At 72.1% G+C, this 55640-nt stretch carries 50 protein-coding genes and 3 pseudogenes (2 of these 53 running past the window's edge); 27 read left to right on the forward strand and 26 right to left on the reverse strand.

Annotated features, from left to right (window positions below; genetic code table 11):
• Nucleotides 1-1329, forward strand: partial view of an NAD(+) synthase gene (locus Sri02f_RS12905; RefSeq protein WP_109001300.1) — the 3' portion only. It extends 711 nt beyond the left edge of the window; the window shows 1329 of its 2040 coding nt (coding positions 712-2040); the start codon falls outside the window, past its left edge; the stop codon is at nucleotides 1327-1329.
• 683 nt (nucleotides 1330-2012) lie between these two features.
• On the opposite strand, the gene Sri02f_RS12910 is transcribed toward Sri02f_RS12905, so the two are convergent.
• The 4 genes from Sri02f_RS12910 to Sri02f_RS12925 form a co-directional block, all read right to left on the reverse strand.
• Nucleotides 2013-3236: an MFS transporter gene (locus Sri02f_RS12910; protein WP_109001301.1), complete on the reverse strand. Its 1224-nt coding sequence runs from the start codon at nucleotides 3234-3236 to the stop codon at nucleotides 2013-2015.
• Nucleotides 3237-3344: 108 nt separating this feature from the next.
• Entirely contained in the window at nucleotides 3345-4406 is a 1062-nt protein-coding gene (locus Sri02f_RS12915) for an endonuclease/exonuclease/phosphatase family protein (RefSeq protein ID WP_109001302.1), read from the reverse strand.
• A 182-nt stretch (nucleotides 4407-4588) separates the two neighbouring features.
• Nucleotides 4589-5221: a TetR/AcrR family transcriptional regulator gene (locus Sri02f_RS12920; RefSeq protein ID WP_109001303.1), complete on the reverse strand. Its 633-nt coding sequence runs from the start codon at nucleotides 5219-5221 to the stop codon at nucleotides 4589-4591.
• Between the two features lie 80 nt (nucleotides 5222-5301).
• Complete coding sequence (locus Sri02f_RS12925; RefSeq protein WP_109001304.1) at nucleotides 5302-6894, reverse strand: MFS transporter; 1593 nt, start codon at nucleotides 6892-6894, stop codon at nucleotides 5302-5304.
• 178 nt (nucleotides 6895-7072) lie between these two features.
• On the opposite strand from Sri02f_RS12925, the gene panB reads away from it, so the two are divergent.
• From panB to Sri02f_RS12940, 3 genes are all read left to right on the forward strand, one after another.
• The gene (panB, locus tag Sri02f_RS12930) at nucleotides 7073-7939 is read left to right on the forward strand and encodes a 3-methyl-2-oxobutanoate hydroxymethyltransferase (RefSeq protein ID WP_109001305.1); all 867 of its coding nucleotides are present in this window, start codon (nucleotides 7073-7075) and stop codon (nucleotides 7937-7939) included.
• A 238-nt stretch (nucleotides 7940-8177) separates the two neighbouring features.
• Entirely contained in the window at nucleotides 8178-9203 is a 1026-nt protein-coding gene (locus Sri02f_RS12935) for an ATP-binding cassette domain-containing protein (protein WP_109001306.1), read from the forward strand.
• A complete protein-coding gene (locus tag Sri02f_RS12940; RefSeq protein ID WP_109001307.1) occupies nucleotides 9200-10021 on the forward strand; it encodes an ABC transporter permease in 822 nt (273 codons plus the stop codon). Before Sri02f_RS12935 ends, Sri02f_RS12940 begins: the two co-directional genes overlap by 4 nt.
• A gap of 58 nt (nucleotides 10022-10079) precedes the next feature.
• On the opposite strand, the gene Sri02f_RS12945 is transcribed toward Sri02f_RS12940, so the two are convergent.
• Nucleotides 10080-13592, reverse strand: coding sequence for an AfsR/SARP family transcriptional regulator (locus Sri02f_RS12945; RefSeq protein WP_109001308.1), 3513 nt, complete (start codon nucleotides 13590-13592; stop codon nucleotides 10080-10082).
• 276 nt (nucleotides 13593-13868) lie between these two features.
• Between Sri02f_RS12945 and Sri02f_RS12950 the strand changes: the two genes are divergently transcribed.
• Nucleotides 13869-14669, forward strand: a complete 801-nt coding sequence (locus Sri02f_RS12950; protein ID WP_109001309.1) for a site-2 protease family protein — start codon at nucleotides 13869-13871, stop codon at nucleotides 14667-14669.
• Here Sri02f_RS12950 and Sri02f_RS12955 read toward each other — a convergent pair.
• Both Sri02f_RS12955 and npdG read right to left on the reverse strand, forming a co-directional pair.
• A complete protein-coding gene (locus Sri02f_RS12955; RefSeq protein ID WP_174855643.1) occupies nucleotides 14659-14928 on the reverse strand; it encodes a hypothetical protein in 270 nt (89 codons plus the stop codon). The two genes, Sri02f_RS12950 and Sri02f_RS12955, sit on opposite strands and share 11 nt — an antisense overlap.
• 4 nt (nucleotides 14929-14932) lie before the next feature.
• Nucleotides 14933-15661 carry an NADPH-dependent F420 reductase gene (gene npdG, locus Sri02f_RS12960; RefSeq protein ID WP_109001310.1) on the reverse strand — a complete coding sequence of 243 codons (729 nt, stop codon included), beginning with the start codon at nucleotides 15659-15661 and terminating at the stop codon, nucleotides 14933-14935.
• A gap of 103 nt (nucleotides 15662-15764) precedes the next feature.
• Between npdG and Sri02f_RS12965 the strand changes: the two genes are divergently transcribed.
• Entirely contained in the window at nucleotides 15765-16361 is a 597-nt protein-coding gene (locus Sri02f_RS12965; RefSeq protein ID WP_069770769.1) for a hypothetical protein, read from the forward strand.
• 54 nt (nucleotides 16362-16415) lie between these two features.
• Here the strand turns inward: Sri02f_RS12965 and Sri02f_RS12970 are convergent, their stop codons facing one another.
• Entirely contained in the window at nucleotides 16416-16649 is a 234-nt protein-coding gene (locus tag Sri02f_RS12970) for a hypothetical protein (protein ID WP_109001311.1), read from the reverse strand.
• A 57-nt stretch (nucleotides 16650-16706) separates the two neighbouring features.
• Between Sri02f_RS12970 and map the strand changes: the two genes are divergently transcribed.
• Complete coding sequence (map, locus tag Sri02f_RS12975) at nucleotides 16707-17564, forward strand: type I methionyl aminopeptidase (protein ID WP_109001312.1); 858 nt, start codon at nucleotides 16707-16709, stop codon at nucleotides 17562-17564.
• A gap of 132 nt (nucleotides 17565-17696) precedes the next feature.
• Here the strand turns inward: map and Sri02f_RS12980 are convergent, their stop codons facing one another.
• Nucleotides 17697-17906: a hypothetical protein gene (locus tag Sri02f_RS12980; protein ID WP_109001313.1), complete on the reverse strand. Its 210-nt coding sequence runs from the start codon at nucleotides 17904-17906 to the stop codon at nucleotides 17697-17699.
• A gap of 105 nt (nucleotides 17907-18011) precedes the next feature.
• The gene (locus Sri02f_RS12985) at nucleotides 18012-18656 is read right to left on the reverse strand and encodes a PhzF family phenazine biosynthesis protein (RefSeq protein ID WP_069770764.1); all 645 of its coding nucleotides are present in this window, start codon (nucleotides 18654-18656) and stop codon (nucleotides 18012-18014) included.
• A gap of 281 nt (nucleotides 18657-18937) precedes the next feature.
• Between Sri02f_RS12985 and efeO the strand changes: the two genes are divergently transcribed.
• From efeO to Sri02f_RS13005, 4 genes are read left to right on the forward strand one after another with little or no spacing between them, the layout of a single operon-like run.
• Nucleotides 18938-20077 (forward strand): iron uptake system protein EfeO, encoded by a 1140-nt coding sequence (efeO, locus tag Sri02f_RS12990; protein WP_109001314.1) that lies wholly within the window; start codon nucleotides 18938-18940, stop codon nucleotides 20075-20077.
• 17 nt (nucleotides 20078-20094) lie between these two features.
• The gene (gene efeB, locus Sri02f_RS12995) at nucleotides 20095-21357 is read left to right on the forward strand and encodes an iron uptake transporter deferrochelatase/peroxidase subunit (protein ID WP_109001315.1); all 1263 of its coding nucleotides are present in this window, start codon (nucleotides 20095-20097) and stop codon (nucleotides 21355-21357) included.
• 3 nt (nucleotides 21358-21360) lie between these two features.
• Entirely contained in the window at nucleotides 21361-22254 is an 894-nt protein-coding gene (gene efeU, locus Sri02f_RS13000; protein WP_109001316.1) for an iron uptake transporter permease EfeU, read from the forward strand.
• Nucleotides 22193-23215 (forward strand): SCO2278 family lipoprotein, encoded by a 1023-nt coding sequence (locus tag Sri02f_RS13005; protein WP_109001317.1) that lies wholly within the window; start codon nucleotides 22193-22195, stop codon nucleotides 23213-23215. Before efeU ends, Sri02f_RS13005 begins: the two co-directional genes overlap by 62 nt.
• A 53-nt stretch (nucleotides 23216-23268) precedes the next feature.
• Here Sri02f_RS13005 and Sri02f_RS13010 read toward each other — a convergent pair whose 3' ends face one another.
• The 3 genes from Sri02f_RS13010 to Sri02f_RS13020 all read right to left on the reverse strand — a co-directional run bounded on the left by Sri02f_RS13010 (nucleotide 23269) and on the right by Sri02f_RS13020 (nucleotide 25928).
• Nucleotides 23269-24006 carry a bifunctional DNA primase/polymerase gene (locus Sri02f_RS13010; protein WP_109001318.1) on the reverse strand — a complete coding sequence of 246 codons (738 nt, stop codon included), beginning with the start codon at nucleotides 24004-24006 and terminating at the stop codon, nucleotides 23269-23271.
• Between the two features lie 224 nt (nucleotides 24007-24230).
• On the reverse strand, nucleotides 24231-24863 hold the full coding sequence (locus Sri02f_RS13015; protein WP_109001319.1) for a TetR/AcrR family transcriptional regulator: 633 nt from the start codon (nucleotides 24861-24863) through the stop codon (nucleotides 24231-24233).
• Between the two features lie 63 nt (nucleotides 24864-24926).
• Complete coding sequence (locus tag Sri02f_RS13020; protein ID WP_109001320.1) at nucleotides 24927-25928, reverse strand: Gfo/Idh/MocA family protein; 1002 nt, start codon at nucleotides 25926-25928, stop codon at nucleotides 24927-24929.
• Between the two features lie 87 nt (nucleotides 25929-26015).
• On the opposite strand from Sri02f_RS13020, the gene Sri02f_RS13025 reads away from it, so the two are divergent.
• The 4 genes from Sri02f_RS13025 to Sri02f_RS13040 all read left to right on the forward strand — a co-directional run bounded on the left by Sri02f_RS13025 (nucleotide 26016) and on the right by Sri02f_RS13040 (nucleotide 30456).
• Nucleotides 26016-27332 (forward strand): multidrug effflux MFS transporter, encoded by a 1317-nt coding sequence (locus tag Sri02f_RS13025; protein ID WP_109001321.1) that lies wholly within the window; start codon nucleotides 26016-26018, stop codon nucleotides 27330-27332.
• Complete coding sequence (locus tag Sri02f_RS13030; RefSeq protein WP_373865098.1) at nucleotides 27260-28453, forward strand: serine hydrolase domain-containing protein; 1194 nt, start codon at nucleotides 27260-27262, stop codon at nucleotides 28451-28453. Before Sri02f_RS13025 ends, Sri02f_RS13030 begins: the two co-directional genes overlap by 73 nt.
• Before the next feature lie 145 nt (nucleotides 28454-28598).
• Entirely contained in the window at nucleotides 28599-29585 is a 987-nt protein-coding gene (locus Sri02f_RS13035; protein ID WP_109001323.1) for a small ribosomal subunit Rsm22 family protein, read from the forward strand.
• 115 nt (nucleotides 29586-29700) lie between these two features.
• Nucleotides 29701-30456, forward strand: coding sequence for an SDR family oxidoreductase (locus Sri02f_RS13040; RefSeq protein ID WP_109001324.1), 756 nt, complete (start codon nucleotides 29701-29703; stop codon nucleotides 30454-30456).
• 342 nt (nucleotides 30457-30798) lie between these two features.
• Here the strand turns inward: Sri02f_RS13040 and Sri02f_RS44055 are convergent, their stop codons facing one another.
• From Sri02f_RS44055 to Sri02f_RS13050, 3 genes and pseudogenes are all read right to left on the reverse strand, one after another.
• Nucleotides 30799-31188 (reverse strand): D-alanyl-D-alanine carboxypeptidase family protein, encoded by a 390-nt coding sequence (locus Sri02f_RS44055; RefSeq protein ID WP_373865099.1) that lies wholly within the window; start codon nucleotides 31186-31188, stop codon nucleotides 30799-30801.
• Between the two features lie 55 nt (nucleotides 31189-31243).
• Nucleotides 31244-31870, reverse strand: a pseudogene (locus tag Sri02f_RS44060) (hypothetical protein); the annotation flags it as partial.
• A 102-nt stretch (nucleotides 31871-31972) separates the two neighbouring features.
• Nucleotides 31973-32299, reverse strand: coding sequence for a hypothetical protein (locus Sri02f_RS13050; protein WP_109001325.1), 327 nt, complete (start codon nucleotides 32297-32299; stop codon nucleotides 31973-31975).
• Between the two features lie 250 nt (nucleotides 32300-32549).
• Between Sri02f_RS13050 and Sri02f_RS13055 the strand changes: the two genes are divergently transcribed.
• The 5 genes from Sri02f_RS13055 to Sri02f_RS13075 all read left to right on the forward strand — a co-directional run bounded on the left by Sri02f_RS13055 (nucleotide 32550) and on the right by Sri02f_RS13075 (nucleotide 39389).
• Complete coding sequence (locus Sri02f_RS13055; RefSeq protein ID WP_109001326.1) at nucleotides 32550-33095, forward strand: DoxX family membrane protein; 546 nt, start codon at nucleotides 32550-32552, stop codon at nucleotides 33093-33095.
• A gap of 54 nt (nucleotides 33096-33149) precedes the next feature.
• Nucleotides 33150-33560, forward strand: coding sequence for a MazG-like family protein (locus Sri02f_RS13060; protein WP_109001327.1), 411 nt, complete (start codon nucleotides 33150-33152; stop codon nucleotides 33558-33560).
• 137 nt (nucleotides 33561-33697) lie between these two features.
• The gene (locus tag Sri02f_RS13065; protein ID WP_109001328.1) at nucleotides 33698-34555 is read left to right on the forward strand and encodes a hypothetical protein; all 858 of its coding nucleotides are present in this window, start codon (nucleotides 33698-33700) and stop codon (nucleotides 34553-34555) included.
• A complete protein-coding gene (locus tag Sri02f_RS13070) occupies nucleotides 34555-36975 on the forward strand; it encodes a bifunctional serine/threonine-protein kinase/ABC transporter substrate-binding protein (RefSeq protein WP_109001329.1) in 2421 nt (806 codons plus the stop codon). The genes Sri02f_RS13065 and Sri02f_RS13070 overlap by 1 nt, the downstream gene beginning before the upstream one ends.
• The gene (locus tag Sri02f_RS13075; RefSeq protein ID WP_109001330.1) at nucleotides 36975-39389 is read left to right on the forward strand and encodes a bifunctional serine/threonine-protein kinase/ABC transporter substrate-binding protein; all 2415 of its coding nucleotides are present in this window, start codon (nucleotides 36975-36977) and stop codon (nucleotides 39387-39389) included. Before Sri02f_RS13070 ends, Sri02f_RS13075 begins: the two co-directional genes overlap by 1 nt.
• 30 nt (nucleotides 39390-39419) lie before the next feature.
• Here Sri02f_RS13075 and Sri02f_RS13080 read toward each other — a convergent pair whose 3' ends face one another.
• Nucleotides 39420-40892 carry an APC family permease gene (locus tag Sri02f_RS13080; RefSeq protein WP_109001331.1) on the reverse strand — a complete coding sequence of 491 codons (1473 nt, stop codon included), beginning with the start codon at nucleotides 40890-40892 and terminating at the stop codon, nucleotides 39420-39422.
• Nucleotides 40893-40914: 22 nt separating this feature from the next.
• On the reverse strand, nucleotides 40915-41649 hold the full coding sequence (locus tag Sri02f_RS13085; RefSeq protein ID WP_109001332.1) for a FadR/GntR family transcriptional regulator: 735 nt from the start codon (nucleotides 41647-41649) through the stop codon (nucleotides 40915-40917).
• Nucleotides 41650-41854: 205 nt separating this feature from the next.
• Between Sri02f_RS13085 and Sri02f_RS13090 the strand changes: the two genes are divergently transcribed.
• The 3 genes from Sri02f_RS13090 (at nucleotide 41855) to Sri02f_RS13100 (ending at nucleotide 44043) form a co-directional block, all read left to right on the forward strand.
• On the forward strand, nucleotides 41855-43312 hold the full coding sequence (locus Sri02f_RS13090) for an amino acid permease (RefSeq protein ID WP_109001333.1): 1458 nt from the start codon (nucleotides 41855-41857) through the stop codon (nucleotides 43310-43312).
• A gap of 204 nt (nucleotides 43313-43516) precedes the next feature.
• A complete protein-coding gene (locus tag Sri02f_RS13095; protein ID WP_109001334.1) occupies nucleotides 43517-43789 on the forward strand; it encodes a type II toxin-antitoxin system Phd/YefM family antitoxin in 273 nt (90 codons plus the stop codon).
• Nucleotides 43786-44043 (forward strand): Txe/YoeB family addiction module toxin, encoded by a 258-nt coding sequence (locus Sri02f_RS13100; protein ID WP_109001335.1) that lies wholly within the window; start codon nucleotides 43786-43788, stop codon nucleotides 44041-44043. The genes Sri02f_RS13095 and Sri02f_RS13100 overlap by 4 nt, the downstream gene beginning before the upstream one ends.
• Nucleotides 44044-44078: 35 nt before the next feature.
• Here Sri02f_RS13100 and Sri02f_RS13105 read toward each other — a convergent pair.
• Both Sri02f_RS13105 and Sri02f_RS13110 read right to left on the reverse strand, forming a co-directional pair.
• Nucleotides 44079-46027 (reverse strand): annotated as a pseudogene (locus Sri02f_RS13105) (tetratricopeptide repeat protein).
• Nucleotides 46024-46434, reverse strand: a complete 411-nt coding sequence (locus Sri02f_RS13110; protein WP_109001336.1) for a hypothetical protein — start codon at nucleotides 46432-46434, stop codon at nucleotides 46024-46026. The pseudogene Sri02f_RS13105 and the gene Sri02f_RS13110 overlap by 4 nt, the downstream one beginning before the upstream one ends.
• Before the next feature lie 228 nt (nucleotides 46435-46662).
• Between Sri02f_RS13110 and Sri02f_RS13115 the strand changes: the two genes are divergently transcribed.
• Nucleotides 46663-46932, forward strand: a complete 270-nt coding sequence (locus Sri02f_RS13115; protein WP_109001337.1) for a hypothetical protein — start codon at nucleotides 46663-46665, stop codon at nucleotides 46930-46932.
• Nucleotides 46925-47563: a DUF6879 family protein gene (locus Sri02f_RS13120; protein WP_109001338.1), complete on the forward strand. Its 639-nt coding sequence runs from the start codon at nucleotides 46925-46927 to the stop codon at nucleotides 47561-47563. Before Sri02f_RS13115 ends, Sri02f_RS13120 begins: the two co-directional genes overlap by 8 nt.
• Before the next feature lie 18 nt (nucleotides 47564-47581).
• Here Sri02f_RS13120 and Sri02f_RS13125 read toward each other — a convergent pair whose 3' ends face one another.
• From Sri02f_RS13125 to Sri02f_RS13135, 3 genes are all read right to left on the reverse strand, one after another.
• Nucleotides 47582-48460 (reverse strand): hypothetical protein, encoded by an 879-nt coding sequence (locus Sri02f_RS13125; RefSeq protein WP_109001339.1) that lies wholly within the window; start codon nucleotides 48458-48460, stop codon nucleotides 47582-47584.
• Between the two features lie 307 nt (nucleotides 48461-48767).
• Nucleotides 48768-48971, reverse strand: coding sequence for a DUF397 domain-containing protein (locus Sri02f_RS13130; RefSeq protein WP_109001340.1), 204 nt, complete (start codon nucleotides 48969-48971; stop codon nucleotides 48768-48770).
• Complete coding sequence (locus tag Sri02f_RS13135; protein ID WP_109001528.1) at nucleotides 48968-49798, reverse strand: helix-turn-helix domain-containing protein; 831 nt, start codon at nucleotides 49796-49798, stop codon at nucleotides 48968-48970. The genes Sri02f_RS13130 and Sri02f_RS13135 overlap by 4 nt, the downstream gene beginning before the upstream one ends.
• A gap of 161 nt (nucleotides 49799-49959) precedes the next feature.
• Between Sri02f_RS13135 and Sri02f_RS13140 the strand changes: the two genes are divergently transcribed.
• Nucleotides 49960-50550 carry an ATP-binding protein gene (locus tag Sri02f_RS13140; RefSeq protein ID WP_109001341.1) on the forward strand — a complete coding sequence of 197 codons (591 nt, stop codon included), beginning with the start codon at nucleotides 49960-49962 and terminating at the stop codon, nucleotides 50548-50550.
• A 33-nt stretch (nucleotides 50551-50583) separates the two neighbouring features.
• On the opposite strand, the pseudogene Sri02f_RS42730 reads toward Sri02f_RS13140, so the two are convergent.
• Nucleotides 50584-50863: pseudogene (locus Sri02f_RS42730) on the reverse strand (hypothetical protein); the annotation flags it as partial.
• A gap of 398 nt (nucleotides 50864-51261) precedes the next feature.
• Here Sri02f_RS42730 and Sri02f_RS42735 point away from each other — a divergent pair.
• Nucleotides 51262-51390, forward strand: coding sequence for a DUF6408 family protein (locus tag Sri02f_RS42735; RefSeq protein ID WP_245970618.1), 129 nt, complete (start codon nucleotides 51262-51264; stop codon nucleotides 51388-51390).
• Between the two features lie 53 nt (nucleotides 51391-51443).
• Here the strand turns inward: Sri02f_RS42735 and Sri02f_RS13150 are convergent, their stop codons facing one another.
• Together Sri02f_RS13150 and Sri02f_RS13155 are read right to left on the reverse strand one after the other, a co-directional pair.
• Nucleotides 51444-53561: a DUF2075 domain-containing protein gene (locus tag Sri02f_RS13150; protein ID WP_109001529.1), complete on the reverse strand. Its 2118-nt coding sequence runs from the start codon at nucleotides 53559-53561 to the stop codon at nucleotides 51444-51446.
• Nucleotides 53562-53736: 175 nt separating this feature from the next.
• Nucleotides 53737-55640, reverse strand: partial view of a DUF2075 domain-containing protein gene (locus tag Sri02f_RS13155; protein WP_109001342.1) — the 3' portion only. It continues 7 nt past the right edge of the window; only the last 1904 of its 1911 coding nucleotides appear in the window; its start codon lies off the right edge, out of view; its stop codon occupies nucleotides 53737-53739.

The raw sequence follows: 55640 nt of genomic DNA on the forward strand, positions 1-55640 counted from the left end.
GGACTCGGCGAGTCGACCACCGACCTGTCCTGGGACGGCCAGGCCATGGTCTACGAGAACGGCTCGCTGCTCGCGGAGACGGAGCGGTTCCCGCTCGGCGACGAGTACGCGGTCGCCGACGTCGACCTCGACCTGCTGCGGCAGGAGCGGCAGCGGATGGGCACCTTCGACGACAACCGCCGTACGCACCGCGCGCGCACCGACGACTTCCGCACGGTCGAGTTCACGCTCGACCCGCCGTCCGCCGACCTGGGGCTGCGCCGCCGTCTGGAGCGCTTCCCGTTCGTGCCGGCCGACGCCGACCGTCTCGCCCAGGACTGCTACGAGGCGTACAACATCCAGGTCGAGGGCCTCCAGCAGCGCCTGGCGGCGATCGGCGGCCCCAAGGTGGTCATCGGGGTGTCCGGCGGTCTCGACTCGACGCACGCCCTGATCGTCGCCGCCCGCGCGATGGACCGCGCGGGCCGCCCGCGCAGCGACATCCTGGCCTGGACCCTGCCGGGCTTCGCCACCAGCGACCACACCAAGGACAACGCCCACAAGCTGATGAACTCGCTCGGCGTGACCGCGGCCGAGCTGGACATCACGCCCACCGCGCGGCTGATGCTGCGGGAGATGGGCCACCCGTTCGCCTCCGGCGAGCCGGTGTACGACGTCACCTTCGAGAACGTGCAGGCCGGTCTGCGCACCGACTACCTGTTCCGGCTGGCCAACCAGCGCGGGGGCATCGTGCTGGGCACCGGCGACCTGTCGGAGCTGGCGCTCGGCTGGTCCACGTACGGCGTGGGCGACCAGATGAGCCACTACAACGTCAACTCGGGCGTGCCGAAGACGCTGATGCAGCACCTGATCCGCTGGGTCGTCAGCAGCGGACAGTTCGACGAGGAGACGGGCAGGACGCTCGCCGCGATCCTCGACACCGAGATCAGCCCGGAGCTCGTGCCGGGCGAGGAGATGCAGTCCACCGAGTCGCGGATCGGCCCGTACGCGCTGCACGACTTCACGCTCTTCCATGTGCTGCGCTACGGCTTCCGGCCCTCGAAGATCGCCTTCCTCGCGTGGCACGCCTGGCACGACGCGGACGCCGGCGACTGGCCGCCGGGCTTCCCCGACGCCAAGCGGGTGGCCTACGACCAGGCCGAGATCAGGCGCTGGCTTGAGGTCTTCTGCCGTCGCTTCTTCGCGTTCGCCCAGTTCAAGCGGTCGGCGATGCCCAACGGGCCGAAGGTGTCGGCGGGGGGTTCGCTGTCGCCGCGGGGTGACTGGCGGGCGCCGTCCGACAGTTCGGCGGCGGCTTGGCTGCGGGATCTCGCGCGCTTCGACGAGTGAGGGGGTGACGACGGGTCGCCGTCGCCTCGTCGGCCTCCGCCCCCACCCGGCGAGGGGCTGCCGCCCGGTGGACCGGTGGGCCGGGTAGTCCGGTGGGCCGGGTAGTCCGGTGGGCCGGCAGTCCGTTGCCGGTGCACCGGAGGGCCATTGCCGGTAGCCCGGCAGGCGGTTGCCGTGCGCCGGTAGCCCGGCAGGCGGTTGCCGTGCGCCGGTAGCCCGGCAGGCGGTTGCCGTGCGCCGGTGGGCCGTTGCCCGTAGCCGGCAGGCCGTCGCCCATGGGCCGGTCGGCCGTTGCCCGCAGCCGGCAGGCCGCCGCCCATGGGCCGGTCGGCCGTTGCCCGCAGCCGGCAGGCCGCCGCCCATGGGCCGGTCGGCCGTTGCCCGCAGCCGGCAGGCCGCCGCCCATGGGCCGGTCGGCCGTTGCCCGCAGCCGGCAGGCCGTCGCCCATGGGCCGGTGGACATCTGGGGCCCGCTGTGGCTGGTCGCGCGGTTCCTCGCGCGCCTGAAAGGCCGGGGCTCCGCCCACTGCCCCCACACGCGCACGCACCCACCCGGCGAACGCCGGACAGGCCCGTGGACACGTGCAGGTCCGCTGCGGCTGGTCGCGCGGTTCCCCGCGCCCCTCGCGCGGCCGGGGCTCCGCCCCCGCCCCGCGCTCTTCCCGAGGGAGCCGGCGGAAGCGTCAGTGGTGGGCTTCCGCCTTCGCCGGGCGGGGCCGGTGGGCGGCGACGATCCGGTCGCGGGTGGCGGGCTGCGCGGTCCGGCGGGCGTCGACGGTGTACGCGATGCCCGCGACGAGCAGGCCGAGGGCGGCCAGGACCGCGCCGGCCAGCGCGGGCGAGGTGACGCCGAAGCCGGCGGTGAGGGCCAGGCCGCCGAGCCAGGCGCCGCCGGCGTTGGCCATGTTGAAGGCCGCCTGGTTGGCGGAGGAGGCGAGGGAGGGGCCGTCGGACGCCTTCTCCATCACCATCAGGTTCAGCGGCGATCCCGTCACGAACGCCGCCACGCCCAGCAGGACCACGGCCAGCGCGCCGCCCCACGCCGTCGTCATCAGCAGCGGGAAGAGGGCCAGGACCACGACCAGCGAGGTGAGGCCGGCGAACAGGGTCGGGCGCATCGCGCGGTCGGCGAGGCGGCCGCCCAGCAGGTTGCCGGCGGTCGCGCCGACGCCGAACAGCGCCAGCAGCAGCGTCACGCTGGAGTCGGCGAACCCGGCGGAGTCCGTCAGCATCGGCGTGATGTAGCTGTACGCGGAGAACAGCGCGCCGAAGCCGGCCACGGTGGTGCCGAGCGCCAGCCACACGGGCAGCGAGCGCAGGGCGGCCAGCTCGCGGCGCAGGCCGACGGCGGGCGCCTGGGCGTGGTCGCGCGGGATGAGCAGGGCCAGGGCGGCGATGGCCACCAGGCCGATCACGCTGACGCCGAGGAAGGTCGCACGCCAGCCGAGGTGCTGGCCCATGAGGGTGGCGACGGGGACGCCCGCGACGTTGGCGACCGTCAGGCCGAGGAACATCAGCGACACCGAACGGGCCTTGCGCTCCGGGGCGACCAGATTGGTCGCCACCACCGCGCCCACGCCGAAGAAGGCGCCGTGCGGCAGACCGCTGAGGAAACGGGCGGCCAGCAGCCAGCCGTCGTCGGGGGCGAGCGCCGAGAGCGCGTTGCCCGTGACGAAGAGGGCCATCAGGGACATCAGGACCGTGCGGCGCGACATCCGGGCCGTCGCGGCGGCCAGCAGGGGCGCGCCGATGACGACGCCCAGCGCGTACGCGGAGACGAGGTGTCCGGCCGCCGGGATCGAGATGTGCAGGTCGTCCGCGACCTCGGGCAGCAGCCCCATCATCACGAACTCGGTGGTGCCGATGCCGAAGGCACCCACGGCCAGGGCGAGCAGGGCCAGGGGCATGAAGAACTTGCCTTTCAGAGAGAGCGGATTCCGTCCATCATACGTTTCGTATGTTCAAGTACGGAACAAACTCTCCCCGGCCCGGTATTCCGGCGGGCGACGCCCCGGTTACGGTGTGGTGACCTTCACACGCGCCGCCACGGGCAGATGGTCGCTCGCCGTCTGCGGCAGCGTCCAGGAGGTGACCGGCTCCACGCCCTTCACCATGATCTGGTCGATCCGGGCCATCGGGAACGACGCCGGCCAGCTGAACCCGAAGCCGCTGCCCGCCGCGCCCTGCGTGGAGCGCATCTGCGAGGTCACGGCGTTGAGCGAACGGTCGTTCATGGTGCCGTTGAGGTCACCGAGAAGGATCACCCGGGTCAGCTTCTCGTCGGCGATCGCCTCGCCCAGCGCGTCCGCGCTCGTGTCGCGCTGCCGGGCCGTGAACCCGGCCCGCAGCTTCACCCGCACCGAGGGCAGATGGGCGACGTAGACGGCGACCTCGCCCTGCGGCGTCGCGACGGTCGCCCGCATCGCGCGCGTCCAGCCCAGCTTGATGTCGACGGGCTTCACGCCGTTCAGCGCGTACTTGCTCCACAGACCGACCGTGCCCTGCACCGAGTGGTACGGATACGTCGCCGCCAGCGCCTTCTCGTACACCGGCACCGCCGTGGCGGTCAGCTCCTCCAGGGCCACCACGTCCGCGCCCGACGAGGCGACGTCTCGGGCGGTGTCGGCCGGATCCGGGTTGTCCGCGTTGACGTTGTGGGTGGCGACGGTGAGGTCGCCGCCGCTGCCGGTCCGGTCGACGAGCAGTCCGCCGAAGAGATTCACCCAGACCACGGCCGGCAGGACGAGGGCGATCAGCGCGGTCGCCGACCTGCGCACCAGCGCGAGCACCAGCAGCACCGGGACGAAGACGCCGATCCAGGGCAGGAAGGTCTCCGTGAGACTGCCGAGGTTGCCGAACCGGTTGGGGATGCGCGAGTGCAGCAGCATCACCAGGGCGAGCGCCAGCGCGACGCCGGTGAGGACCAGACCGCGCCGCCAGATGCGCGGATCGCCGCGCCAGCCCGTCGACAGCCGGCCGACGAGGCGTCCGATCAGGCGCCGGAGCCGGGCTCCCCGAGGCTCGTGTCCCGAGCCGCCGTTGTCGTCCGTCTCCGTCATGTACGCCTGCTGCGCCATACCGTCGCCTCACTGCCTGCCGTGCACACCGTACGTCCCCCCGGGTACGACCCTAGGCGATGATCGGCTTCTTTCTCGCCGTCCCGTGACGGCCGTACGGGCAAGAGGACGAACGGGCCGCACTCCCGGGTTCCGGCCCAGGTCCGCGTGGCCCGGTCTGTGACGTAACGCGCACATTCGCGTTACGGAACGGGGGTGCTGACGGGGCGTAGCCCGGCCAGCAGCGTGTCGACGATGCGCTCGGGCAGGTACTCGGGCAGGTCGGCGTCGGGCCGCAGGACGGCGCGCACCAGCATCGGCCCGACGAACAGGTCGTTCACGAGATCGACGTCCACGTCGAGACGCAGTTCGCCGTTGCGCTGGCCCCGGCGCAGGACTTCGATCCCCAGCCTGCGCCGCGGTGCTATGACCGTGTTGTGGTAGGCGGCCCAGATCTTCGGGCTGCTCTTCATCTGGACCTGCACGTTGTGCAGGATGGCCGAGGAACGGTTGACGAGGCCTCGCCGGCGCAGCGACTCCAGCAGCACGATCAGGTCGTCGCGCATGGAGGTGCCGGGGAGTTCCAGGTCGTCGGGCTCGGCGGTGCGCAGGACGTCGACGAAGAGTTCCTCCTTGCCGCTCCAGCGGCGGTAGATGGCGGCCTTGCCGACACCGGCGGTGCGGGCGATGCGCTCGATGGAGATCTCGGCGAGCGACACGCCCTCCTCCAGCAGCTTCATCACGCCCTCGATGATGGCCCGTTCCACGGCCTCGCTCCGGGGCCGGCCCCGGACCGGCTGCTCCGCGGCTGTGCTGTCGGCGGGGCTCACATCCATCGTTCCTTTCGTCGCGCTGGGAGAATTGTCGCCCGGAGGGCGGGCGGAACGGCGACTCCCGGCCGCCCCGCCCCCGTCCGTCACGGCTTCGCCCGCGCCAACTCCTCCCTGTCCGCCTCCTCCTGGGCGGGCTTCGGCCGGCCCGGCAGGAAGACGGCCACCACGATCGCGCCCACGAGAGCCACGCCGGCCCCGCACAGCGCGGTGACGTGCATGGCGTGCAGGAACGCGTCGTGAGCCGGCACGACCAGCGCCCGGCCCTGGTCGCCGAGCTTGGCGGCGATCCCGAGGGTGGCCTCGATGGACTCGCCCGCCGTGTCGCGCAGGCCCGCCGGCAGCGTCCCGAGGTGGCCCTCGATGCCGTTCCGGTACGACGTCGACAGCACGGAGCCGAGGACGGCGATGCCGAGCGCGCCGCCGACCTGGCGGAAGGTGTTGCTCAGCGCGGAGGCGGAGCCCGCCTTCTCGCGGGGCAGCGCCTGCATGATGACGACGCTGGTCGGGGTCATGATGTGGGCCATTCCCGCGCCCATGAAGAAGAAGACGACCTCCAGGAGCCAGATCGGGGTGTCGGCGTCCAGGGTGGCGAACGCGGCCAGCGTCGCGGCCAGGACGAGCATCGCCGTCGTGGTCGTCGCCCGGATGCCTATGCGGTCGACGACGAGCCGGGCGCGCGGCGCGAAGATCAGCTGGGCCGCGGCCAGCGGCAGCAGCAGCAGGCCGGTCTGCAGCGGCGAGTAGCCGCGCACGCTCTGGGTGTAGAAGACCGAGAAGAAGGTCACGCCCATCAGCGCGAAGAAGACCAGCGCGATGACGGAGATCGCGGCCGAGAACACCTTGTTCTTGAAGTAGTCCATGTCCACGGACGGGTGGTCGCTGCGCTTCTCGAACACCACGAACGCGGTCAGGACGGCCAGGCCGCCCCCGATGGTCGCCAGCACCGTCGGGTCCGTGAAGTCGGCCAGTTCGCCGCCCTTGATGATGCCGTACACGAGCAGGACGAGGCCGACCACAGACAGGACGACGCCGACGAGGTCGACGCGGCCGGGCTTGGGGTCACGGGATTCCGGGACCAGCCACAGCATCAGCCCGAACGCGAGGATCACGATCGGCACGTTGATCAGGAAGACCGAGCCCCACCAGAAGTGTCCGAGCAGCAGTCCGCCGGTGATGGGGCCTATGGCGATGGCGAGGCCGACGCCGCCGGCCCAGATGCCGATCGCCTTGGGCTGCTCCTCGCGGTCGAAGACGTTCATCAGGACGGCCAGCGTCGCGGGCATCACGAAGGCCGCGCCGAGGGCCATCAGCGCGCGGAAGGCGATGAGCTGGGTGGGCGAGCCGGACTCGGCGGCGAGCGCGGAGCCGATGCCGAACACCGCCAGTCCCCCGAGCAGGACCTTCTTGCGGCCGATACGGTCGCCGAGGAGCCCGGCGGTGAACAGCAGCCCCGCGAAGACGAGGGTGTAGGCGTTGATCGCCCATTCCAGCTCGCTCTGGGTGGCCCCGAGGCCCGTCGGAGCGGGCGTCGAGATCGTCTTGATCGCGACGTTCAGGATCGAGTTGTCCAGCACCACGATCAGCAGGCTCAGCATCAGGACGCCGAGGATCGCCCAACGACGCCGGTGCACCGCTTCCGGTATGCGCGGAGCGGTGGGGACGGCAGGAGTAGTCATGACGTCGAGCCTAGAACACTTCCGATACGGAACCGTCTCGTATCGATTCCACAGCCGTGTTTCTTACTGAGGCTTTACCCACAGGGGGCGCTCTGGCCCTCCCTGGCACGAGGTGCCACCATGGGGGTGGTCCGGGGACGCCGTGAGGGCGCCCCGAGATGACGAAGGAGCCGTTGCAATGACGCAGTTCTCGGCTGCCCCGACGAAGCCCACCGACGGCAGCAAGGCGCTGTACGGGGGCAAGGGCACACGCCGTATCACCGTCCGCGACCTCGCGCTCGCCAAGGAGCGGGGCGAGAAGTGGCCCATGCTCACCGCGTACGACGCGATGACCGCGTCCGTCTTCGACGAGGCCGGGATCCCCGTGATGCTCGTCGGCGACTCGGCGGGCAACTGCCACCTGGGGTACGAGACGACCGTGCCCGTCACCCTCGACGAGATGACCATGCTGTCGGCGGCGGTCGTACGGGGCACCTCCCGCGCGCTGATCGTCGGCGACCTGCCCTTCGGCTCCTACCAGGAGGGGCCGGTGCAGGCCCTGCGCTCGGCGACCCGTCTGGTCAAGGAGGCCGGCGTCGGAGCCGTGAAGCTGGAGGGCGGCGAGCGCTCGCACCGGCAGATCGAGCTGCTGGTGGAGTCCGGCATCCCGGTCATGGCGCACATCGGCCTGACCCCGCAGTCCGTGAACTCGATGGGCTACCGGGTGCAGGGCCGCGGCGAGGAGGCGGCCGCCCAGCTGCTGCGGGACGCCAAGGCCGTGCAGGACGCGGGCGCGTTCGCGGTGGTGCTGGAGCTGGTGCCGGCGGAGCTGGCGGCCGAGGTCACCCGCGTGCTGCACATCCCGACGGTCGGCATCGGCGCCGGCCCGGAGACCGACGCGCAGGTGCTGGTGTGGACCGACATGCTCGGGCTGACCGGCGGCCGGGTCCCGAAGTTCGTCAAGCAGTACGCGAACCTGCGTGAGGTCATGGGGAACGCGGCGAAGGCGTTCGCGGAGGACGTCGTCGGCGGAACCTTCCCGCTGGACGAGCACTCCGTCCACTAGAGCCCACTCCGCACCACGACAGCCCGCCGATCGTCCCCCGTCGGCGGGCTGTCCCCGTTGTGCGCCCGCACCGGCGTCTCCTCGCGCCCGGACCGGATCCGCTCTCGCGGAGGCGGTCGAGCGCCGCCGTGGTTCCCCGGCCGGTGGTCGCGGCCCGCGTCGGGGATCTGTCGGTGGCGTCGGCCGCTGTCGGTGACCTGTCGGCGGTTTGTCGGCGGGGGGCGGCACTGTTGCCTCCATGACGCGAATCGACAAGAACCCCCGAGGCGCGACGAGCGCCGTGACCGTTCGGGGGCTGGTGAAGCACTACGGCGAGACCAAGGCCCTGGACGGGGTCGACCTGGACGTGCACGAGGGCACCGTCATGGGGGTGCTCGGGCCGAACGGCGCCGGGAAGACCACCCTCGTACGGATCCTGTCCACCCTGCTCGCCCCCGACAGCGGACGCGCGACCGTCGTCGGCTACGACGTCGTCCGCCAGCCCCGGCAGCTGCGCCGGGTCATCGGGCTCACCGGGCAGTACGCGTCCGTGGACGAGAAGCTCCCCGGGTGGGAGAACCTCTATCTCATCGGACGGCTGCTCGACCTCTCCCGCAAGGACGCCCGGGTCCGCGCCGACGAGCTGCTGGAACGGTTCTCCCTCACGGACGCGGCCAAGCGCCCGGCGAGCACGTACTCCGGCGGCATGCGACGCAGGCTCGACCTGGCCGCGTCGATGATCGGACGTCCGCAGGTGCTGTTCCTGGACGAGCCGACCACCGGACTCGACCCCCGCACCCGCAACGAGGTCTGGGCCGAGGTCAAGCGGATGGTCGGCGACGGGGTGACCGTCCTGCTCACCACCCAGTACATGGAGGAGGCCGAGCAGCTCGCCTCCCAACTGACCGTCGTCGACCGGGGCAAGGTCATCGCGAACGGCGCCATCGAGGAGCTGAAGGCGAAGGTCGGCGGCCGTGCGCTGCGGGTCCGCCCGGCCGACCCGGCGCAGCTGCGCCCGCTCGCCGCCTGGATCGACGACCTGGGCATCACCGGGCTCGCCACCACGGCCGTGGACGCCGGGCGCGGCTCGGTCCTGGTCCCGGTCCTCAGCGACGAGCAACTGACGGCCGTGGTCGGCGCGGTCACCGCCCGGGGCATCACGCTGGCCTCCATCACCACCGAACTGCCCAGCCTGGACGAGGTGTTCCTGTCCCTGACCGGCCACCGGGCCGGCACGGCGGCCGACGCCGCGACCGCCGACACCCGCGAGGAGGTCTCCGTATGAGCGCCACGACCGTTCCGATCGCCGACATCGAGGCGGACGCCCGCATCCCGCTGCGCGGCCACCTGCGCCACACCGGGGCCCTGATGCGCCGCAACCTGCTGTGGATCCGGCAGGACCCGGAGTCGATGTTCGACGCGCTGCTGATGCCGATCGTCTTCACCCTGCTCTTCGTGTACGTCTTCGGCGGCTCGATCGGGCAGGCGCTGGGCGGCGGCCAGGACGGCTACATCCAGTACGTGATCCCCGGCATGATCGCGATGATGAGCATGACGCTGTCCCAGGGCGTCGGCACCGGCTTCAGCCAGGATTTCAACTCCGGTGTCATGGACCGTTTCCGCTCGCTGCCGATCGGGCGCGGCTCGGTGCTGTTCGCGAAGATCTCGGTGGAGATCGTCCGGATGCTCTTCGCGACGGCCGTGCTGATGATCGTCTCCGTCCTGGTCGGGTTCGACATCGAGAGCTGGCCGGGACTGTTCGCGGCCGTGGGTCTGTCCACCGTGTTCGCCTCGTCGATCATGTGGGTGTTCCTCACCCTGGGCGTGGTCCTGAAGAGCGCGCAGTCCGTGCAGGCCATGGGGTTCCTGGTGCTCTTCCCGCTGCAGTTCGGCTCGTCGATCTTCGCCCCCACCGCGTCGATGCCGGGCTGGCTGCAGGCCTTCACCGACTACAACCCGCTGTCCGCGCTCGCGGACGCGGCGCGCGGTCTGATGACGGGCGGCCCGGTCGCCCACGGCCTGTGGGTCACGCTGGCCTGGTCGGTCGGGATCACCGCGCTGATGGCGCCGGTCGCCATCCACAAGTTCCGCACCAAGAGTTAGGCCGTGCCCGGCCCAGGCGCACCGGTCGCGGACGCCGAAGTTGCGGCGGCCGGTACGCCTAGAGCGGTGCGCGTCCCACCAGGGCGGTGGCCTCCTCGTAGGAGAGGCCGCCGCCCTCGGCGTACGCGGACGTGAACCCCTCGTCGCCGAGGGCGGCGCGGGCCCGGCTCGCGGCCAGGTCGTACGTCTCGCGCTCCCAGCGCGTGTGCACGTGCCCCGGCGGCAGCAGCGCGTCGGCGGCGCCCAGACAGCGGGCGGCGGCCCCGGCGCGGCTGCCGCCGTCCACGCCGGCCAGGGCGGTCGCGGCGACGCACAGGTAGACGGAGCGCATCTGCGGGGCGACAGCCAGCGGCAGCGGGTCGGCGGCCCGCAGCAGCGCGGCGCGGACGCCGGTCAGCGCCTGCGCGTACCGGCCCTCGACCGCGTCCAGCCAGGCCTCCGCGCCCTGCACGAAGGAGGCGAAGACCGCGAAGTGCCCGACGTCGAAACCCTCGCGCAGCAGCCGGATCTGCTCACGCGCCTCGACCCGGCGACCGGTGGTGCCGAGCCAGCCGACCAGGAAGAGACGGGCCGCCGGGAGGGCCTCGTCCCCGATGTGCTCGGCTCCGTCGATCACCTCGCGCAGCATGCGCTCGCCCCGCTCCTCGTCCCCCGCCTCCAGCAGCACGCTGCCCAGCCGCGCCCCCAGGACCGCCGCCTGCGCGCGGGCGTTCAGCCGTTCGGCGTGGTCGATGGCCTCCTCGTAGTCGGCGGCTGCCCTGCGATAGGCGCCCTGCCGCTCATGGGCCTCGGCACGGGCGGAGAGCGCCTCGGCGGTGCCCCAGGCGTCGCCGAGCCGCCGGAAGGTCTCCAGCGCCTCGTCGGCGTCGCGGAAGGCGCTTCGGGCCCAGTCGGACCGGTTGGCGAGGACGTTGGCGCGCATCTGCAGACAGAAGGCGAGTTCCCAGTCGTAGCCCGGCGTGCGGCGGCAGGTGTCGATGTTGGCGTCGATGCTCTCGCGGATGCGCTCCAGGTCGCCGATCATGAGTACGGCGTAGAACCAGAGCAGGCCGGGCGCCCGGCAGGTCTGCGGGAGTCCCGGCTCGTAGGCCTCGGCGATCAGACGCAGCTTGGCCTGCGTGGCCGGGCTCCGCCAGCCCGCCAACTCGGGCTCCATGGAGGCGAGATGCGCCAGGTGGACGCCTCGGCGGGCCTCCAGGAGCATCTCGCCGGCCAGTGGGGGCGGCGCGTCGGTGCACGACCTCCACACCGGGGCGGCCCGGCGCAGGGGTTCGGCGAACGGGTCGGGGCCCAGAGCCATGACCTCGGCACACCACGCACGGGCCTCCGGACGCAGGTCGCGCATCTGCCAGTACCAGGCCAGGGACAGGGTCAGACTGAGCGCCTCCTGCTCGTCGCGTGCGTCGACGGCCCGGCGCAGCGCCGTGCGCAGGTTCTCGTACTCCAGCTGGAAGCGGTCGACGGCCGCGCGCTGACCCGACCCGCGCAGCAACGGCTCGGTGGTCCGGGCGAGTTCGCGGTAGTACGTCAGATGCGCGCGCTCGGCGGCCGCCCGCCGCCCCGACTCGTCGAGCCGCTCGCCCGCGTACTCGGCGACGGTCTCCAGGAGCCGGTAGCGCATGCCCCCGCCGGGCGCCGGAGCGGCGACGACGAGGGACTTGTCGACCAGGGAGGCCAGGGGGTCCAGGGGGCTGAGGGGACCGCGGGAGGCATGGGGGGTGCCGGAGCCGTGCACTCGGTGAGGGCCGGCACCGGCCGAGGGGGCGGGGCCCGGCGGCGCGGGCGGCGCGCAGACGGCCTCGACGGCGGCGAGGTCGCAGCCCCGGGCGAAGACGGAGAGCCGGGCCAGGACGGCGCGTTCGTCCTCGTCGAGCAGGTCCCACGACCAGTCGACGACGGCCCGCAGCGTCTGCTGGCGGGGCAGGACCGTACGGCTGCCCGAGGTGAGGAGACGGAAACGGTCGTCGAGCCGGTCCGCGATCTGGCGGGGCGTGAGCATCCGCAGCCGGGCGGCGGCGAGCTCGACGGCGAGGGGCAGACCGTCGAGGCGCCGGCAGATCTCGGCGCAGGCCTCGGGGTCGTCCTCGACGCGGAAGCCCGGGCGGGCGGCCGCGCCCCGGTCGGCCAGCAGCCGCAGCGCGGCCGGCTCCGGCAGCGGGTCCAGCGGACGCAGGACCTCCCCGGGCACGCCGAGGGGCTCACGGCTGGTGGCCAGGACCGTCACCCCGGGACAGCGCGCCAGCAGTTCCTCGACGAGCCGGGCGGCCGCCTCCACCACGTGTTCGCAGTTGTCCAGGACGATGAGCATGCGGCGGCGGGCGCAGTGCTCGACCAGCCGCTCCACGGGGTCTCCGCGGCGCTCGGCGACGGCCCGCAGCTCCTCGGCGCCGGCGCCGTACAGCACGGTCTCGCGCGCCCCCACGGCGGTGAGGACGGTCTGCGCCACGGCGTCCGGGTCGGCGACGGGCGCGAGCTCGGCCAGCCAGACGCCGTCGGCCGCCGTGTCCCTCACGGCCTCGGCGGCTTCCTGCGACAGCCGTGTCTTACCGGCGCCGCCGGGCCCCAGCAGCGTGACGAGGCGGGCGCTCGCGAGGTCGCCCCGGATGGCCGCGATGTCGTCCTCGCGGCCGACGAACGAGGTGAGCCGTGCCCGGAGGTTGCCGAGCGGCGGCGACGCGCCGGCCCGCGCCCCCCGCGCCGACCGGACGGCCCTCCCCTCCAGCCCCTCCAGCCCCTCCAGCCCCTCCAGCCCCTCCAGCCCCTCCAGCCCCTCCGGCCTCACCGGTGCCTCCGCGGCTGCCGGGGACGCCGGGGCTTCCTGAGCCTGCGGGACCTGCGGGACCTGCGGGCTGAGCAGTTCGGCGTGCAGGGTGCGCAATTCGGGCCCGGGGTCGGCCCCGAGGCGGTCCGCCAGCAGTCGGCGCACCTCGTCGTAGGCGGCCAGCGCCTGGGCGGTGCGGCCCGCGTCGCGCAGGGCGCGCAGCCGCAGGGCCTGGAGGGGCTCGTCCAGGGGGTGGGCGTCGCACAGGGCGGTGAGCTCGGGCAGCGACTGCCCGGCATGGCCGAGGGCGAGCGCGGCGGTGTGCCGGGCGCGCGCCGCGTCCAGGCGGCGGACCTCCCAGCGGGCGGCCTCGGCGGCCCGGTCGGGCAGGTCGGCGAGGGCAGGGCCGTGCCACAGGGCGAGGGCGTCGTCCAGCAGGACGGCCGCCTTGGCGGGATCGCCGTCGGCGAGCGCGCGCGTCCCGTCGCCGGTCAGCCGCTCGAAACGGTGCAGGTCGACGTCGTCGGGGACGACCGCCAGCCGGTAGCCGCCTTCGGCGGAGCGGATCGCGTCCGCCCCGAGGGTCCGGCGCAGCCGCCCGACGAGCGCCTGCAGCGCGCCCGGCGCGTCGGCGGGCAGGTCCCCGGCCCAGACCTCCTCCGTCAGCAGTCCTGCCGGAACGCTGCGCCCGGCGCGCAGCGCCAGCACGGTGAGCAGGGCACGCAGCCGCGCCCCGCCGACGGCGACGGGGGTCCCGTCGGGGCGGAGTGCCTGGGTGGTGCCGAGAATGCGGTAGCGCACGGGGGTCATTGTCCCCGGCGCGGTCGGCGGCGGTCACGGGGTTCGCCCGGAGCGGCGACGACCACGCCGCCGGACCCCCGCGGTCCGCCGCGTCCCCGTGCGGTCCCCGCGGTCCGCCGCGTCCCCGTGCGGTCCTCCGGGTCGTGTGGCGGGCCCCGGGTGTCGGCGGGGGTCCGGTGGGCGGCCGGGCTGCGTGCGGAACCCGGGACCCGGCATGAGACGTTTCCCCGGTGTGCCCGGTACGGTCGGGCCGTTCCACACGTGCGTACGACCTCAGGGGGCCCCATGACGACCGCCACCACCCGCCACGGCGACCGGCGGGTGAGTCCCGTGTTCGTCGGCATCCTGGCCGTGACCGCGGTCACCGGCTGGGCGACCTGGACGGGCTTCGCCGAGCAGCCCGGCGTCGCGGTGTTCCTGTTCGTCACGGCGGCCTGGATCGTGTCCCTGTGTCTGCACGAGTACGCGCACGCGCGGACCGCCCTGCACAGCGGCGACATCTCGGTCGGCGCGAAGGGCTATCTCACCCTCAACCCGCTCAAGTACACGCACGCCCTGCTCAGCATCGTGCTGCCGGTGCTGTTCGTGATCATGGGCGGGATCGGTCTGCCGGGCGGCGCGGTGTTCATCGAACGCGACCGGATCCGGGGGCGGTGGCGGCACAGTCTGATCTCGGCGGCCGGACCGCTGACGAACGTGCTGTTCGCGGTGGTGTGCACGGCGCCGTTCTGGCTGGACGCGCTGGACGGCGTGCCGGACGACTTCCGGTTCGCGCTCGGCTTCCTCGCCATGCTCCAGGTGACGGCGGCGATCCTGAACTTCCTGCCGGTGCCGGGTCTGGACGGCTACGGGGTCATCGAGCCCTGGCTGTCGTACAGCGTGAAGCGTCAGGTCGAGCCGTTCGCGCCGTTCGGCCTGCTGTTCGTGTTCGCGCTGCTGTGGGTGCCGTCGGTGAACGGCGCGTTCTTCGACGTCGTCGACGCGCTGCTGCGCGGCCTCGGGATCAGCGACCTCGACACGTACTGCGGTCAGTCGCTGTACCGCTTCTGGGAGGGCACGAACGAGTTCTGCTCGGTCAGCCGGTGACCTGGGTCCGGTCCGCCCTGCGCGCCTTGTCCCGCTTCAGGTAGTACCAGGTCATGTTGGACGACAGGCCCGCGAGCAGTACCCAGACGATCCCCAGGAAGCTGCCCTGGACGAAGGAGACGACCGCCGCGGCCACGGCGAGCACGCAGACGACGAGGGTGTAGAGGGCGAGTCGCCGGGTCGGGCTGGGCGGGGGCAGGGCAGGCATGTCGGTCGGCTCCTGTCGGGGGACACTGCTTCGCCGTCCAGTGTCCCCCATCCGCTCAGACGTCGGTGACGCGCAGCCCGGCGTGGGCCTTGTAGCGGCGGTTGACCGAGATCAGGTTGGCGACCAGGGACTCCACCTGGTGGGCGTTGCGCAGCCGGCCCGCGAAGACGCCGCGCATGCCGGGGATGCGGCCGGCGAGCGCCTGCACGATCTCGACGTCGGCCCGCTCCTCCCCCAGCACCATCACGTCGGTGTCGATCTCGTCGATCTCCGGGTCCTGCAGAAGGACCGCCGACAGGTGGTGGAAGGCGGCGGCGACGCGCGAGTCAGGCAGCAGGGCCGCGGCCTGCTCCGCCGCGCTGCCCTCCTCCGGCTTGAGCGCGTAGGCGCCCTTCTTGTCGAAGCCGAGCGGGTTGACGCAGTCGACGACGAGCTTGCCGGCGAGTTCCTCGCGCAGGGACTCCAGCGTCTTGCCGTGGCCGTCCCACGGGACGGCCACGATCACGATGTCGCTGCGGCGCGCGGTCTCGGCGTTGTCGGCGCCCTCGACGCCGTGCCCGAGCTCCTCTGCGGCGGCCCGGGCGCGGTCGGCTGCGCGCGAGCCGATGATCACCTTCTGGCCGGCCTTGGCGAGGCGGTAGGCGAGGCCCTTGCCCTGCGGGCCGGTGCCGCCGAGCACGCCGACGACCAGTCCGGACACGTCGGGAAGGTCCCAGGGGTCCTTGGCGGGGGCCTTCGCCGGGGCGCCACCGGGGGTGTTGTGAGCACTGTCAGTAGAGGTCATGCGCCGACTTTACGTGGGCGCTTCCCGCGGCCCTTCCCCATGTCGGGTGAACGGGCGGCGAACCCCGCGCCGACGGCCGCCGGTTGCGGCAGCATGCGGGCGCATGGACGCCGTACGGGTCGCGTTGCTGCGTGAGGTGCTCGCCGGGACCGAGTGGCTGGGGGCCACCCGGAGGTTCGCCGGGGTGCTGCGGGGGTCGGTCGTGTCGCACGGGGGCGGGCTGCTGCTGGCGGGCACGGCCGAGTACGAGCCCTGGCATCTCGCGGCGCATCTGGTGGACGAGGCGGCGTGGTCCGGCACGCCCGAGCTGGCGCCCACGCTGGTCCGCCACGACCCGCGCCCCGGCGACCCCGCGCACCTCGCGGTGGGGCCGGGCCGGATCGAGGCGGCGCGGCGGGGCGAGACGCTGCTGGTGGCGTCGCCGTCGGCGGACGCACCGCTGCTCGAACGGGTGGCGGACGCCCGCCGGGCCGGGGTCACCGTGCTCGCCCTCGGTCCGGTCGAGGCGGATCTGACGGCGCTGGCGCACGAGACGCTGGCCGTGCCGGACGGCTCCGAGCTGGACCTGGACACCGTGCAGCACCTGGTGAGCGCGGCGGCCGGCGAGACCCTGCCGCCGACCCGAGGGCGCCGGCGCCTCGCCGACCGCCTCTCCCGCCTCGCCGAACGTCTGACGGCCCCGCCCCCTCCCCCCTGGTGACGCGCTCAGCGGCCGGCGGCCGCACCCGCGCTGGTGGGCCGACCGCCGGGCCGGTCAGTCCTCGTCCGCCGCGCCGCCCGTCGGGGCGTCGTGCCATTTGGGGTCGTTCTCCCACTGGAGGTTGCGTTCGCGGGCGCTCTCCATCGCGCGCTCGGCCTCCGCGCGGGTGGAGTACGGGCCGAACCGGTCCTTGGCCGGGCACTCCGGCCCTTCCTCGACCTTCTTGTGCTCCAGGCAGTAGTACCACTCGCCCGGTTTGCCGGTGGTCGACTTCTTGAACAGGGGCATGACGGCTCCTCTCGCCATCGACATGTTCCCCCACGGCCGCTCGTTAGACTCACTGGCATGTCTGGCCAGTCGCTGCTCGTCCCAGGGGAGCTCTCCCCCACCCGTTCCGTGCCCGGAAACATCCGCCGCCCCGAGTACGTGGGCAAGCCGGCGCCGACGCCCTACACCGGGCCGGAGGTGCAGACGCCCGAGACCATCGAGGCGATGCGCCGGGCCGGCCGGATCGCCGCGCAGGCGATGGCGGAGGCCGCGAAGCTGATCTCGCCGGGGGTCACCACCGACGAGCTGGACAGGGTCGCGCACGAGTACATGTGCGACCACGGCGCCTACCCGTCGACGCTGGGCTACCGGGGCTTCCCGAAGTCGCTGTGCACGAGCGTCAACGAGGTCATCTGCCACGGCATCCCGGACTCGACGGTGCTGCGGGACGGCGACATCGTCAACCTCGACGTGACGGCGTACATCGGCGGGGTGCACGGCGACAACAACGCCACGTACCTGGTCGGGGACGTCGACGAGGAGTCGCGGCTGCTGGTGGAGCGGACCCGGGAGTCCCTGGAGCGGGCGATCAAGGCGGTCAGGCCCGGCCGGCAGATCAACATCATCGGCCGGGTCATCGAGTCGTACGCCAAGCGGTTCGGGTACGGGGTGGTGCGGGACTTCACCGGTCACGGCATCAACTCGTCGTTCCACTCCGGGCTGATCATCCCGCACTACGACAGCCCGCACGCGACGACCGTCATCCAGCCCGGGATGACCTTCACCATCGAGCCGATGCTGACGCTCGGCACGCACGACTACGACATGTGGGACGACGGCTGGACCGTGGTGACCAAGGACCGCAGGCGCACGGCCCAGTTCGAGCACACCCTGGTGGTGACGGAGAGCGGGGCGGAGATCCTCACCCTGCCGTAGCCGCGCGCGACCAGAGCCCGCTCTCCTCGGAGGGCGGGCTCCTGCCGTGCGCGGGGCCGGTTCCGGCGCGAGCACGGTCTCGTGGACGGACCGGGCCCCCTCGCTTCGGTGCGAGGGGGCCCGGCGGCGGATTCAGAACCGGTCGCAGTGCTTGCCGGCCCAGAAGATGTCCGCCGACACCGTGTCGATCGCGCCGATGTACGGGCTGCAGACACCCTCGTCCCCGCCGAAGTGGTGGTGGTGGTGCTGGCGGGGACCCTCGTCGGCGGTGGCGGTCGACGCGCCGACGGCGGCGAGGGCGATACCCAGGACGGTTGCGGCCAGGACTGAACGGATACGCATGATGTTCCTCTCACGGGACGAGCGGTCACGCCCAGAGGTCCCCGCTCCCCTCCCGCGGCACACACCACACCACCCGTACGGACCCCAGGCAGTGGCCCGGAGGGCTCAGCGCTCCAGGAACACCCGGCCGCCGACCTCGACCCAGCCGTGCGGCTGGGGGGCCGTCAGGATCTGCGAGCCCGCGCCCTGGGTGATGTTCAGGGCGCGGCCGAGCCGTTCGGTGAGCAGGAGGGCCGCCGCGCCGGTGGCCTCGTCCTCGTCGACGCCGTCGTCGCGGCCGGGGAAGGCGCGGGCGCGGATCCGGCCGGCCGGCTCGTCCTCCCAGGCCCAGGCGTAGATCCATTCGCCCTTGGGCGGCACGGGGAGGTCGTCGACCTCGGCGGCCGTCGCGTACTGCCGGAGGGTGCGCGGCGGGGCCCATTCGGCGCGCGCCTCGATCCAGGTGAACTCCCCGTCCAGGCGGGTGCCCACGACGCCGGCCGGGGTGACGAGCTCGGGCACGTCGAGCAGCCAGGCGGCGCCCACGCACGGGTGTCCCGCGAAGGGCAGCCGCAGGGTGGGCGTGTAGATGTCGATGACCCCGCGCTCGGGGTCGTCGACGAACACCGTCTCGCTGAAGCCGAGTTTCGCCGCGAGGTCCTGCCGGTCCTCGCGGTCCGGGAGCACCGAGCCTTCGCGGACCACGCCCAGTTCGTTGCCGTAGCCGCCGTTCGGCGCGCAGAAGACGCGGAGCACGTCGTAATCAGTCACCGGGGAATTGAAGCACCGCTCGGGTGGCGGTCCCGCCCCGGACGGCGAGGCCGCCCGTGCGGTGCGCGCGACCCGAAAAGCGGAACCTTTGAATCTCCTTTGACTTCCCCTTGACGCCTGCTTGGTGATTTCGTGATCGCCTCGTGCCCTTACAGCGTCTATGAGAGGTGAATCACGGCCCCGACGGGTATTACGCAGGTAAGCCTTGGATAAGTTAGGCGAGCCTCACCAATCCGTGTGAGCCCTGTCACGCGATTTTTCAGCCACCGCTGGGAGCCCGAATGCGAGCCGCCAGACTGTCCGTCGCCACCGCCGTAGCCGCCGTCACGGCCCTGACCGCCGTCACCGGCTGCACCTCCAAGAGCGACGCGAAGGACGGCGACCGGGTCATCGGCGTGACCGCCACCGACTCCACGTGCGAGACCTCCAAGAAGGAGATCCCCGCCGGACACGTCGAGCTCGCCGTCGAGAACAAGGGCTCCAAGGTCACCGAGGTCTACCTGCTCTTCCCCGACGACCGGATCGTCAGCGAGCGGGAGAACATCGGCCCCGGCACCAAGCAGCGGGTCACCGCCGAGGTGAAGGCCGGCGAGTACCGCATCGCCTGCAAGCCGGGCATGAAGGGCGACGGCATCCGCCAGACCCTCAAGGTCACCGGCGGCTCCGTCGCCCAGCGCGACCCCCGCCTGGACAAGGCCGTGGCCGCCTACCGCTCCTACGCGCAGACGCAGGCCGACGAGACGCTGCCCAAGGTCGCCGCCTTCGTCGCCGCGGTGAAGGCCGGGAACCTCGAGGCCGCCAAGAAGGCCTACGCCCCCTCGCGCATCGGCTGGGAGCGCACCGAGCCGGTCGCGGAGTCCTTCGGCGACATCGACCCGAAGGTCGACGTCCGCGCCGACGGCCTGGAGAGCGGCCAGAAGTGGACCGGCTGGCACCGGCTGGAGAAGGCCCTCTGGCAGGACAAGAAGATCGGCGCCGAGGAGAAGGCCCTCGCCGACCAGCTCACCGCCGACCTGACCGACTGGCAGAAGCGGGTCGGCAAGGCCGTGATCACCCCGACCTCCATGGCCAACGGCGCCAAGGAACTCCTCGACGAGGTCGCCACCGGCAAGGTCACCGGCGAGGAGGAGCGTTACTCGCACACCGACCTGGTCGACTTCAAGGGCAACGTCGAGGGCGCCCAGCAGTCCTACGAGCTGCTCAAGCCGGTCGCCAAGGAGAACGACGCGGCGCTGGTCACCGAGCTGGACAAGCAGTTCGCCGCGCTGGACGCGCTGCTGGACAAGTACCGCCCGAACACGACGTCGTACGAGTTCACCTCCTACGACAAGGTCGGCGCCGCCGGCCGCAAGGAGCTCTCGGACGCGGTCAACGCGCTCGCCGAGCCCTTGTCCAAGCTCGCCGCCGCCGTCGCCAAGTAACCGAGGGGCACAAGAACATGACGGAGTCGGAGACCAAGGCCAGCAGTCCGTCCCGGCGGTCGCTGATCGGCTGGGGCGGGGCCGGGCTCGCGCTCGGCGCCGCCGCGGCCGGCGGCGCGGTCGCGATGACCCGCACCGGCAACGACGTCGACCCGGTCGGCGCCGAAACGGGCGCCGCAGTCGGCTTCCACGGCGCGAACCAGGCGGGCATCGCCACGCCCGTGCAGGACCGGCTGCACTTCGCCGCGTTCGACGTGACGACCACGGACCGCGCCGAGTTGGTGCAGTTGCTGAAGGACTGGACGCAGGCGGCCCGCCGGATGACGGCCGGGAAGGCGGTCGGAGAGGGCGCCTACGGCGGTCTGCCCGAGGCGCCGCCGGACGACACCGGCGAGGCGCTGGGGCTCAAGCCGTCCCGGCTGACCCTGACGGTCGGGTTCGGGCCCTCCCTGTTCAAGAAGTTCGACCTCGCCGACCGGCGGCCCGACGCGCTCGTCGACCTGCCCACGTTCGCCGGGGACGCCCTCGACCCGGCACGCAGCAACGGCGACCTGTGCGTGCAGGCGTGCGCCGACGACCCGCAGGTGGCCGTGCACGCGATCCGCAACCTGGCCCGGATCGGCATGGGCAAGGTCGTCATCCGCTGGTCGCAGCTGGGATTCGGCAAGACCTCCTCCACCACGCCCGACGCGCAGACCCCGCGCAACCTGATGGGCTTCAAGGACGGCACCCGCAACATCGCCGGCACGGAGACGGACCGGCTGAAGAAGTTCGTGTGGGTCGGAGAGAAGGACGTCGCCGGCAAGTCTGCCTGGATGGTGGGCGGTTCCTATCTCGTGGCCCGCCGCATCCGCATGCACATCGAGACCTGGGACCGCACCCCGCTGCAGGAGCAGGAGGACATCTTCGGCCGCGACAAGGGCGAGGGCGCTCCGGTGGGCAAGGCGAAGGAGCGCGACGAGCCGTTCCTGAAGGCGATGAAGCCCGACGCGCACGTGCGGCTCGCGCACCCCGACGCCAACCACGGATCGACGATCCTGCGCCGCGGCTACTCCTTCACCGACGGCACCGACGGTCTGGGGCGGCTGGAGGCGGGGCTGTTCTTCCTCGCCTACATGCGCGACGTGAGCAACGGGTTCGTCCGCATCCAGCGCAATCTCGCGAGCGACGCGCTCAACGAGTACATCCAGCATGTGGGTTCGGCCGTCTTCGCCGTCCCGCCGGGCGTCCGCGACAAGGACGACTGGTGGGGCCGGACGCTGTTCTCCGAGGAGGCGTAGCCCGTGTTCTCCAACTACCTGATCGGACTGCGCGAGGGCCTGGAGGCCTCTCTCGTCGTCTGCATCCTGATCGCCTACCTCGTCAAGACCGAGCGCCGCGACGCGCTGAAGCCGGTGTGGTCCGGCATCGCGATCGCGGTGGTCATCGCGATGGGCTTCGGCTGCGTCCTCGAATTCGGTTCGCAGGAACTGACGTTCAAGGCGCAGGAGGCGCTCGGCGGCTCCCTGTCGATCACCGCGGTCGCGCTGGTGACGTGGATGGTGTTCTGGATGCGGCGCACCGCCCGGCACCTGAAGTCGGAGCTGCACGGCAAGCTGGACGCGGCGCTCGCGATGGGCACCGGCGCGCTGGTGGCGACCGCGTTCCTCGCGGTCGGCCGGGAGGGCCTGGAGACGGCCCTGTTCGTGTGGACGTCCGTCCACGCGGCCGGCGACGGCACCCCGCGTCCGCTGATCGGCGCGGCGCTGGGTCTGGCGACGGCCGTCCTGCTGGGCTGGCTGTTCTACCGCGGGGCGCTGCGGATCAACCTGGCGAAGTTCTTCACCTGGACGGGCGGCATGCTCGTCGTGGTGGCCGCGGGCGTGCTGGCGTACGGCGTCCACGACCTCCAGGAGGCCGACTGGATCGCGGGCCTGAGGGACACGGCCTTCGACATCAGCGACACGATCCCGGCGGACAGCTGGTACGGCACGCTGCTGAAGGGCGTGTTCAACTTCCAGCCCGATCCGACGGTCCTCCAGGTCACGGTGTGGCTGCTCTACCTGGTCCCGACGCTCGCGCTGTTCCTCGCCCCGGTAGGGTTCGCCTCCGGGAAGGGGAAGGTGAAGTCGCCTGATGACCAGGGAACGCAGCCTGACGACCGGGGTTCGCAAGCGTCGAGGACTCCGCAGGCGTGACCGGTACGCCCTCGTGGCGGCCTCGCTCGTCGCCGTCTCGCTGACGGCGAGCGGCTGTGTGGTGGTCCACGGCGAGCTGGAGGTGCTCCCGTCGGCCACGCAGGGCGAGGCCGGCAAGGCCGTCGAGCAGTTCACGGCCGCGTACAACAAGGCCGATGCCGCGTACGACAGTTCGCTGGACGCCGAGCACACCGCCGGCGCCCTCGGGATCATCGACGCGGCCCGGCTGAAGGCAGGCCACCTCAACAGCCCCAAGGGCAACCCGCAGCACACGCCGCTGGTGCTGTCGGACGTGAAGTACACCATCCCCGAAAAAGCGGGCTGGCCGCGCTGGTTCGTCGCCGACGCGAAGGCCAACAAGGGCGGCGACGCGCGCTGGCTGCTGGCGTTCACGCGGGAGGGGCGGGGGCGGCCGTGGCAGGCGACGTATCTGACGCTGGTGACGCCGGGCGCGGTGCCGGCGTTCAAGAAGGACGAGGACGGGTGGGCCGAGGCCGTGCCCGCCGACACCGCCGAACTCGCCCTGCCCCCCGCGGACCTGAGCAAGGACTACACGGCCTACCTGCAGAGCGGCCGGGGCGCCTTCGCGAACGGCGACTACACCAGCGTGCTGCGCGCCTCGCGGGCGAAGAACGCCGCCAAGCCGGGCCTGGCCACCCAGTACGTCGACCAGCCGCTGACCGGGGGCGCGTACGCGCCGCTGGCGCTGCGCACCGTGGACGGCGGAGCGCTGGTGTTCTTCACCACGCACCACTACATGAAGCAGACGGCCGCCGCGGGCGCCGCGGTCCCCACCCCGAACGCGGACGTGCGCGCGCTGACGACCGGCGAGATCAAGCAGTCCCTGACGATGGAGTTCGTCGCCGCCGACGTCGCCCTGAGCCCCGCGAAGGGCGCTGGGGGCGGCAGGGTGTCGGTGCTGAGCCGCCTGGAGGGGTTCACCGGCGCCAAGGGCGAGTGAGCCCGGCAGCTCGCGGCCGGTCCGGCTTCGGCCGGCGCCCCGGGACCTCGCGGTCACCGGCGCAGCGGCCAGGCCCCCGTCGAGTGGTCCTGGTCCTGCCCGGTGTGGCGGGCGCAGGCGTCGGTGAGGGTTTCCAGGAGGGTCAGCGGGTCGGGCAGCGGATGCTCGGGGCCGCGCAGCCAGTGCACGGTCCGGCCGTCCTCGCCGGTGAGACGGGCGGGCGGCACGAGGACGTAGGAGCCGCGGCAGTGCCAGCGCAGGCCGGGATGCTCGTCCATGGTCTCGGGGTGGCAGTCCAGCTCGCACGGCCACCACTCGTCCTCGACCTCGGGGGTGTTGCGGGTGAGGGTGAAGAAGAGCAGGCGTCCGTCGTCGCTCTCGGCGACCGGGCCCACCTCGACGCCGGCGTCGAGCAGCCGCTCCAGGGCGTCCCGGCCGGCCTCCAGGGGCACGTCGAGCACGTCGTGCGTCATGCCGGTGGCGGTGATGAAGTTGGCCTGCGGCTGGTGGCGGGCCCAGTTCTCGACCTGGGCGCGGTCGGTCGTGGACTGCGTCTGCCAGGCGAAGGACACCGGGTGGCGGGCGGGGGTCGGGCAGCCTACCCGGTCGCAGGAGCAGCCGTAGCCGGGGGCCGGATGCGCGGCGGGCGCCAGCGGCAGCCCCGCGTCGGCGGCGGCCAGCAGCAGGGCCTCACGGTCGCCGCCGTCGGCGGCTTCGGTCGGGCCGCTCGTGCGCAGCCACTCCGTAAGTCTTCCCCACAGTCCGGTCCGGCCGTCGAACTCCGCGCTCATCTGTCCCCTCGCCTCGCTGGTGCGGACAGCATGCCCTATGGTCGCATCATCCGGCGCATCGGGGGGCCCTAGCCGTGAATCGGGGCAGGTGGGGCGGGTAGGGCCAGAGTGACCCATGTGCCCCGGAACCCCACCGTTCGCCCGCTCGCCGGTTCGCCCGGTCACCGGACCGCCAGATCACCAGATCACCAGATCACCAGATCACCAGATCGTCGGGCCACCCGTCACCGGGGGGCGAGGCCGTGGAGCGCGTAGTCGACGAGGGTGTCGGTGTACTCGTAGGTGATCGGTCCCGTGTACTGCAGCCAGCGCTGGGCGAGCGGGGAGATGAAGAACTCCAGGGCGATGCGCGGGTCGAGGTCGGCGCGGACCTGGCCGGCCCGCTGGGCGGAGCGCAGCCGGTCGACGTACAGCTGGATGGACGGTTCCATGAGCCGGGCCGTGAACTCGCGGCCCACCTGCTCGTTGACCACGCCCTCGGCGGCCAGCGCCCGCGAGGGGGCCTCGAAGCGGGGGTCCCTCAGCTGGTCGACGGTGGCCCGCAGGACGGCCTTGACGTCGGCGGCGAGGTCGCCGGTGTCGGGGATGACGTAGGGCTCGCGCTCGGCCGGGCCGGCGTCGCGGGCGGCCTGTTCGCCGAGGTCCAGGAACGCTTCGAGCAGGACGTCGGCCTTCGACCCCCACCAGCGGTAGATGGTCTGCTTGCCGACGCCCGCGCGGGCGGCGATGCCCTCGATCGTGGTCCTGGGGTAGCCGACCTCCGCGACCAGCGCGAGGGCCGCGTCGTAGATGGCGCGCCGGGACCGCTCGCTGCGACGGCTGGTGTCGGGGGCCGGCTTGCCGGGCTGGGTGACCATGCCCCGACGGTACCAAGGCTGTGAGACGGCACGTCTCGCGAACGGTCCGGCGCCGGAAGCCTGCTAGGGGGCTTCGTGGGGGTAGCGGACCCCGATCCGTTCGCGGGCCGCGTCGAGCGTCCGCATGACCGCGAGGCTTCCGTCGAGGGGGACCAGCGGGGACTCGGTCTCGCCGGCCCGCACCGCGCGCATCACCTCGCGGGCCTCGTGCCGGAACGTCGTACGGGGTCCGTCGGCCGGGTCGGCGGCGAACTCCTGCGGATCGCGGCCGGCCCGGTGCAGGACCAGACGGTCGGGGTGGAAGAAGCCGGACGGGATGTCGATGCGGCCGCGCGAGCCGGTGACGGAGGCGGTGGTGCCCGTGCCGCCGGAGATCGAGCAGTGCAGCGCGGCCAGCGCGCCCGAGTCCCAGGAGAGCGCCAGCGCCGTCTGCAGGTCGACGCCCTCGGCGGACAGGACGGCCTGGGCGGCGATGCCCGAGGGCTCGCCGAGCAGCAGGTGGGCGAAGGAGACCGGGTAGACGCCGAGGTCGAGGAGGGCGCCGCCGCCCTGGGCGGGGTCACGCAGCCGATGCGAGGGCGGGAAGGGCCCTTCGAGGCCGAAGTCGGCCTGCACGGTGCGGACGTCGCCGATCGCGCCGTCGTCGACGAGGGCCTTGAGACGGCGGATGACCGGGTTGCAGTACATCCACATGGCTTCCATGAGGAACCGGTCGTGCCGCCGGGCCAGTGCCACGAGCTCCTCGGCCTCGCGCACGTTCAGCGTGAACGCCTTCTCGCACAGCACGTTGCGCCCGGCCTCCAGGCACAGGCCCGCGGCGGTGCGGTGGGCTGCGTGCGGGGTGGCCACGTAGACGACATCGATGTCGTCGTCGGCCGCGAGGGCGGCCCAGTCGCCGTAGGCCCGCGGGATGCCGAACCGTTCCGCGAACGCCTTGGCGGAGACCTCGGTGCGCGAGGCGACCGCGACGACCTCGGCGTCGGGCAGGTCGATCAGGTCCGCCGTGAACGCGCCGGCTATGCCGCCGGTCGCCAGGATTCCCCACCGCACCGTGTCCGTCGTCATACCCTGCCCCGCCCTCGTGCCGTCCCGTCGGTGTGTTCGAGCTGAGAGCATAGGTGGCCGAGGCGTCGGAGAGGGAGGGGCAGCAGTATGCCGGAGGGTGGGGCCGTACCCGAAGCGCCGCAGGCAGTCGTCCCGGCGCCGCCGCGCGGCCGGCGCAGGACCGGGCTGCTCGTCACGCTCGTCCTGGGCGGGCTGACCGCCACTCCCCCGCTGTCGATGGACCTGTACCTCCCGGCGCTGCCGGAGGTGACCCGCACCCTGCACGCGCCCGCCGCGACGGTGCAGCTCACCCTCACCGCGTGCCTGGCCGGCATGGCGCTGGGGCAGCTGGTGGTCGGTCCGATGAGCGACCGGTGGGGGCGCAGGCGTCCGCTGCTCGCCGGGCTCGCGGTGTACGTCGTGGCGACCGCCCTGTGCGCGCTGGCGCCGACCGTCGAGGTGCTGGTCGCGTTCCGGCTGCTGCAGGGGCTCGCGGGCGCGGCCGGGATCGTGATCGCACGGGCCGTCGTACGGGATCTGTACGACGGCGTGGCGATGGCCCGTTTCTTCTCCACCCTGATGCTGATCTCCGGGGTCGCCCCGGTGGTGGCGCCGCTGATCGGCGCGCAGATCCTGCGGACGACGGACTGGCGCGGGGTGTTCGCGCTGCTCACGGTGGTCGGGCTGCTGCTGGCCGCGCTGGTGTGGTTCCGGCTCCCGGAGACGCTGCCCGCCGAGGGCCGGCACGCGGGCGGGGTCGGCGAGGCCCTGCGTTCGATGCGCCGGCTGCTGTCCGACCGGCGCTTCACCGGCTTCCTGCTGACGGGCGGCTTCGCCTTCGCCGCGCTGTTCGCCTACATCTCGGCCTCGCCGTTCGTGGTCCAGGAGATCTACGGGGCCTCCCCGCAGACGTTCGGTCTGCTGTTCGGCGCGAACTCGGTCGGGCTGGTGGTGGTCGGCCAGATCAACGGCAAGATCCTGGTGGGGCGGGTGCGGCTGGACCGGGTGCTGGCGGCCGGCCTGTCGACGGTGACGCTGGCCGCGACCGCGCTGCTGCTGATGACGACCGGCGTGTTCGGCGACGTCGGGCTGGCTCCGGTGGCCGCCGCGCTGTTCGTGCTGATGTCCGCGATGGGCGTGACGCTGCCCAACGCGCAGACGCTCGCCCTGATGCGGGTCCGGCACTCGGCCGGCTCCGCCTCCGCGCTCCTGGGCACCTCCTCGTTCCTGATCGGCGCGATCGCCACCCCGCTCGTCGGCATCGCCGGAGAGCGCACCGCCGTCCCGATGGCCGTCGTCCAGGTGGCCGCCGCACTGGTGGCCCTGGCCTGCTTCGTGGTTATGTGCCGTCCCTGGACGGACGCGGGGACGCAGGACGACGGTCTCCCCGGCCCGGGACCTTCGAGAGCGGGAGAAGAGAGCTGAGCGCACCGAGACTGCGCGTCGACACTCCGGAGCGGGCCGGGCTCGACCCCGGGGAGACGCGGCTGCTGGTCCGTGACGTCGCCGACCTCACCACGGGCGACCGGCCCTGGACGGCCGGCGCCGTCGTGGTCGCCGGGCGCGGCCCGGTGATCGCCGTGCAGGAGGCGGTGGGCTGGGCGGTGCGGTACTCGGCCTACGATCCGGCGGCCGACGCGGGCGTGGAGCTGCCGCCCGGGGCACGGGTCGCGACGACCGTGGACACCCCCTTCGACCTGGCCTCCCTCACCAAGCTGTTCACCTCGGTCGCGGCGGTCCAGCAGATCGAGCGGGGCACCCTCGGCATCGACGCCCGGATCGGCGCCTATCTGCCCGACTTCGGCGCGGCCGCCGCGCACGACGTCACCGTCCGCCAGCTCCTCACGCACACCTCGGGGCTGCCCCCGGAGGCGCCCCTGTACGACTGCGCGGACGACGCGGAGCGGCTGGAGCTGCTGCGTGCGCAGGCGCCGGTCGGCGAGCCCGGCGAACACGTCTACTCCGACCTGAACATGCTGTTGCTGCAGCAGCTGCTGGAGCGGCTGACCGGGCGCACGCTGGACGTCCTGATCCACGAGGGGATCACCCGGCCGCTGGGGATGACCTCGACCGGCTTCGGGCCCTGCCCCGGCGCGGCCGCCACCGAGGACCAGCGCCGGCCGTGGGCGAAGGCGGACCGGGGGATGCTGCGGGGCGTGGTGCACGACGAGAACGCGTGGGCGCTGGGCGGGGTGGCCGGTCACGCGGGCCTGTTCTCGACCGGCCGCGACCTGGCGGTGTTCTGCCGGACGCTGCTGGCGGGCGGTTCCTACGGTCCCGCCCGCGTCCTCGGCCCCGACTTCGTGGAGCTGCTGCTGACGCCGCCGGGGCTGGGCTTCGCGGTGGACCAGCCCTGGTTCATGGGCGAGCTGGCCGGCGAGGGCGCGGCCGGCCACACGGGGTTCACGGGGACCTCGCTGGTCCTCGACCCCGCCACGGACACCTTCGTGGTGCTGCTGGCGAACACGGTGCACCCGGTGCGCAGGGCCCCGGACAGCGCGCCGCGCGCACTGGTGGGGACACGGATGGCGATGGCGGTGCGCTGAGGCCGACGAGCCGGGCGGGACGCACGGGGCGGGAGAGGCGCGAGGTGCGGAGGGGCGCGCGGTGAGGGCGACGAGCCCGGTGAGGGCGACGAGCCCGGTGGGGTGCGCGGCGAGGGAGGGGTGCGCGGCCTGAGAAAATCGGTGCGTGAACCTCTCCGCATCAGCCGCCGAGTCCCTCCGTACCGCCCTCGGAGACCTTCTCGACGGGCTGCCGCCCAAGCAGGCCTCGCAGGCCGTCGACCGGCTGATCGCCAGCTATCGCGGCGCGACCCCGACCGGCGCCCCGATCCTGCGCGACCGCGCGGACGTCGCCGCCTACGCCGCGTACCGCATGCCGGCGACCTTCGAGGCGGTGCGCTCGGCGCTGGAGGCGTTCGCGGACGCGGCGCCGGGATGGACCCCGGACAGCCACGTCGACGTCGGCGGCGGGACCGGCGCGGCGACCTGGGCGGTGAGCGCGACCTGGGAGGGGACCCGCCCGGTGACGGTCCTCGACTGGGCGGAGCCCGCCCTGGCCCTGGGCCGCGAGATCGCCGCCGCGCACCCGCCGCTCGGGGACGTCCGCTGGCAGCGCGCCCGCATCAACGCGTCCCTGGCGCTGGAGAGCGCCGACCTGGTCACCGTCTCGTACGTCCTCAACGAGCTCGCCGCGCCCGACCGGGCCGCCCTCGTGGACGCGGCCGCGTCGGCCGCGCAGGCCGTCGTGATCGTGGAGCCGGGCACCCCCGACGGCTACGCCCGGGTGATCGAGGCCCGCGACCGGCTGATCGCGGCCGGTTTCCGCGTCGCCGCGCCCTGTCCGCACAGCGCGGCCTGTCCGATCGTGCCCGGTTCGGACTGGTGCCACTTCTCGGCGCGGGTCAGCCGCTCCTCCCTGCACCGGCAGGTCAAGGGCGGCTCGCTGCCCTACGAGGACGAGAAGTTCAGCTATGTGGCGGCGGTCCGCTTCCCCGTCTCCCCGGCCCCCTCCCGCGTCGTCCGGCGGCCGCAGATCCGCAAGGGCCAGGTGCTGCTCGACCTGTGCGAGGCCGAGGAGCGGCTGAGCCGTACGACGGTGACGAAGAGGCACGGCGAGCTGTACAAGGCGGCCCGGGACGCCGACTGGGGCGACGCCTGGCCGCCGCTCTCCTGAACGGGCCCCTGCTCAGGCCGGCTTGAGGGGAGGCCCCCGCCTCGGCGTCCACCGCGGTCGGAGGGCGGACGACGTACGGCGCCATGTGCCGGACCACCCCGTACGCTGCGGGCCCATGGATGCGAAGACGAGGATCGCGGTCGTCACGGGCGCCGGTTCCGGCATCGGCCGCGCCGTGGCCGTCGAACTGCTGCGCACGGGCTGGTCGGTGGCGCTGGCCGGACGGCACGCCGAGACCCTGGAGGAGACGGCCGCGGCGGGCCCCGGGGACCGGAGTCTCGCGGTGCGGACGGACGTCTCACGCCCCGAGGACGTGAGCGCCCTGTTCACCGCCGTGCGCGAGCGGTTCGGGCGACTGGACCTGCTGTTCAACAACGCGGGCACGTTCGGGCCGGGGGGCGTGCCGTTCGAGGACCTCCCCTACGACGCCTGGCGGCACGTGGTGGACACCAACCTCAACGGGGCGTTCCTGTGCGCGCAGGGCGCGTACCGGCTGATGAAGGAGCAGGATCCCCGAGGCGGACGCATCATCAACAACGGCTCGGTGTCGGCGCACACGCCTCGCCCGCTCTCGGCGCCCTACACGGCGACCAAGCACGCGCTGACCGGTCTGACGAAGTCCCTCTCGCTGGACGGACGGGCGCACGGGATCGCCGTCGGGCAGATCGACATCGGAAACGCGGCGACCGACATGACGGCGCGGATGCAGACGGGGGCGCTGCAGGCGAACGGCGAGACCGCGCCGGAACCGGTGATGGACGTCGCCGATGTGGCGCGCACGGTGCGGCACATGGCCGAGCTGCCGCTGGAGGCGAACGTGCAGTTCGCGACGGTGCTGGCGACCGCGATGCCGTACGTCGGGCGGGGCTGAGGGAGCCCCGCCGGTCCACGGCTCGTCAACCCGCCAACCTGCACAAGCGGAATTTACCGGTCCGCACCATTGCGGCCGGTAGCAGACCTATGCTCAACTCTCCTACACAAGAACTCCACATACGCAACACGAGAGTTCCGCACGGCGGGACCGTAAGCCATACCGAGGGGGAGGGGCAGCCGTCCCACGGCTGCGGGTGGGGGTGGACCTCGCGAGGGACCGCGAGGTGCACACCGGAGCCGCGGGACGGCTGCCGCACCATCGCCCGACCGGCGGGCACACCGCTCGGGCGGGCGCACCGGCATCGCCCGGACGGCGGCGTCGCCCCGGGCGGGCGCACCGTCACCGCTCGGACGGCGGCGCCTCACGGCCGCGGCGCCTGCGCAGCGCGTACGCGCCGGCCGCCGCCAGCGCGACCACTCCCCCGGCCCCGCCGAGCACACCCCAGCCGCCCGGACCGCCGCCCGCCGACGAGGCCCGCGCCCCGGCGTCCGGCGCCGCCCCCGAGGACGACGCCCTCGTCCCGCCCTCGCTCAACGCGTCCACCAGCGTCCCCACCGCCCTGACCGAACCCCCCTGCGCGAAACCCCAGTCGAGCAGGGCGGCCGCCTCCTCGTAGACGGAGTTGTGACCGCTCGCGGGATGCAGCACGGTGACCACGAGGGTGCGCCCGGCGCGGGTCGCGGCGCCGGCGAAGGTGTTGCCGGCGTTGCCGGTGTAGCCGTTCTTCACACCTCGCCTGCATCTCGGCGACCGTCCTCGCGACCCCGCCGTTCATCCGGGCGAGCACCTGCACGGCGTCGTTGCCCGACCGCAGGAACACTTGCTGCCACAGCTGCTCGACGCTGTAGGCGACCCCGGCCCGGATGCCGACCAGGCTGGAGCCGGGCGGGATGCCGGCCAGGTCGGCGCCGGTCACGGTGTGCCGCTCGGTGCGCGCGAACCTGCCCAGCAGCGTGTCCGCGAACAGCATCTTCAGCGTGGAGGCGGGCGCGAGACGCAGATGCGCCCGGTAGCAGGCCAGCACCTCGCCGCTGTCCTGGTCGGCGAGCAGCCAGGCCCGCGCGGTCAGCTTCCTCGGCAGGGCGGCGCCCCAGTCCGCCTGCACCCCGTCGGCCGCCAGCCGCGCGCCGCCGACCACGGTCCCGGAGGCGGCCGCCGACGTCACGGCGAGCGGGACGGCGCCCAGCGGCGCTCCGGCGGCGAGCGCCGGCAGGGAACGCCGGGACGGACTCGGGGCCGGATACCGGGACGAGCGCGCGGGAGAGGGCGGCGGCGGAGAAGAAGGAGGGGAAGGGGAAGGGTGCGGAGAACGGCCCGTGAGCGACTGCGGAGAACGGCGCGAGAATGCGTTCACTGCGGGACCGTACAAGGGGATCAGGCGAACTGGAAATCGCCACTCAACCCCTTTCACCTGCGAATATCCCCTCCGCGGCCTGGGAGCGACCGAGCCGGCGGCCGCCGCCTCCCGGCTCCTGGCTCTCGACTCCTGGCTCTCGGCTCCGCCACCGGCCCGCTACGCCTGCCCGGTCTCGAACCGGGAGATCCGGCCGTCGTCCTCGACGGTGAAGCTCCAGCGGGTGCGCATCTCGCCCCAGGTGTCGTTGCGGTAGTCCGCGAGGAGGGCGCGCCCGCCGTCCGACTCCTTGGTGACGTCCATGTGGCCGCGCGAGGAGAAGATCTCCCGGTCCGCCCACTCGGCGAGGTCCCGGTCGGAGCCGTCGTCCGCCATGGTCGCGTCGGGGGTGAGGAGCCCGCGGAAGGCCTCCTCGTCGTGCGCGTTGACGGCGGCGACGAAGGCCCGGACGGCGGGGTCGCTGAGTCTGTCGGTCTGAATCGGCATACGGGCCACACTCACACCGCCGACCGCGCCCCGCCACCCGAACGGCTTCCAGGAGAGGCCGGGCGGGTGGGGAGGATGCGACGGTGGAAACGCGGGGAAAGCGTTTCCGAGTGATGCCGGGCAATTCGGAGTGATTCCGGGCGACTGCCGACCGCGCCCACCCGCCCCGCACGTCACCGCCTGTTTCTGCCTATTCCTGCTTGTTCCTGCTTGTTCCTGCTTGTTCCTGCTGTCTGTTCAGGGAGTCATCGTGACCTGTTACGACCGACGTGATCTGGGCCTGCTGCTGCTCCGGCTGGGCACCGGCGGAGTGCTGGCCGCGCACGGCGCGCAGAAGCTGTTCGGCTGGTTCGGCGGCCACGGGCTGGAAGGGACGGGGCAGTTCATGGAGTCCGTTGGCTACGCGCCCGGCAAGGCCAGCGCGACGGCGGCGGGTCTGGCGGAGGCCGGCGGCGGCACGCTGCTGGCGCTGGGGCTGGCCACCCCGGCGGCGGGCGCGGCGGCGGCCGGAGCGATGGCGGGCGCGGCCGCCGTCCACACCCCCAACGGTTTCTTCGCGGCGAGCGGCGGATACGAGCACGCGGCCTCCCTGGGCCTGGCCGCCGCGGGCCTCGCCGTCGCCGGCCCCGGCCGGCTCTCCCTGGACCACGCCCTCGGCCACACGGTCGACCGCGGCTGGATGGTCCCGGCGGCGCTCGGCGCGACGGCGGCCGTCACGGCGGCGGTGGTGGGCCTGCGCAACCAGCGGCTGCGCAGGCGGGCGGAGGGCGAGCAGGAGTCCCTGTTCGACGAGTGAGCCCCGGACCCGCCGGGCCCCCGCGCCGGGGAGGTGACCTGGCAGGCTGCGGTCATGGACACCCCGCCCCCGCAGCCCGCCCCGCGTCACCCTTCGGGAACTTCCGGCCCTGACGGTCCGTGGGCCGGCTCCGACGTCTGGGCCACCGTCGACGCCCTGAGGGTCTGGCTGGACGACCACCGGGCGCACGGCGGCCGCGAGGCCCTGCTGCTGCGCGTGCTGAAACTGTCCGAGGAGGTCGGCGAGGTCGCCCAGGCGGTCATCGGCGCCACCGGCCAGAACCCCCGCAAGGGCGCCGACCACACCTGGGAGGACGTCCAGGCCGAGCTGTGCGACGTGGTCATCACGGCGCTGGTGGCCCTGCGCACCCTGACACCGGACGCCCCGGCGGTCTTCGCCGGACATCTGGCGCGGGTGGCGAACCGGTCCCTGGGGTCGGGGGACACGGACGAACGCCCCGCGTGACGGGGCGGTCCGCCGTGTCCGCAGCAGGCGGCCGTGTCGAACGTTCCCCCGGTTCGCGGAACCGTCCGTCCGCCGACCGCGTGCCTCTGTACGATCACCGCACGCGAAGCGGGGGCGCTGAGGCTGAGGGGGCGGGCATGGTGGACAACGCACGCAGGCGCAGAACGACTTGGCCGGTGCGGGCGGCGGCGTCGGCGGCCGGGGCCGCGCTGCTGGTGGGCGGCTGCGGCGCGGGGGGCGGCAAGGCGGCCGGGCCGAGCCCTTCGGCGTCCGGCCGGTCCGCGACGCCCTCCCCGTCCGGCTCGCCCGCCGCGACGCAGTCCGCCGCCGCGGCGGACGGGAGCACGGCGAAGGCCACGCCGTTCAAGGCGGACCCCGCCAAGCTGCCCCGGACGGGGCCGCAGGCCGAGGCACTGGCGCAGGCGGTCGTGCTGCAGCCGCAGGCCTGGGGCTCGGACTTCCGGGCCCAGCGGCCGGCCGCGAGCACCCCCGGCACCGTCGCCGTGCTCGACGCGGAGTGCCGCTGGCAGCGCCGGCCCCTCCCGAGCACGGTCCTGGCCTCGTCGTCCCGCTACAGCGAACAGCCGGGCAGGGGCGGCAAGGGGACGCTGAAGGTGACGGCGGCGGTCACCGTGCACACCAGCGTCCGGGCCGCCGACGAGCAGTTGGCCACCACCCTGGAGGAGGCGCTGCGCTGCCGGGATCAGCAGGTCCGTACCGACGAGCGGATCTCCGGACTCGCGTCGGTCGCCACTCCCTACGGTCAGGGCGGCAACACCTACGCCGACGACTCGGTGCTGGAGATCGGCTCCTACCTGACCGGGAACAACCCGCAGTCGTACCGCTGGAACGTCGCCCGGCTCGGCTCGGTGACCGTGGCGGTGTCCGTGATGGGCGCCCGGGGTTACAAGGACGACGAGTTGACGCGGGCCGCGTCGTACGCCCTCACCACCATGCTCAGCCGGATCGAGTCCGAGCTCGGGGGGAAGAACTGATGGAGCCGCTGCGTTCGTCCGATCCCGCGCGGATCGCGGACCACCGTCTGCTGGGCCGGCTCGGAGCCGGGGGCATGGGCGTGGTGTACCTGGCGCGCACGCCGGGCGGCGCCCTGGTGGCGCTGAAGGTCCTGCTCGCCGAGTACGCCGAGGAGCCCGGCTTCAAGGAGCGTTTCCGCCGCGAGGTCGAGGTGGCCCGGCGGGTCGACAGCCCTTGGGCGGTGCCGCTGGTGGACGCCGACCCGGACGCCGAGGCGCCGTGGCTGGCGACCGCGTTCGTGCCGGGCCCGTCCCTGGGCGAGGCGGTGGTCGCGCACGGCCCGCTGGCGGAGCCCGGCGTGCGGCTGCTCGGCGCCCGGCTGGCCGAGGCGCTGGGCGAGGTCCACCGGGCCGGTCTGGTCCACCGGGATCTGAAGCCGGGCAATGTGCTGATCGCCCACGACGGCCCCCGCCTCATCGACTTCGGCATCGCCCGCGCGCCGGAGGACACCGCGCTCACCGCGACCGGGCTGGTCGTCGGCACCCCCGGCTATCTGTCGCCCGAGCAGGCCATGGGCCCCGGCGGCGACGGCATCGGACCGGCGAGCGACGTGTTCTCCCTCGGCTGCGTCCTGGCGTTCGCGGCGACCGGCCGGGCGCCGTTCGGCAGGGGGGCGGTCGACGCCCTGCTGTACCGGGCCGTGCACGACCCGGCGGACCTCGACGGGATCCCGCCCCGGCTGCGCGAGGTGGTGGAGGGCTGCCTGGAGAAGGAGCCGGACCGGCGGCCCGAAGCCGCCGAGCTGGTAAGGCGGTTGACGGCCGTCGGCGACCCGCGGGTGCCGTCGGCGGCCGACGGCGGCCCGCAGGACGCGGCCTCCGGATGGCTGCCGGAGCCGGTCGCCCGGCTGATCGCCGAGCGGTCGGCCGCCGCGCTCGCGCTGCCGGACATCGAGCACACCCAGGCCCCGTCCGACGCGCTTCCCGGCTCCGGGCCGGCAGCACCCGACACGGGCGGGACGTCCGGCTCGGGCCCGGCACCCGACACGGGCGGGACGTCCGGCTCGGGACGGCCGGAGGCCGACACCCACGAGACGTCCGGCTCGGAGCGAGCCGAAGGCGACACCCACGGGACGTCGAACTCCGAGCGGGCGGACGCCGACACGCACGAGACGTCCGGCTCGGCGGCGGAGACGCAGGACGCCCGCCCGGCCGGCCGGCGCCGTTTCCTCCTGCTCGCCGGCGGGGCCGTCGCGCTGGCGGCGGCCGGGGGCGGGGGCTGGTGGGCCGCCGCCCGGGACGACGGCACGGGAGACGGCAGCCCCGCCGCCGACGCGCCCTCGCGGCGCCCTGTGCACACCGTCGCGCTGCACGGTGACCTCAGCGGTCCGCAGCGGGACACGGGCAGGGCGCAGGAGCGCGGACTGCGGCTGGCCGTCGCGGAGTTCAACGCGCGCGGCGACGCCCCGTTCACCGTCAAGGTCAGGACCGTCGACGACGGCGGCGACCCCGCGGCCTCGGCCCGGCTCGCGGCGGAGCTGACAAACGACCCGGCGGTCCTCGCGGTCGTCGGCCCGACGACCGACGCCACGGCGCAGGCGGCGCTCGCCAAGTACGACTCCGGGCTGCTGCCGGTCGTCGCCGTGTCCCCCGGCGGGATCAGCCTCGTCCTGCAGGGGTTCCGCTCGTTCCTGCTCGGGCGGCTGCCCGACTCGGTGCTCGGCGTGTATCTCAGCAACTACCTTCGCGGGACGGCCCGCTCGCACAAGGTCGGCCTCGTCGTCGACCGTCCCGCCGGCAACTACGGGACGGACCTCGGCACCGCCCTCAGCACCCAGCTCAGCAACGCGCGGCAGCCGCCGGTGCCGGAAGTGGTCAGCGCGATGCGCCGGGACTTCGGCGCCGCCGTGGACGCGGTGCTCTCCGCCGGCGCCGACTCCGTCTTCTTCGCCGGTCTGCCCGACCGGGGCGCGCTGCTCGCCTCGACGTTGCGGGAGCGCGCCTTCCGGGGTGCGCGGGTGTCCGGCCCGGCGCTGCTCGACGGCCGTTTCCTGACCCAGGCTCAGGAAGCCGCGGAGGACTGGGTGATGGTGGCCCCCGTCATCGACGCGACGGGCAAGCCCGAGGCGAAGAAGTTCGCGGCGGCCTACCGCGACCACTGGAAGGAGGCGCCGCCCCGGTACGCGGCGGAGGCCTACGACGTGACGGGAATGCTGCTGAAGGCTCTGTCCGGGCTGACGGCGAAGAGCAGGACCCGGAAGAACCTGCTGACGGCCGTGCAGACGGGCAAGTACGAGGGCATCACGAAGGCGTTCGCCTTCGAGCAGACCGGCCGGATGGCGAAGACCGGTCTGATGGTCATCGACGGCACCGGCGGCTTCCTCTGGCGGGTCGAGCAGGGTGACTTCGTGTACGGCGGCCCCGCACCGCTCACGATCTGATGGAGCCGCTGCGCTCCGGCGACCCGTCCCGGCTGGGTCGCTACCGTCTGCTGCGGCGGCTGGGCGCCGGCGGCATGGGCGTCGTCTTCCTGGCCCGTGCGCCGGGCGGGGGGATCGCCGCGGTCAAGACGGTCCGTGCCTCGTACGCCGAGGAGCCGGGCTTCCGGGCCCGGTTCCGCCGCGAGGTGGAGGTCGCCCGGCGGGTGGACAGCCCGTGGGTGGTCCCGCTGCTGGACGCGGACGCCGACGCGGAGACGCCGTGGCTGGCGACCGCGTACGTCGCGGGCCCGTCGCTCGCCGAGACGGTGGACGTCTTCGGACCGCTCGCCCCCGCCTCCGTGCGGGTGCTGGGCCTGCGGCTGGCCGAGGCGCTCGCCGCGGTGCACGCGGCCGGGCTCGTGCACCGCGACGTGAAGCCGGGCAACGTCCTGCTGGCCCCGGACGGGCCCCGGCTCATCGACTTCGGCATCGCCCGGGCCCCGGAGGCCACCGCGCTCACCTCCAGCGGTGTGATCGTCGGCTCGCCCGGCTTTCTCTCGCCGGAGCAGGCGCGGGCGCGGGGCGGGGAGATCGGCCCGCCCAGCGACGTGTTCTCGCTGGCCTGCGTGCTGGCGTTCGCCGCGACCGGAGTGCGGCCGTTCGGCGGCGGCGGGGCGGCCGGCATGCTGCTGCGCACGGTCTACGAGGAGCCGGACCCCGCCGCGATCCCGGACGAGCAGGCCACGCTGCTCCGAGCCTGTCTGCACAAGGACCCGGCCCGCCGCCCCACCCTCGCCCACCTGCACGGGGCACTCGAAGAGCGACCCCGGAGAGCGGAAGGAGCGGAGGGAGCTGAGGGAGAGGCAGGAGGGGCCGGAGGGACAAGGGGGACCGGAAGGGCAGGCGGCGCAGGAGGCACCGCAGGCACGGCAGGCACGGCAGGGGCGGCAGGCGCAGGAGGCGCAGGAGGCGCAGGAGGCGCGGGGCGAAGAGGGGATGCGGCCGGGCAGCCGGGCTGGCTGCCCGCGTCGGTCACCCGACTGATCAACGACCGGTCCGCCGCCGTGCTCGCCATCGGCGCCATCGAGCCGACCCAGCTGTCCGCGCCCGCGAACCCGGCGTCCCCCCTGTCTCCTGACTCCCCTGCGCCCCCGGTGTCGCCGGAAGCCGTGACGATGACGGCCGCCACTGCTGCCCCGCCCGCCGCGCCCACCGCGCCGGGCCTGCGCCGCCGCGGATTCCTGCGCCTCGGCTCCACGGCCGGGGTCCTGGCGGCGGGCGGCGGTGCGTGGTGGTGGAGCACCCGCCCCGGAACGGCGACTTCACCTCCGTCCGCCCGAGGGCCGCGCCCCGAAGTCGTCGTGGCGTTCCACGGCGACCTGACCGGTGCCCACAGGGAGAGCGGAAACGCCCAGCTCAACGGTGCCCGACTGGCCGTCGAACAGGTCAACGGCCAGAGCAGCCGCCCCTTCCGCGTGAAGCTGCTCCCCTACGACGACGGCGGCGCACCGGCCCGGGCCGGCAGCCTGGCCTGGCAGCTCACCGGGAACCCGGCCGTCCTGGCGGTCCTCGGGCCCACCACCGACGCGTGCTTCCTCAGCTCCGAGGCCGCTTACACCAAAGCCGCGATGCCGGTGGTGTCGGTCTCGGTGGGCGTCGACACCCTGACCGATTCGTTCGGACCCAACGTTTTCCACTCCCATGCCGCGCTGCACGTCAAGGACGACCTGTTCGCCGCCCCCTGCGTCCGCTATCTCAGCAACCACGCCGACGCGCGCAAGGTGTTCCTGGTGGACGACCGGGCGCAGGGCGACCTCGCCTGGACGCTGTGCGACCAGACCCAGCGCGCACTGCGCCAGGCCGGCCGGGGCTCGACGCTGACCGTCGTCCCCGCCGGGAAGACCGACTACGCGGCGCTGGCCGCGGCGGTGCTGGCCGCGGGCGCGGACGCCGTGCTGAGCACGGGCGACGCGGCACGGACCGCCGGACTGGCGTCCGCCCTGCACGCCGCCGGGTTCACCGGAACCCGCATCGCGACGGAACGCGCCTTCGGCCCCGCGTTCCTCACCGCCGCCGGCGCGGCCGCGAACGGCTGGGTCCTCGCGACCTCCTTCGTCGACCCCGCGGTCCGCTCCTCCGCCCGGGCCTTCGCCGCCGCCTACCGCCGCCGGTTCGGGGCCGCCCCGGGCTGGTACGCGGCGGAGGCCTACGACGCCGTGATGTTCCTGGCGGAGGCGTGCGCGCAGGACGGCACGGCGCTGAGGGAGCGCGGTGCGATCGCCCGCAGGCTCCGCGAGGTCTCCCACACCGGGATCACCCGCACCGTCAGGTACGTGCAGAGCTACGGCTACAACCACGACGCGATGTTCGACTACCAGGTCGCCGACGGCGGGTTCCGCTACCTCGGGCAGTACATGGAGGCCGCGGTCTCGTGAGGCGCGTCGCCGCCGAGGCGGCCGCCGCCGTCACTCCGCGTCGGCGACGACCGATCCGACGCGCTCGGCGAGGCCCGGATCGCGCCGGACCAGGAGGGCCGCGTAACCGACGGCGGCGAGCAGGGCGGCCAGCGCCGCGTACGGGAACCAGCTGTACGGCGCGGGCTGTCCGGGCTTGGCGAGGTAGTACAGCGGGATCAGGACGGCGAGCGTGCCGACCGCGGGCAGCACCACGTGCCGCACGATCCTGAACTCCTGCGGACGGTACCTGCGGTAGTACAGCGGCAGCGCGATGTTGGACGCGAGGTAGACCAGCAGGATCAGGATGGCGCCCAGGCTCGACGACTCGGCGAAGAACACCACCGGGTTCATGGGACCGCCGTCCTCCCCGAGCACATGACCCGCACCCCAGCCGACGATGATCAGCAGCGCGGTCGCGGCGAAGGTGACGATCGCGTTGTTCGGCGTGCGGCGCGTGGGGTGCACATAGCCGAAGAAGGACGGCAGCAGCCCCTCGCGTCCGGCGTTGAACACCAGCCTGGCCTGGGAGTTGATGCCCGCGACCAGCACGCCGAGCGTGGAGGTCAGCCCGCCGACGTAGGCGAGGACGGCGAGCGTCCCGAGGGTGTGCTGGGCGACGTCGACGAAGGGGATCCGGGAGTCGCCGAGCCGCTGCACGTCGTAGCCGAAGCCGGTGACCGTGGCGTAGGAGAAGAGGATGTAGCTCACCGTCATGATCGCGACGGAGGAGAACACGGCGCGGCCGACGTTGCGCCGCGGGTTCTCCGTCTCCTCGGCCAGCGCCGCCGAGTTCTCCCAGCCGATGAACAGGTACACCGCCAGCGGGAAGCCCGCCGCGAGGCCCTTGACGCCGTGGGTGAGGCGGGAGGGCAGGAACGGGGCCGCGGAGAGGTCGCCGCGGTGTTCGACGAGCGTCGCGACCGACACGACGACCAGCACGAGCATCTCGACGCCGAAGAAGTAGCCGGCCCACTTGGTGGACACGCCGATCCCGCGCAGCATCAGCACCACCGACAGGCCGGTCAGCAGCACCGTCCAGATGATCCACGGCAGGTCGACGCCGGTGTAGTGGTTCAGGGTGATCTGCATGAACCCGCCGGAGATCGCGATGACGGAGGCCATCGCGATGATGTAGCCGAGTCCGGCGAGCAGAGCCGTGGTGACGGCGCTGACCGGCCCGAACGTCTTGCCGACGAAGGTGGTGAAGCTGCCCGCCGAGGGGTGGGCCCGGGAGAACTCGGCCAGCGTGTTGCCGAACAGCGCGACCGCCGCGCCCGCCGCGACGATGGTCAGCGGGGAGGCGACGCCCGCGGTGGTGGCGAGGAACGCGAAGCCGAAGAAGAAGCTCATGGCGGGGCCGACGTTGGCCATCGTGGCGGCGGCGATGTCGGCCATGCCGAGGACGCCGCCGCGCAGCCGCTGGGGCGTGCCGCCGGCGCGACCCGACGTCGGCGCCGGTCCGACGGGTCCGTGGTGGGGCATGGCGACAGCTCCTTCGAAGAGGTCAGCGCGGTCCGGCGTGCCGGTGCGCCTTCACCGCTCGTACCGCCGGGTCCATCGCGCCGCGGGCGAGTTCGTCGAGCAGGTCGGCGTGGCAGCGGTTGCGGGCCCGCACGTGCGCGGGGGCCGGCGCGGGCCCCAGCAGGCACTGCCGGCCGAGCAGGTCGGCGGCGAACTCCCGGATCCCGGCGCCGCCGAGCGCCTGCGCGAGGTCGAGGTGGAAGCGCGTCTCCAGTTCGAGCAGCTGAGCCGGGTCGTCGGTCAGGTCCATCTCCTGGACCAGCGCCCGCAGCCCGTCGAGCGGACCGTCGAGCGGGCCGCCGGGAAGCTCGCCGGGAAGTTCGCCGGTGAGTTCGCCGGCGGCGTGTGCGACGAGCCCGCACTCGAGCAGCAGGTGGAACGCGTCCAGCGCGGCCGCCTCCTCCGCGTCGTACATCACGGCGACGACGGCGTCCCAGTCCGTCGCGACGAAGGTGCCGCCCGCCCGGCCACGACGGCGGTCGAGCAGGCCGTCCTGGCACATGGCCTCCAGCGCCCGGCGCACGGTGATCTCACTGATACCGAGCTCCTCGGCGAGGACGCCCGCGTCCGGCAGCCGGTCCCCCGGCGCCACCGAGCCCAGACGCACCCGCAGGGCGATCCGGGACCGGACCAGCTCCGCCCCCGTGGGGCCCCGGCCGGCGAGGACGCGCGTGTCCCAGCCGGTGTAGGGGCCGAACTTGCCCGCTGCATTCACCACGGCGCCACCCTAACGGCCTGCCGAACGGGGTCACGGTGTGGTCCACAGAGGGCTCCCGGAAAGGTGGGGTCCGTGCTGCACGAAAAATAGAGCAAGGTGAACACTTAAACAAGTCTTGTTCTTTTGGATCGTACTGAACTAATTTCCAGACGCCCCCCAGGTCCGTACTCCCCGTCCGTCCGCCCTCCCCTCCATGGATGTCGAGATGACCACAACCGTCCCCAAGACCCCTCCCACCGAGTCCGGTGAGCCCGGCGAGTCCGGCGGCCTCCAGGCCGGACTCAAGAACCGCCACCTGTCGATGATCGCGATCGGCGGAGTCATCGGCGCCGGCCTGTTCGTCGGCTCCGGCTCCGGCATCGCCGCCGCGGGCCCCGGCATCCTCGTCTCCTACGCGCTCGTCGGCGTCCTCGTCGTCCTCGTGATGCGCATGCTCGGCGAGATGGCCGCGGCCAACCCGACCTCCGGCTCGTTCTCCGCCTACGCGGACCGCGCGCTCGGCCGCTGGGCGGGCTTCACCATCGGCTGGCTGTACTGGTTCTTCTGGGTCGTCGTGCTCGCCGTGGAGGCGACCGCCGGGGCCAAGATCCTGGCCGGCTGGATCCCCGCCGTGCCCCAGTGGGGCTGGGCCCTGATCGTCATGATCGTCCTGACGGCCACCAACCTCGCCTCGGTCAGCTCCTACGGCGAGTTCGAGTTCTGGTTCGCCGGCATCAAGGTCGTCGCCATCGCCGCGTTCATCGTGGTCGGCGGCCTCGCGATCTTCGGACTGCTCCCCGGCTCCGACCACCCGGCGAGCGGCTTCTCCAACCTCACCGCGCACGGCGGGTTCCTGCCGCACGGCCCCGGAGCCATCCTCACCGGCGTCCTGATGGTCGTCTTCTCCTTCATGGGCAGCGAGATCGTCACCCTCGCCGCGGGCGAGACCGCCGACCCGCGCGCCGCCGTCACCAAGGCGACCAACAGCGTGATCTGGCGGATCGCGGTGTTCTACCTGGGCTCGATCCTGATCGTGGTGTCCCTGCTGCGCTGGAACGACCCGGCGATCCTCAAGGACGGCTCGTACGTCGCCGCCCTGAGCTCCATCGGCATCCCGCACGCGGCCCAGATCATGAACACCATCGTGCTGACCTCGGTGCTTTCCTGCCTCAACTCCGGCCTGTACACCGCCTCACGCATGGCCTTCTCGCTCGGCCGCCGCAACGACGCCCCGGCCGCCTTCGGCAAGACCAGCGGCCGCGGCGTCCCGCGCCCGGCCATCCTCGCCTCGGTGGTCTTCGGCTTCGTCGCGGTCGCCTTCAACTACCTCTGGCCCGACACGGTCTTCCAGTTCCTGCTCAACTCCTCCGGCGCGATCGCCCTGTTCGTGTGGCTGGTGATCTGCTTCTCCCAACTGCGGATGCGCAAGATCATCGAGCGCGAGTCACCGGAGAAGCTGGTCGTGCGCATGTGGCTCTACCCCTACCTGACCTGGGCGACCATCGCCCTGATCACCTTCGTCCTCGGCTACATGCTCACCGACACGGCCGACGGCGGCGGCCGCGACCAGGTGGTCCTGTCCACGGCGGTGGCCATCGCGGTGGTGGTCTTCGCGGTGGTCCGCGGACGCCTGACGGGGAAGGACAAGACCCGGGAAGCCGCCGACCCGGCCCGCGTGTCCTGACGCTCACGGACGGCAGACGGGAGGGCCGGCGCCGATACCGGGCGCCGGCCCTCCCGACGGGCCCCGTCGAGGCGGCTCCGCCCTTCTGCGAGGGCAGGAAGTCCGAGCCGGGACCGCCGAAGACGCCTCGCCCTGCGATTCGTACAGGAAAGTCGTACCATTGAAGTACCATTTTCCGGTACCACTTGGAGAGAGGCGCCGCAGATGACCATAAGCGCCAGCGAGGCCCGCAAGGACCTCTTCCCGCTCATCAAACGCGTCAACGACGACCACACCCCCGTGCGCATCAGCTCCAAGAGCGGCGACGCGGTACTGATGTCCGCCGACGACTACGACTCCTGGCAGGAGACCGTGTACCTGCTGCGCTCTCCCGCCAACGCGCGACGCCTCATGGAAGCCGTCGCACGGGACAGGGCCGGCGAGGCCGTGATCACCAGGACCATGGAAGAGCTGGAAGAGCTGGCGGGTGACGGGTGAGGGGCGTCGCCTTCGACCCGGCCGGATGGGAGGACTTCCTCTTCTGGCTCAGCTCGGACCGCGCCATGGCCCGCAGGATCACCCGGCTGATCGCCGAGATCCAGCGCACCCCCTTCACCGGCATCGGCAAGCCGGAGCCCCTGAAGGGCGACCTGTCCGGCTACTGGTCACGCCGGATCGACGACGAGCACCGGCTCGTCTACCGGGTGGACGAGAAGGAAGTGAAGATCCTCAAGGCCCGCTACCACTACTGAGGCCACCGTCCCTCGTTGCAGCACGCGCGGTCACGTCATCGGCCCGACCGGTACGTGTCCAGAAGCCGCCGGCCCGCGACCGTGAAGGGGTGCTCGGGGCCCAGGCCGCGTTCCCGTCGTGCGACGACGTCGGTCATCACCTCGATCGCCTCGTCCATCTCGCCGAACGCGGCCCGGGTCCGGGAGAACAGCTGCCGGGCCGCGAGCACCATCGGGTACTCCGGCCCGAAGCGCCGCACATACGCTTCGGTGACCCGTCGGATCTCGCTGTCGGCCTCGGCGAACCGGCCCAGGAGGTACAGCGCCCACGCGTGGTTGTGCCGGGCGCCCAGGGTCACGGTGTGATCGGGGCCGAGGGACCGGTCGCATTCCGACGGCAGCGTGAGCAGGGCCCCACCCTCCTCGGTGACCACGTCTGCGGCCGGCAGCATCTCCAGCAGGCTGGCGCGTGCCCGCAGGGTCAGCGGATGCGCGGGACCCAGCGCCGAGCGCCGTCCGGCGACGGTGGCGCCCGGGAACGGGCGGCCAGGGCCGTGCGGTCGTGCGCGCCGAGCAGTCGCTGCGCGAGGTCGGCCGCGGTGCGGGAGGTTTCCCAGGCGGAGGGGTAGTCACCGGTCCGGTGCAGCGCGACCGACAGCCGCGTCGCCACGGCGAGGGCGTCGGCGGCGGCCGACGGCTCGCCGACGTGCCGCAGCAGGGCCAGCGCATGCGGTACCAGCAGGCGCAGTCGCGGCTCGGGCGGCCCGGCGTCGGGTGCGCCGGGTACGGCCGCGTCGAGCAGTCGGACGGCCGCCGCGTCGAGCGCGGGCGTCAGTTCGGCGGGGGTCGCCGCGGAGACGCTGTCGAGCAGGACGCCATGGCTCTGCACGCAGCGCATTCCGGCGACGTCGACCAGCTCGGACAGCGACTGGTCGAGCAGGGCCCGCAGAGCCGTCTCGGTACGGGCCCGGGGAAGGACTCCACCGATGTCCTCGTGGTTGAGCAGCGCCAGCGGCAGGGGTTCGGCGGCGAACCGCGCCAGCAGTCTCAGCAACGCCGCGGCTTCGGGCAGCCCGCGCGCCTCGAACGCGTCGAGGGTCAACTGCCAGGTCAGGCCGACCAGATGCCGTGGGTCGGCTTCGGACAGCGCGTCGGCTCCCCGGTCGATCAGCTGAACCCGCTGGTCCCCGTCGAGCTGGTCCCCGTAGGCGTCCATCGTCCAAGGGTCGATGACCTGGTGGGAGAGGAAGCCGCCCGCCAGGGTGAGGGCGAGTGGCAGCCGCCCGAGCCGGTCCGCGACCCGTGCCGCCTGCTCCGTCGTCCCGCTGTGCGGTGCGAGATCGCGCAGCACGAGCGCGGCGTCCTCGCGGGGCAGGACGCCGATGTACTGGAGCTCGGCCCCCGGCCACCACCGGGCCGCCGCGCGCCGTGTGGTCACCAGAACGGTGCCGCGCGGGCTGGTGCGCAACCAGTCGCCGTCCCGCAGGATCTCCGGTTCGTCGGTGTTGTCCAGGACCAGTAACCAGGGTTCCGCGGAACGGTCGAGACAGGTCCACACGAGATCGGCGGCGGGCCTGAGGCCGTTGCGTGCGGCGAGCAGTTCGCCGTCGCCCGCCCCTCGGTCGGCGGCGACGGCGAGCATGCCGGCGCGCAGGCTCGCGCGGTCGGAGGCGTTGACCCACAGGCCCACCCGGCCCTGTTCTCCGGTGACTTCATGGAACAGGGCGCAGGCGACCGCCGTCTTGCCCGAGCCGCCCATGCCGTACAGCACGTAGACCTGGCCGCCGCGGTCCGCCTCTACGCTCGCCCGCAGGCGTTCCATCACTTCGCTGCGGTCGCGCAGCGCGACGGGAGACCGGCCGACCGCCGGGCGTCGCACCGAGTCCGGACCGCCGTGATCCGGCCTGTCGACGCCGTAGTGGTGGTGCTCGTTGATGTGCTGGTCGCCCCGCGCCTGGTAGACGCGTCCCTGGTCCTCGGCGTGGCCGTCCGTCCCGCCCGTCATCGCTCGGCGATGTGCTGGTCACGTCCCGCTTGGTAGACCCGGGCCTGACCGGACGCCGTGGCGTGCTGGCTGATCTGCCGGGCGGCCGAGCCCTCGGGGTCGAGTCGGTCCAGCAGCGCGCGCAGTTCCTCGACGGCGGCGGGTCGGGCCACGAGCAGCCGCCGTACCGACCCCTGCCACTGGAGACGTAGTTCGTCCAGTGTCTCCTGGTCTCCCGCTGCCGCGGCTGCCAGGACGTCCTCGTGAGTGGCCTCCAGCTCGGCGGTGACGGTCTCGGCGCGCTCGGGTTGCGTCCGACGCCAGAGCTGTGTGATCCCGTCACGCACGCGGTGCCAGGCATCGGTCGCCATCAAGGTGACCAAGGTGGTGCCCGCGCTCTGTGCGAGCAAGGCCACTTCTGAGTCCACAGGAGCCCCTCCATTCACCCGATTTTCCTACAGCACAGACGAAAGATGCCGCCTGTCAGGCGTTGACACGATTTTCTTCCCGATCAATATCATTCCAGCCCTGAGCGACATGAGACAAGGAGGAATCAATCCTCGCCATTACCCCGGCGGGCTGGTTCCAACACATCGTCAGGCGGGCAAGTTGCAGGTTACAGTGAGGCATCCCGACCGATCGAGGGGGCGACGGAAATGGCCAGGCCATGGGAAGCGGATCCGCACACAGGTTTCGAACGGCGCCTGGGAAAAACACCCCAGGAACTCGGAATCACCACCGGAACTCCGGACTGTCCGGACATCTGGGAACTCGCCAACGGTGACATCGCTGTCATAGGACGGGACCTCACCGGGTCGCTCGGCGGGAACCTGCCCGACGGAGTCTCGATCGGGTCGGACGAGTGCCTCGTCGTCATCCCGAGGAAGATGCTCATCGCGGCGAAGCCGGACATCCCCAGTGTTTGATTCCTTCCATCGTGGCACCTCAGAACGCCTGGACCGCCCCCGGTACCACGCGGACCTCGGCCGGCTCTACACCACCGGGATCGGCTTCCTCAACAAGCTCGAACGCGGCCAGCACTTCCAGGAGCGCGGCTTCCCGAGCTGGGAGGCGTTCGCCGACGGCGACTGGGAGAGGGCGCTGTCCCTGGCCGCCGAGAGGCGCGAGGACTACGCCCAGGAGCTCCGCCGGGCGGCGCGCCTGGGCGTCAGGCACCGCCGCCTTCGCGTCGTGGAATTCCCGGTCACGCCGTATGTTCAGTGGGAGTTATTCGTCCTGCGCGCGCGTGTGGACGTGGGCGACGAGATCAGGATTCTCGACGCCGACGACATTTCGAACATCGAGCAGAGTCACCCGGTACCGGAAGCAGTGATTCTCGGGGATGTGGTCCTGTACGAGGTCATTTACGATGAGGCCGGAAATGCGGCCGGGGCCAGGAAGTACACCGACCGCTCGCTGATCCGGGAGACGAACGCCGGGTTCGACGCGCTCTACGAGCGCGGTGAGGGGTTCCACGATTTCTTCGACCGGGAGATCGCCCCTCTGGCCCCGCCGCGGGTGCCCGGTACGCCGACGGGTCTTCGCGGAGCGCGGTGATCAGGGGCAGGGTCAGGGTCAGGGCTGAGGTTCCTCCAGCTTGACGGCAGCGGTGGCCGCGCCGAGTTCGTCGGCCTGTGTCGTGGCGAACGGCTCGTCGTCCTCGACGACTTCGGCGTCCACCACGTCGCCGTCGTCCGTCACACGGTGCGACGGGTCCGCCAGGGGCAGGCCGGCGAGGTGCTTCTTGAGCCTCTTGGCCATCGGAAGGAAGGTCGCGAAGGTGAGCCCACCGGAGACGGCGGCTCCGACGAGGGGGATGGCTTTAGAGACGGTCTTCGCGAACGACTGCTTCGTCATCTGGACGCCGAGGTATGCCGCGACCTTCTTCACGATCGGGTAGACGACACCCTGGGTGAGTGCCTTCTGCGGCAGCTTTTTGGCGACCTGCTTCGACATCATCCCCGCGACTTTCCCCACGGCCGTGTTCGCCGACTGGGTGCCGAACATCACGCCGAAGAACAGCGTGAGCACCCCCATGGTGGCGTCGTCGACGTCGTCGCCCTCGTCGGAGAACAGGTCGGGCCAGCTGTAGAGGTAGGCGAGCTTCTGCGCGATACGCAGCATGTGGCCGACGTACTGGGCCAAGTCGGCGGGCACGGTGGCAGGGAGGGCGAGGATGCCGGGGATCCCGGCGGCGGCGGAGAGCGCGCTGACCTTGCCGGTTTCGAAGCGGATGGAGTCGTTGGCCAACTTGTCCAGAACGTCGGCGCTGATGCCCGCCGCGGCGGGAGTCTCTTCTATCGCCCTTCGGACGTCGTTCTCGGAGCAGTGGCGAGCCAGCACACTTCGGAGGTACGCCTCCCTGTGGATCCGCACGCCCGGGAGCTTCGCCGCCGCCCGCAGCACCGTGAAGAAACGCGATTCGGGATTCTCGACCTCTTTACCCTGCTTCATGGACCCTGCTTCATGGCAGGAACCTACATTAGCTTCGGGCTTCAAGGGCCTTTCGAGTCGACTCCGTTGAGGCCTCGTTGCGCGAGTGGCGGGGGCGTGCGGGCTGGGTCAATCATGGTGCCGATGGCCCCGAGAAGGCGACCTCCGCCGAGAATCGGGTGCCTCTGGCGCGACGTTGACCGTCAGGCCAGCCAGCGCCCGGCGCGGCACCCTGCGGGCAAACCGCCGAGGCTGCTGAAGAGTGCTGCGGAGGTGGGGTGCGCAGTGGCCCTCGGCGAACACGCGCCTACCGAGGGCCCTACCCCCTTCAGAGTGCTGCGAACTCGACGAACGCGGTCCACGCCGTGGGTTGTACGGCCAGTGCGGCGCGGGTTGTGTCCTTCGAGTCGCGGACGTGGACCGTGCCGGGGCGGGTGGCGACCTCGACGCACTGACCCCCGTCCCCAGCGCTGTAACTGCTCTTGAACCATGCCAGGGCATCGGTGTCCGGCCCCGCCTTTTCCCCGCTCATCTCTCTCCCAGCAACTTTTCGATCAACGCCAGCGATTCTGTCGGAGTGTGGGCCTGCGCGCGAAGGATCCCGTACGTACGCTCAAGTTCTCGCACCTTCACACGATCCGTGTGGACACGGCTGTTGCCTTGTACCTCCGTGTACGCCATCCTGCGGCCGTCCTTGGTCTCCATCAAGGTGAACGGACCAGCGAGCCCCGCATGTTCCTGACGGGACAACGGCATCACCTGAATCACGACGTTACGCTTCTCCGCGATCAGCCTGAGGTGCTCCAACTGGCCTCGCCAGACGCCCTCCCCGCCGAGGGGCCGGAGTAGGACAGCCTCCTCAATCACGAAACTCAGATGTGTCAGCGAGCCTGGGGACAAAATCTCCTGCCGAGCCAGTCGTGCGGCCAGTCTCTGCTCGATGAGCGCTTCGTCCAGCAGTGGCTGCCACATGGCAAACACCGATCGCGCGTACTCCTTAGTCTGCAATAGACCGTTGACCAGCTGAGTGTCGTACACATGAAGCTCAACCGCCTCAGCCTCCAGCTTGGCCGCATCCCTGAAGAACGCCGGATACTGGGCCCGAGCCACCTCCTCTTTGATGGCGCTCAACACCCCGCCTCCATCGAGCACTTCATCGGCTTGGTCGATGAACTTGGGCGGCGGAATACGTCTCCCCTGCTCGAACGACGCGATCGTCGAGGCGGAGTACCCAGTCAGCGACCCGAGTCTCGCCCGGTCCATCCCCGCCCGCTCCCGGAACAGCTTCAACTGCCGACCGAACACGCACAGCATGCCCGTCCCGACCTCGTACTCCGGCTGCTGAACCTCGTCGCCCACGCCGCAGCTCCTCTCGTACGACCGCCCAGTCAGCCAACTCCGGGCCCGGGAAACGGTCACGCCCAACAGCAGGTACAAGCGCACCGCCCGCATGTACAGCCCGTACCCGTCAGTGCGTCACTCCTGGTCAACGCTACGCAGAGTCCGCGACGGTTGACCCTATGAAGTCAACAACTCCCCCGAACGGGCATATGCCACAGCCCTCCGCGCTCGAACGCGCGTTCATCATGCGCTTCACCTCGACCCCACGCGGTGCCCGCCTCGCCCGCCGACTCGTCTCGCACCGCCTGAACGACTGGGGCCACCCCTACACGACCCCGGTCAACGAGACGCTCACCCTCATTACGGCGGAACTCACCGCCAACGCCGTACGCCACGGCCACGTCCCCGGCCGGGACTTCCACCTCCACCTCACCCTGGCCGAGGACGTCGTCCGCATCGAGGTGACCGACACCCGCGCCGAGAAACAGCCGCCGTCCAGCCCTCCGGCGACCGACTCGCTGTCCGAGTCCGGCCGGGGCCTGCTCCTCGTCGCAGCGCTCGCGGACGACTGGGGCGTCACCCCTCGCCGGGCCGCCCCGGGCAAGACCGTGTGGGCGGAGCTGCACCTGCGGCAACAGGGCCACCCGCGCACGCAGCGGGTGCCTCCTGGACCGACGGACGTCGATCTACTCCTGGCTACTGCTTCACTACTGCGCGACGACCTCGGGGCGCGGCCAGAGGACGCCAGTCACGGAGGTCGTCGTCAGTGAGACCGTGCTTGCCCTGCTTCTGCTGGCGGTAAGCAGCTCGTACGGTCCGACCTTGTATTGCGCGTCGCTCTTGCGGATGCCGATGTTCTTGAAGGCCGCCTCGATCTCGCGAGCTGATCGCCGTGATGCGGCGCCGCTCGTCACGCAGGGGCTCCTTGAGCATCTCGACCAGTTGATGGACGGTGTAGACGCCGTTCTGGTCGTGGGCGGGCAGCCGTACGCGCAGGCCGTTGTCCGTGAAGCAGACGGCCTCCGCGACCCAGACCCGCCTGCCGCCGGGCACCGCGAGCAGGCCGGCCAGCTCCTTGGCCTTGTGCATGCGGCATGAAAAGAGACGGTGAAGAACGGGAGTGAGGAACATTCCCGCCCTGTCACCCGGCTCCGGCAACCTGCGATGCCGTGACCGCCGACACCCTGGAGCCTCGCCCCCGCACTCGGGTGGGAATGCGCGGAATCCACACAGCCGGCGCCGTGCGGAGCGCCCGGCCCGCGACACCACGGCGTCCAAAATCGATCTCTCTCAACTGGCGCGTGTACTAACGTGGTTACCCGCTGCGCACCTTCCCGGAGGGTACGTCGGCGGTGTTCCAGGTGCCGGTCCTCGGTGCTGAGCGACGAGTGGTCTCCACCGCGTCATGCACGCGGTGTGACTGCGGATGCCCGGTAGGGCGATCCCTGCCATTCCCAGCTCACGCTCAGGAGTGGAAACCGATGAACCCCGTTGAGTACAAGCTTGCACGTCGTGACCGGATTCGTCAGATTCTGGTCGACGTCACGGTGGGAGTCGTCATCAACCTGTTGGTGGCGGCCCTGACCGCGGCAGCACGCCTGGTCTTCTGACCGGCAGGTGGCGGGCCCGGGAGAGCCCGCCACGCCTCACGCTGGTCCTCGTGTCAGAAAAGGCGCATGTCTCCGGGCTGAGCGTCCTTCTTCTGGCGCTTCCGGCGGCGACGCCGTCCTCGGGCAGGACGGGGCAGATGTGGCTGCCGGGCCTGCTCCGGAAGATTCTCCCAGGTGGGTCGCAGGCCGTGGATCGCGACGTCCCCGACGAGCCCCTTCAGGTAGTTCCGGGTCTCCTCGTCCGTGGAGTAGATCACGGTCGCCCGGCTCGCCCTGGTCATCAGCACGTGGTACGCGTGCCGGACGAGGCGGGCGAACTCGTCGTCTTCCACGCTCTTCGGCTTCACCTTGGGATCGAACGATCCGGGGACGGCAACCCGTTTGACGCCCGCCTCCTTGTCGGCCCGCTCCTTGCCCCGGCGGAACACCCAGCGGTCGCCCCGGCGCACCATGTCCTCGCCCATGATCACGCCGCACCAGTCCCACTCGAGGCCCTGCGCGGTGTACACACAGCCGATCTGGCCGAGTCCGTTCTCGTGCACGGACCAGATCTTGGACGGCGGCACGGTCTTGTTCTCGCAGAAGGACTCGCTGTCCGCATTCCACGGCCGGTGCCAGTCTCCGATCCGGACATCCGGCTCGAGCCGCTTCTCCTTCCCCAGGGGCTTCGTCCAGGGCCAGCAGTATCCGGCGACCATGCGCGCGGAGGCTCCCGCCATGGCCTCGGAACGGATGATCCGCTCCAGCTCCTCCGGGCTGTCCACGACCTCGACGTGCATCAGCCCGTCCGGGGTCCACGACTCCGGCTCCGCGTCCGACACCCCCAGCGCGCCCCGCACCCAGCGGATGTAGGCGTCGCTGCCGCCACACCGGAACTGTTCCCGCAGGCCGTAACGGACCAGCTGGGCGTCGTAGCGTCGGGCCGCGTCCTCCACGAGAGCGACGGTGCCGACCTCCTGCGGGCGCACGGACTGGCCCTCGTCGAGGAAGAACACCGTCAACCGAGAGGCGTCGAGGAGTTCGTCCACCTGGGGTTTCGTGCCCCAGTCCTCGGGCTTCCAGAAGCGGTTGGTGGAGCGGTCGCGCAGGCGGTGCGCCTCGTCGCAGATCAGTACGTCCAGGGGCGGGTCGGGCGGGGTGACGAAGTTGCTGAAGTAGGTGAACGTCTCCTTGAACTCCCGGTCGCCGTAACCGACATGCTCCTGCAGGGCGCCGTTGAACGCCCTGCTGCCACTCGCGTACTTGACCGTTCGGCCATCGGCCTCCAGTTCGGCCTTGAGCTGGAGGCCGATGGCGCTCTTGCCCGTGCCGGCGCCGCCCGTGACGAGGAAGACGACCCGTCGCTCGTCGGGGAGGAGGGCGGGCCGCTGGGGATCGGGAAGCACCTTGGCGGCCGTGTCGAGGATCTGGTCCGCGACCTTCTTCTGACGACCGCGCAGGGTGAAGACCGTGTCCTCGCCGCTGGAGCGAATCATGGCGTCGAGCAGCGGGGTGTTGCGCAGGCCCATGCTCCGTAAGAGGATTTCGGCCGCCGAGTCGGCACCGTCGGGGCCGAAGCTGCTCCGCAGGTCCGACAGCAGTTGGGCGCGGCGGTCGCTGGTGTAGACGCGGGCGTAGGAACCGGTCGGCGCGTCCAGGCCGACCAGCGGGAGCACGGAGGCATCGGTGGCGTTGTGCAGATAGGCGAAGCCACCGCATTCGAAGTCCAGCCCGTGCAGCGGCCCTCTGGCACCCGTGAACGCCTCGTAGTATTGGCGCAGTTGCAACACGGGGTGCTTCTTCTCCCCCATGCCCGGGACGTGCACCAGGTCCGCGGTGGCTTGCTCCACCCGGGTCACCGTCGACCACCGCTTCAGCTCGACGAGTTGGACGGACAGCCCGTTCTCCCCGGGGTGATGACCCACGAGGACCACGTCGATGAGCTGCGGGCCCCCGGCGCGGTCGGTCTCGTCGAGCGTGGCCGCGCACTCGACTACCATCTCGACGTTCCCGCGGTCCGCCGCGACCAGATCCTCGGCGAGATGTACCAGGCTCTCCGCCCAGGCGGAACGTTCGGTCAACGAAGCGTCGGTGTTGAGGAAGTGCTTCCACCTCGCGGCGAGATGGGGCACCATGCGGCGTCTTGAGTTCAGGTTCAGCAGATCACGCGCTGCCAGTTTCAGCAGGAGCATGGACACGAGGAGGATCCCCCAGGGCACGAGTGACTCGTGCGGGTGGGGGCATGTCCCGTGGGGAAGCCCGTCGGGCCGCAATGACTTCTGGATCTTAGGAAGTGACGTCCCGACGTGACGCACAGGACGCGTCAGTCGGCTGGAAGCACGGAGATCGTGGCCGGATATCGCGTGCTCACCGCCGCAGAAGGGGCTCCTCGTTCGTGGCAGGACGCGGCTCCGGCCGGACGGCCACCAGTTCCCGCAGCTTCTCCCGTGTCTCCGGATCAGTCGAGTAGACGATCGTTCCGACCATGCCCCGCGTCAGAAGCACCTTGTACGTGTTCCGGATGAGACGGTCCACGTCGGTGTCCGATACCGACTTCTTGAAGACCGGGTCCTTCGACGCAGTGCGGTCCGTGATCCAGTGGTCACCCCGCCAGACCAGGTCCGGGCCGATGATGACGCCGGACCAGTCGTACTCGAACCCCTGCGCGGTGTAGACGCAGCCGATCTGCCCGAATCCCGCGGGGTCGGTGGCCCACAGCGCGGACGGGGGCGCACCGGAGACCGACCGGTCCCCGCGCAGGTTCCACGGCCGGGCCCATCCCCCGATGACGACGTCGGGCGGCAGCGGGTCTCCGGGCTTCGGCTCGGGCGACCACCGCCAGCAGTAGCCCGCAGACATCCGGGCGCCGTATTTCTCGGCGCGGCGGGCGTCCAGAAACGCCTCCAATTCCTCAGGGCTGTCGGCGACCAGCAACTGCATGCGGTCGTCGGGCTCCCATACGACAGGCCCGCCGGGCTCCAGGCCGAGAAGCCGGACCACCCAGCGCAGGTAGGCGTCGCTGCCCCCGCAGCGGAACTGGCTCTCCAGGGGGACGACATGGCAGTCGATGCCCCGTCGGGCCGCGGCCTCACGGATTTCGCCCACGGTGCCCATCTCACCGGGACGCACCACCTGATGCTCGTCGAGGAAAAAGACCGGTACGTGGGCGACGTCGATGAGTTCGTCGATCTGGGCCCGGCCGGTCCGCAGGGCCGCACGGGTGTATCGGTTGGCGGAGGTCTCCCGGATGCGGTGCGCCTCGTCACAGATGAGAGCGCCGAGAGCGTTCTTCTCCGTGGTCATGAAACTGTTGAAGTACTTGAAGAGATCCTGGACTTCGCGTTTCCGGGAGCCGGCCACCTTGCGCATCGTCTTGGTGAACGACTGCGAGCCGGTCGCGTGAACTGCGGCCACACCCCGCCGGTACAGCTCGCCGAGCAGTTGAAGCGCGATGACGCTCTTCCCGGTACCGGGGCCACCCGTGACGATGACGACTTCCTTGTGGTCGGCGCGCTTGGCCCGCTCCACCGCGTTGAGCACCATGCGGTAGGCGACCTGCTGCTCGTCGAGGAGGACGAACTGCTGCCGCTCACGCACTTCCTCGGCTGCCACGGACATCAACTGCTTCGACGGCACGGTGGCTCCTGCGAGCAGTTCGTCCGCCGCGCGGGCACCGGGGCGCTTGTCGCTCAGCTTCGACCGGAGGTAGTCGAGGAACGCACCGCGACGCTCCCCGGTGAAGAGCAGTCCTCGCGCGTCACGCTCGATCTCCCGCAGTCCCGCCACCCCGAACTCGGTGGCGTTGTGCAGGAAGGCGACTCCCTGGATCCGCTCGCCGTGCTCGGCCACCGCGCCGTTGAAGTTGACCAAATAGTCGCGGTATCGCTGCACCTGCTCGATCGGATTGAGCACGGGGTGCGCGTAGGCGTCGACATGGCACAGGGTGGGGTCGTCCTCGTTCGGCAGCGCCTGGCTCCACTGCTTGAGCTCCACCACGACGTACGACGGCTCTCCCGTGACCGGGTGCACTCCGGCGAGGACGACGTCGGCTCGCTTGCTGTTCAGTGGGAGCGCGTACTCCAGCATGACCTCCACGTCGCCCAGGCCGGCGTCGTTGAGGGCTGCGGCCAGGACGGGAAGGCTGCGCTCCCAGGAACGCACTTCCGAGGCGCCGGGCCGGTAGCCGTGCATATGGGCGAACTGATCGGTGAGGTGCAGGAACAGTGAACCGTCGAGTGCCATGACGGCGACCGTTTTCGCGGACGCGCGGA

It is taken from the genome of Streptomyces rishiriensis, assembly GCF_003112535.1.
Taxonomy (GTDB): Bacteria; Actinomycetota; Actinomycetes; order Streptomycetales; family Streptomycetaceae; genus Streptomyces; species Streptomyces rishiriensis.

Excerpts from the sequence above, each read along its gene's own strand:
- Sri02f_RS12910 (WP_109001301.1), bottom strand. The coding sequence starts at position 3,236 with ATGCCCCTGGCCCTGCTCGCCCTGGCCGTGGGTGCCTTCGGCATCGGC.
- Sri02f_RS12915 (WP_109001302.1), bottom strand. The coding sequence starts at position 4,406 with ATGGCGCAGCAGGCGTACATGACGGAGACGGACGACAACGGCGGCTCG.
- Sri02f_RS12920 (WP_109001303.1), bottom strand. The coding sequence starts at position 5,221 with ATGGATGTGAGCCCCGCCGACAGCACAGCCGCGGAGCAGCCGGTCCGG.
- Sri02f_RS12925 (WP_109001304.1), bottom strand. The coding sequence starts at position 6,894 with ATGACTACTCCTGCCGTCCCCACCGCTCCGCGCATACCGGAAGCGGTG.
- panB (WP_109001305.1), top strand. The coding sequence starts at position 7,073 with ATGACGCAGTTCTCGGCTGCCCCGACGAAGCCCACCGACGGCAGCAAG.
- Sri02f_RS12935 (WP_109001306.1), top strand. The coding sequence starts at position 8,178 with ATGACGCGAATCGACAAGAACCCCCGAGGCGCGACGAGCGCCGTGACC.
- Sri02f_RS12940 (WP_109001307.1), top strand. The coding sequence starts at position 9,200 with ATGAGCGCCACGACCGTTCCGATCGCCGACATCGAGGCGGACGCCCGC.
- Sri02f_RS12945 (WP_109001308.1), bottom strand. The coding sequence starts at position 13,592 with ATGACCCCCGTGCGCTACCGCATTCTCGGCACCACCCAGGCACTCCGC.
- Sri02f_RS12950 (WP_109001309.1), top strand. The coding sequence starts at position 13,869 with ATGACGACCGCCACCACCCGCCACGGCGACCGGCGGGTGAGTCCCGTG.
- Sri02f_RS12955 (WP_174855643.1), bottom strand. The coding sequence starts at position 14,928 with ATGGGGGACACTGGACGGCGAAGCAGTGTCCCCCGACAGGAGCCGACC.
- npdG (WP_109001310.1), bottom strand. The coding sequence starts at position 15,661 with ATGACCTCTACTGACAGTGCTCACAACACCCCCGGTGGCGCCCCGGCG.
- Sri02f_RS12965 (WP_069770769.1), top strand. The coding sequence starts at position 15,765 with ATGGACGCCGTACGGGTCGCGTTGCTGCGTGAGGTGCTCGCCGGGACC.
- Sri02f_RS12970 (WP_109001311.1), bottom strand. The coding sequence starts at position 16,649 with ATGCCCCTGTTCAAGAAGTCGACCACCGGCAAACCGGGCGAGTGGTAC.
- map (WP_109001312.1), top strand. The coding sequence starts at position 16,707 with ATGTCTGGCCAGTCGCTGCTCGTCCCAGGGGAGCTCTCCCCCACCCGT.
- Sri02f_RS12980 (WP_109001313.1), bottom strand. The coding sequence starts at position 17,906 with ATGCGTATCCGTTCAGTCCTGGCCGCAACCGTCCTGGGTATCGCCCTC.
- efeO (WP_109001314.1), top strand. The coding sequence starts at position 18,938 with ATGCGAGCCGCCAGACTGTCCGTCGCCACCGCCGTAGCCGCCGTCACG.
- efeB (WP_109001315.1), top strand. The coding sequence starts at position 20,095 with ATGACGGAGTCGGAGACCAAGGCCAGCAGTCCGTCCCGGCGGTCGCTG.
- Sri02f_RS13005 (WP_109001317.1), top strand. The coding sequence starts at position 22,193 with ATGACCAGGGAACGCAGCCTGACGACCGGGGTTCGCAAGCGTCGAGGA.
- Sri02f_RS13010 (WP_109001318.1), bottom strand. The coding sequence starts at position 24,006 with ATGAGCGCGGAGTTCGACGGCCGGACCGGACTGTGGGGAAGACTTACG.
- Sri02f_RS13015 (WP_109001319.1), bottom strand. The coding sequence starts at position 24,863 with ATGGTCACCCAGCCCGGCAAGCCGGCCCCCGACACCAGCCGTCGCAGC.
- Sri02f_RS13020 (WP_109001320.1), bottom strand. The coding sequence starts at position 25,928 with ATGACGACGGACACGGTGCGGTGGGGAATCCTGGCGACCGGCGGCATA.
- Sri02f_RS13025 (WP_109001321.1), top strand. The coding sequence starts at position 26,016 with ATGCCGGAGGGTGGGGCCGTACCCGAAGCGCCGCAGGCAGTCGTCCCG.
- Sri02f_RS13040 (WP_109001324.1), top strand. The coding sequence starts at position 29,701 with ATGGATGCGAAGACGAGGATCGCGGTCGTCACGGGCGCCGGTTCCGGC.
- Sri02f_RS13050 (WP_109001325.1), bottom strand. The coding sequence starts at position 32,299 with ATGCCGATTCAGACCGACAGACTCAGCGACCCCGCCGTCCGGGCCTTC.
- Sri02f_RS13060 (WP_109001327.1), top strand. The coding sequence starts at position 33,150 with ATGGACACCCCGCCCCCGCAGCCCGCCCCGCGTCACCCTTCGGGAACT.
- Sri02f_RS13065 (WP_109001328.1), top strand. The coding sequence starts at position 33,698 with ATGGTGGACAACGCACGCAGGCGCAGAACGACTTGGCCGGTGCGGGCG.
- Sri02f_RS13070 (WP_109001329.1), top strand. The coding sequence starts at position 34,555 with ATGGAGCCGCTGCGTTCGTCCGATCCCGCGCGGATCGCGGACCACCGT.
- Sri02f_RS13075 (WP_109001330.1), top strand. The coding sequence starts at position 36,975 with ATGGAGCCGCTGCGCTCCGGCGACCCGTCCCGGCTGGGTCGCTACCGT.
- Sri02f_RS13080 (WP_109001331.1), bottom strand. The coding sequence starts at position 40,892 with ATGCCCCACCACGGACCCGTCGGACCGGCGCCGACGTCGGGTCGCGCC.
- Sri02f_RS13090 (WP_109001333.1), top strand. The coding sequence starts at position 41,855 with ATGACCACAACCGTCCCCAAGACCCCTCCCACCGAGTCCGGTGAGCCC.
- Sri02f_RS13095 (WP_109001334.1), top strand. The coding sequence starts at position 43,517 with ATGACCATAAGCGCCAGCGAGGCCCGCAAGGACCTCTTCCCGCTCATC.
- Sri02f_RS13115 (WP_109001337.1), top strand. The coding sequence starts at position 46,663 with ATGGCCAGGCCATGGGAAGCGGATCCGCACACAGGTTTCGAACGGCGC.
- Sri02f_RS13125 (WP_109001339.1), bottom strand. The coding sequence starts at position 48,460 with ATGAAGCAGGGTAAAGAGGTCGAGAATCCCGAATCGCGTTTCTTCACG.
- Sri02f_RS13130 (WP_109001340.1), bottom strand. The coding sequence starts at position 48,971 with ATGAGCGGGGAAAAGGCGGGGCCGGACACCGATGCCCTGGCATGGTTC.
- Sri02f_RS13140 (WP_109001341.1), top strand. The coding sequence starts at position 49,960 with ATGAAGTCAACAACTCCCCCGAACGGGCATATGCCACAGCCCTCCGCG.
- Sri02f_RS42735 (WP_245970618.1), top strand. The coding sequence starts at position 51,262 with ATGAACCCCGTTGAGTACAAGCTTGCACGTCGTGACCGGATTCGTCAG.
- Sri02f_RS13150 (WP_109001529.1), bottom strand. The coding sequence starts at position 53,561 with ATGCTCCTGCTGAAACTGGCAGCGCGTGATCTGCTGAACCTGAACTCA.